Here is a 56,474-nt window from a genome sequence, read left to right as displayed (position 1 = left end):
CCCTCTAATCCATCCGTGCCGAACCTGAGCCCGACACTGACGGTTTCGGTCATTCCGACCGAATCAGTCGACGCGGCGCGATGCGCCCGTCTTCGCTCACTTCACCGATCCCGATGAAGCGACCGTTGTGATCCTGTACGCGGACCATGCCGAATTTCGGCGCGTCCGGCGAACGTACCGGCTGACCATGCAGCCAGTAAAACGCACTGTGCTCGGAGAACTGCAGCAACGGCCAGTCCAGCAAACCGCTGTCCGAAGGCATCAGGAAGCGATCGATCGCTTCATTGCCGCCATCGGCGTGAACCTGCTCGAGCTCTTCGAGGGTCACGGTCTGGGCCAGCTCGAACGGTCCGGCATGGGTGCGACGCAGTTCGGCGACATAAGCACCACATCCCAACACCTCGCCGATATCTTCGACCAGGGTGCGGATATACGTGCCCTTGGTGCAACCGACCGAGAGACGAACCCGGGTGCCTTCGCACTCCAGCAGTTCCAAGCGGGTAATAGTAACAGAACGTGCTTCACGCTCCACTACTTCACCTGCACGCGCCAGTTTGTACAACGGCTGGCCATCACGCTTGAGGGCCGAGTACATCGGAGGTATCTGGCTGATTGGACCACGAAATTGTGGCAACACCGCTTCAATGTCGGCGCGACCAACGGTCACATCGCGGGTCTGCAGGACTTCACCCTCGGCATCGCCGGTGGTGGTGGTCTGCCCCAGTTGCATGACCGTCTCGTAGCCCTTGTCGGAGTCGAGCAGGTATTGCGAGAACTTGGTTGCCTCGCCGAAGCACAGCGGCAATACGCCACTAGCCAGCGGATCAAGACTGCCGGTATGTCCGGCCTTTTCAGCATTGAGCAGCCAGCGGACCTTCTGCAACGCGGCGTTGGAGGTGAACCCCAGCGGCTTGTCGAGCAGGATGATGCCACTGACGTTACGACGGATACGTTTGACCTGAGCCACGGATCACTCCTTGCTATCCGGAACGTCGGTGCTCTGGTGCTGGCTGTCCTCGGCGACGGCACGCTCGATCAGCGCGGACAGATGGGCGCCGCGGGTGACGCTCTCGTCATAGTGGAAATGCAGTTGCGGCACGCTGCGCAGCTTCATTTCACGGCCGAGCTGCATGCGCAGGAAACCGGAGGCGGAGTTCAGGACTTTCAGACTCTGCTTGATGTCTTCGGCGCTGTCCTGGCCCATGACGGTGATGAACACCTTGGCATGGCCGACATCGCGGCTGACATCGACGGCGGTGATGGTCACCAGGCCGACGCGCGGGTCTTTGACTTCACGACGGATCAACTGAGCCAGCTCACGCTGCATTTGATCGCCGATGCGTTGGGTACGGCTATATTCTTTTGCCATGTCTTGCTACCTGTAACTAAAGCGGCAAACGCCCGGCCAGGCATCAGCCGGACCGGGCGTTGCGTTCAGCGACAAGCGTGGCTTCACAGCCACCCGCCCGTCGCTTCCAAGCTCGTGAATCAGAGCGTACGAGCCACCTGGACTTTCTCGAAGACTTCGATCTTGTCGCCGACCTTGACGTCGTTGTAGCTCTTGACGCCGATACCGCATTCCATGCCGGCACGTACTTCGGACGCATCGTCCTTGAAGCGGCGCAGGGATTCCAGCTCGCCTTCGAAGATAACCACGTCTTCGCGCAGTACACGGATCGGGCGGTTACGGTGAACCGTACCTTCCACAACCATGCAACCGGCGATGGCGCCGAACTTCGGCGAACGGAACACGTCGCGCACTTCGGCGATACCCAGGATGTTCTCGCGAACATCGCTGCCGAGCATACCGGTCAGGGCTTTCTTGACGTCTTCGATGATGTCGTAGATCACGTTGTAGTAACGCATATCCAGACCTTCCTGCTCGACGATCTTGCGCGCACCGGCATCGGCGCGAACGTTGAAGCCGAACAGTACTGCGTTCGAAGCCAGTGCCAGGTTGGCGTCGCTCTCGGTGATACCACCGACACCGCCACCGATCACGCGCACTTGCACTTCGTCGTTGCCCAGGCCGCCGAGCGAACCTTGCAGAGCTTCGAGAGAACCACGAACGTCGGCCTTGAGGACGATGTTGAGGGTCTTCTTCTCTTCCTGGCCCATGTTCTCGAAGATGTTTTCCAGCTTGCCAGCATGAGCGCGAGCCAGTTTGACTTCGCGGAACTTGCCTTGGCGGAACAGTGCAACTTCGCGGGCTTTCTTCTCGTCAGCCACTACCGACAGCTCGTCGCCAGCGTCCGGGGTACCGTCCAGGCCGAGGATCTCGACCGGGATAGACGGACCGGCTTCTTTGACGGGCTTGCCGTTCTCGTCGAGCATCGCTCGTACACGGCCGTAGTTGGAGCCGCACAGAACCATGTCGCCTTGACGCAGGGTGCCGTCCTGAACCAGAACGGTCGCTACCGGGCCACGGCCCTTGTCCAGGCGAGACTCGACCACGACACCACGACCTGGCGCGGATGGAGTGGCTTTGAGCTCGAGGATCTCGGCTTGCAGCAGAACGGCTTCGAGCAGTTCGTCAACACCGGTACCCATCTTCGCCGAAACCTTGACGAATGGAGTGTCACCACCCCAGTCCTCGGAGGTAACGCCTTCGACGGACAGCTCGTTGCGGATGCGATCGAGGTCAGCGCCCGGCTTGTCGATCTTGTTCACTGCAACAACCAGTGGAACACCAGCAGCCTTGGCGTGCTGAACCGCTTCGCGGGTCTGAGGCATCACACCGTCGTCAGCCGCGACCACCAGGATCACGATGTCGGTCGCCTTGGCACCACGGGCACGCATGGCGGTAAACGCGGCGTGACCAGGGGTGTCGAGGAAGGTGACCATGCCGCGGTCGGTTTCCACGTGGTAGGCGCCGATGTGCTGGGTGATACCACCGGCTTCGCCAGCAGCAACCTTGGCACGACGGATGTAGTCGAGCAGCGAGGTCTTACCGTGGTCAACGTGGCCCATTACGGTCACGACCGGCGCACGGGCAAAGGTCTCACCTTCGAACTTCAGCGATTCGGCCAGGGAATCTTCCAGGGCAGTGTCGCTGACCAGGGTGACCTTGTGGCCCAGCTCTTCGGCGACCAGTTGAGCGGTCTCCTGATCGAGCACCTGGTTGATGGTGACCGGAGTGCCCATCTTGAACATGAACTTGACGACTTCAGCGCCCTTGACCGACATCTGCTGTGCAAGGTCGGAAACCGTAATGGTCTCGCCGATGCTTACGTCGCGGATGACCGGACCGGTAGGGCTCTGGAAACCGTGAGCGTTGCGTTTCTTCGGCTTGGACTTGCCACGACCGCCGCGACGGAAACCATCGCTTTCTTCCTCGGTAGTACGTGGAGCGGCGCGAGGAGTAGGAGCTTTCTCTTTCTCCTTGACCTTGACCGATACGCGCGGCGCTTCGTTGCGACGCTCGCCACCGCGACGATCATCGTCACGGGCACGGTCGTTGCGACGGCTTTCATCTTTCTTGCGGTCAGCAGCTGGAGCCGGGGCTGCAGCGGGCTCGACGGCAGCCGAGGCCTCAGCCTGCGCAACCGGAGCGGCTACAGGCGCGGCAGCCGGTGCTGCTGGCGCTTGGCGACGAGTCTCTTCCTCGGTGCGCTGACGCGCTTCGGCTTCGGACTTCTCGCGGACAGCATTTTCGGCCGCGCGGCGCTCTTCCAGCTCACGCTTCTGCTCAGCCTGGACTTCTTCCGGGCTGCGCTGTACGAAAACTTTCTTCTTGCGTACTTCTACGCTGATGCTCTTGCTACCGGCAACACGCAGGGTGCTGGTGGTCTTGCGCTGCAAGGTAATCTTGCGCGGCTCTTCCACCTTTGCCTTATGGCTGCTTTTCAAATGGGTCAGCAGAGCCTGCTTCTCACTGTCGCTCACCAGCTGACCGGCATCGGTGTGCGGCAGACCTGCCTCACGCATCTGCTGCAGCAGGCGCTCTACCGGTGCAGCGACCTCTTGGGCCAATTCTTTCACCGTGACTTGCGTCATGCACTTCTCTCCTCAGGCCAGCCTGCTTACTCGAACCAGTGGGCTCGGGCGGCCATGATCAACTTGCCGGCACGCTCTTCGTCGATGCCGTCGATGTCGAGCAGATCGTCAATCGACTGCTCGGCCAGGTCTTCGCGGGTAACCACGCCGCGCACCGCCAGTTCCGCCGCCAGATCCTTGTCCATACCCTCAAGAGAGAGCAGGTCTTCGGCCGGATGGGCGTCTGCCAGTTTTTCCTCGGTAGCGATGGCTTTGGTCAACAGACGGTCCTTGGCACGAGCGCGGAGTTCGTTGACGATCTCCTCGTCGAAGCCATCGATGTTGAGCATTTCTTCCAGCGGTACATAGGCAATTTCTTCGAGGCTGGTAAAGCCTTCGTCGACCAGCACCTGGGCCAGTTCTTCGTCGACTTCCAGCTCTTCGATGAAGTTGCGCAGGATGTCGCCGGTTTCCGCTTGCTGCTTGGCCTGGATGTCCGATTCGGTCATCACGTTCAGGGTCCAGCCGGTCAGTTGACTGGCCAGGCGAACGTTCTGACCGCCGCGACCGATCGCCTGCGCCAGGTTGTCAGCGGCAACAGCGATATCCATCGCGTGGGCATCTTCGTCAACGATGATCGCCGCGACTTCAGCCGGCGACATAGCGTTGATGACGAACTGTGCTGGGTTGTCGTCCCAGAGCACAATATCCACGCGCTCACCACCCAGCTCTCCGGAAACCGCTTGAACCCGGGAGCCGCGCATGCCGATGCAGGCGCCTTGTGGGTCAATGCGTTTGTCCTTGGAGCGAACGGCGATCTTTGCTCGAGAACCCGGATCACGCGAAGCAGCCATCACTTCGATCAGGCCCTCGGCGATTTCCGGTACTTCGATGCGGAACAGCTCGATCAGCATCTGTGGCGCGGTACGCGACAGGATCAGTTGCGGACCGCGGTTCTCAGTGCGGATTTCCTTGAGCAGCGCACGAACTCGAACGCCTACCCGGAAAGTCTCGCGAGAAATGATGTCTTCACGTGCCAGCAGTGCTTCGGCATTGTTACCCAGATCAACGATGACGTTGTCGCGGGTAACTTTCTTGACCGTGCCGGAGATGATTTCACCTACACGCTCACGATAGGCATCGACCACCTGAGCACGTTCTGCCTCGCGAACCTTCTGCACAATGACTTGCTTGGCGGTCTGGGCAGCGATACGGCCGAACTCGATGGATTCGATCTTCTCTTCGATGATCTCGCCAGCGACAGCGCCCGGTTTTTTCGCCTGGGCCTGGTCGACGGCCAGTTCGATCGCAGGATCGTCCAGGTCTTCGTCTTCGACCACAGTCCAGCGGCGGAAGGTTTCGTAGTTACCGGTGTGGCGGTTGATTTCCACACGCAGGTCAACTTCGTCTTCAAAACGTTTTTTAGTTGCGGTGGCCAGAGCCACTTCCAGCGCTTCAAAAATCACGCCGGCCGGTACGCCCTTTTCATTGGATACCGACTCAACAACCAGCAGTACTTCTTTGCTCATCGTACGCCTCGCCTTTCGCAAGCCATTAGGTCCGCTTTTTTGGAGCGGATCCGGCATGTCTCAGTCAAAACTGGGAATAATGTTGGCCTTGTCGATCGAGTCGATCGGCAACAGGAATTCGTGACTGTCCACCTGGACCACGACATCCTGTTCCTCCACACCGCGGAGCAGGCCTTGAAAGTTACGACGACCTTCGAAGGGCGTACGCAGCTTGATCTTCACTTGTTCGCCGGCATGCGAGGCAAACTGTTCAAGTGTGAACAGCGGGCGATCCATGCCAGGAGAGGACACTTCAAGGGTGTATTCGGAGCTGATTGGATCTTCAACATCCAGAACGCCACTGATCTGGCGACTGACGGCTTCGCAATCTTCGACCAGAATGCCGCCCTCTTTGTCGATATAGATACGCAGTACCGAATGTTTGCCTTGAGAAATGAACTCGATTCCCCAGCATTGATAGCCGAGCGCCTCGACCACCGGGGCCAACAAGGCCTGCAACTGTTCTAGCTTGCTCGACACCTGAACCCCCTCGTGCATGCTGTGCAAATAAAAAATGGGCAAGCGCCCATCCATGAAATGCGCCGTTGAACATCGGCGCTGAGAACTGTTCAGCTAACAAAAAGCCCCTTGAAAAGGGGCTCCGCTGAAACTGGTTGCGGGGGCTGGATTTGAACCAACGACCTTCGGGTTATGAGCCCGACGAGCTACCAGACTGCTCCACCCCGCGACAAAGCTGGGGCGAAAGTATACGACCGAACCCCCGGAAGGGTCAATCCAACCTCCACCTACAAGAAAGCCCGCTCAAAGCGGGCTCTCATGCTTCAAATGGTACCGAGAAGGGGACTCGAACCCCTACACCCTATGGGCACAACCACCTCAAGGTTGCGTGTCTACCAATTCCACCACCTCGGCAATACTACTTTGAAACCCGTTACTTCTGCTCTTGATCAGGAGGAACATCGCCAGTGTTGCCGGCTTCGTTCTTCTGTTGCTCCTGGAGCACCGGTACATCATCTGCTGCCGGTTTGGCTTGCTTAACTTCTAATACCGCTGGATCTGGCAACCCTACTTGAGTCAGCTCATGAGCTTTCTCTTTAGCAAAGTATCCTAACCCAAGAGCAGTTAAGAAGAAAGAGGCAGCTAGTATAGCAGTAAACTTACTCAGGAAGGTAGCAGAACCTTGGCTTCCGAACACAGTATTTGAAGCACCTGCGCCGAAAGATGCACCTGCTTCCGCACCTTTACCCTGTTGCAGCAGAACCAGCACTACCAAACCCAGTGCGCCCAACAGATGAAGAACGACAATAACTGTTTCCAGCATTTTTCAGTTTCCTGCGGCGCGACAAATTGCACCGAATTCGTCTGCGTTCAGGGAAGCCCCACCAATGAGCCCCCCATCAATATCCGGCATGCCGAACAGCTCAGCCGCATTGGCCGCCTTCACGCTGCCGCCGTATAGAAGCCGCGCATTCTGCGCAACTTCTGAATCCTTTACCGCCAACTGCTCGCGAATGGCTTTATGCACATCCTGCGCTTGCTGCGGAGTAGCTGTGAGGCCAGTACCGATGGCCCAAACTGGCTCATAGGCAATAATCGCACTTGCAAAGACCGCAACACCCAACGTATCGATGATGCTGTCCAGCTGCTGCCCAACAACTTCAAGCGTCTTGCCTGCTTCGCGCTCTTCGAGGGTTTCCCCTACACAGAACACAACCTTCAATCCACAGGACTGTGCCGCTGCGAACTTCCGAATCAGGGTCGAGTCTTGCTCTTCCAGAATCTGACGCCGCTCGGAGTGACCGATCAACACCCACTCACAACCGACATCAACCAACTGACTCGGAGCCACCTCTCCCGTCAAAGCCCCTTGCTGGGGTTCGACCGCGGAGTCCTGAGCACCTACAGCGATCAACTTGCCTTCAAGCCCGTCGATCACCTGTGCAATGAACAGGCTGGGTGGAAACACCGCGACATCAACACCGCTTGGCAGGGCCTGATTACTCAAGCTTTTGATCAGCTCAGCGACGCTGGCGCGGGTACCGTGCATCTTCCAGTTACCAGCTACCATAGGGCGACGCATGCTGTACCTCGTCGGTCAAAGTGGGCGCAGATGTTACCCAACCCGATCACTACTGGCAAGCGTAAATCAAACGCAAACTTCACTTACCAGTTTTGCCAGTGCTTCGGCATGGCCGCGAACCTGACTTTCGTCGTCACCTTCGACCATTACACGCACGAGAGGCTCTGTTCCGGACTTGCGCAGCAACACCCGACCACGCCCGGCCATATCCTTGGTAATACGCTCACACGCTTCCTTCACCGAAGGGTGCTCAAGCGGATCGACCTTGCTTGCCCCGAAGCGGACATTGATCAGCACTTGCGGGCACTTGCGGACAGCCTGGCGAGCTTGCGCAAGGGTCTCTCCACGGCGCTTGAGCGCCATCAGCACCTGCAGAGCAGCGATGATCGCGTCTCCAGTGGTGGTGTGGCTACAGCAAACCACATGGCCGGAGTTTTCCCCGCCAATGATCCACTCGCGCGCCAGCAGCTCTGCCATGACGTAACGGTCACCCACCTTCGCTCGCACGAAGGGAATCGACAGGTCTTTCAGCGCAAGCTCCAGCCCCAGGTTGCTCATGAGCGTACCCACCACGCCACCTTGAAGCTTGCCGCGGTCATGGAGGTCACGCGCGATGATGAACAAGAGTTCGTCACCATCAACAATGGCGCCCGTGTGATCAACCATCAGCACGCGGTCACCGTCACCATCGAAGGCGATACCCAGATCGGCATGACCAACCAGCACTGCCGCCTGCAGCGACTCGATATGAGTCGAGCCACAGTTTTCATTGATGTTCAGACCATCCGGCTGCGCAGACAGCACGGTAACTTCGGCACCCAGCTCACGAAACACGCTTGGAGCTACCTTGTAGGTCGCGCCATGAGCACAGTCGATAGCCAGCTTCAGGCCAGAGAAATCGGTGCTGCTGGGGACACTGCTCTTGCAGAATTCGATATAGCGACCGGCCGCATCGTTGATTCGGGAGACCTTGCCCAACTTGCTCGACTCGACCACTGTCATCGGTTGGTCAAGCAGCTCTTCGATCATCAGTTCGACTTCGTCAGGCAACTTGGTACCTTGCCCGGAGAAAAACTTGATGCCGTTGTCGTCATGCGGATTGTGGGAGGCACTGATGACGATGCCCGCCTCAGCATGGAAGGTCCGCGTCAGGTAGGCGATAGCCGGAGTCGGCATCGGCCCCAACAGCAGCACATCAGCCCCGGCAGCCGAAAGCCCGGCCTCCAGGGCAGACTCGAACATATACCCGGAAATACGGGTGTCCTTGCCTACCAATACACGGCAGTGACCCTGCTTGCGGAAGGCCATACCCGCCGCCCAACCCAGCTTGAGCATGAAATCAGGGGTAATAGGGAACTCACCAACACGACCGCGAATGCCGTCGGTACCAAAATATTTTCTACTCATAAATGCTCCGTCACTCTTATTCGGCGGCTTGTACCGCAGCGATCATCCGTACGATGTCGACGGTTTCAGCAACATCGTGAACACGAAGGATCTTCGCTCCTTTGGTGATCGCCAATGCGGCCAGCGCCAAGCTGCCATATAGCCGTCCATCTACCGCCCGATCAAGGGTCAGGCCGATCATACTCTTGCGCGAGACACCCACCAGCAAAGGGCGCCCCAAGCGCTGCAGGCTGTCCATATGCTTGAACAGGCTGAGATTATGCTCCAGCGTTTTGGCAAAGCCGAAACCTGGGTCAAGAATTATGCGTTCTGCCTCGATTCCAACAGAACTGCAGGCAGCCATCCGCTCTTCAAGATACGTCGCAACCTCGGCAGTCACGTCACCGTAGCTTGGGGCGTCCTGCATGTTTCCGGGCTCACCGCGCATATGCATGAGGCACACAGGCAAGCCGGTAGCCGCAGCAGCATCCAGGGCTCCGTCACGACTGAGCGAGCGGACGTCATTGATCAGCCCTGCCCCGAGGCGCGCCGACTCACGAATAACCGACGGCGTCGAAGTGTCCACCGAGATGATCACATCCAGCTCACGATTCAGAGCCTCGACGATAGGCGCAACGCGCTCAAGCTCCTCAAGAGCAGTGACAACGCGCGCCCCTGGCCGGGTGGACTCCCCGCCCACATCGATCAACGTAGCGCCGGCAGCCACCATCTCCTCGGCATGGCGCAGCGCCGCGTCACGCTGAGTGAAGCGGCCGCCATCTGAAAAGGAATCCGGAGTGATATTGAGAATACCCATTACATGGGTATGCGAAAGGTCAAGAACCCGGTTGCCGCAAGGCAACCGGGTTGGGTACTGCTGTGAAGTCATGTCAGCCCTTAGTGTTGCGCTGCCGGCCCACCAATCGGGGACTCTGGACGATCACCCTGGGAAGCCGTCGTTCCAGATGTACCCGAGTCACCATCCCAGTCACGCGGTTCGCGCGGTGGGCGGCCAGCCATGATGTCTTCGATCTGGTCGGCATCAATGGTTTCGTACTTCATGAGTGCGTCGGCCATTGCGTCGAGCTTGTCACGGTTGTCGGTGAGGATCTGCTTGGCCGTGGCATAGCACTGGTCAATGATGCTGCGAACCTCGGAATCGATCAGCTTCGCAGTCTCGCCGGAAACACTGGCGTGCCCAGAACTGGAGCCGCGCCCCAGGAACACTTCGCCCTCTTCCTCGGCGTACATGAGCGGACCAAGCTTCTCCGACAGCCCCCACTTGGTAACCATGTTACGAGCGATCTGACTGGCCCGCATGATGTCATTGGAAGCGCCTGTGGTCACACCATCAAAGCCAAGGGTCATTTCCTCAGCGATACGGCCACCGTACAGCGAGCAGATCTGACTGATCAGCGCACGTTTGGAGAGGCTGTAGCGATCTTCTTCCGGCAGGAACATGGTCACACCCAACGCACGACCGCGAGGGATGATGGATACCTTGTAAACCGGATCATGCTCCGGAACGACGCGACCAACGATCGCGTGGCCCGCTTCGTGGTAAGCGGTGTTCTGCTTCTCTTTTTCCGACATGACCATGGTTTTGCGCTCAGCGCCCATCATGATCTTGTCTTTGGCCAGCTCGAACTCTTTCATCTCGACAACGCGCTTGCCGCCACGCGCTGCGAAAAGAGAAGCCTCGTTGACCAGGTTGGCCAGGTCAGCACCCGAGAAACCAGGAGTACCGCGGGCAATGACTGCAGGATTGACGTTCTCGCCAATCGGCACCTTGCGCATGTGAACCTTGAGGATCTGCTCACGACCACGAATGTCTGGCAAACCAACAACCACCTGGCGGTCGAAACGGCCGGGACGCAGCAAGGCAGGGTCAAGCACGTCTGGACGGTTGGTAGCTGCGATCACGATGATGCCATCGTTCATCTCGAAGCCATCCATCTCTACCAGCAACTGGTTGAGGGTCTGTTCACGCTCGTCGTGACCGCCACCCATGCCAGCACCACGATGGCGACCTACGGCATCGATTTCGTCGATGAAAATGATGCACGGCGCATGCTTCTTGGCCTGCTCGAACATGTCACGTACGCGACTGGCACCCACACCCACGAACATTTCGACGAAGTCGGAACCGGAAATGGTGAAGAACGGAACCTTCGCCTCGCCAGCGATGGCCTTGGCCAGCAATGTCTTACCGGTACCAGGAGGACCAACCATCAAGACGCCGCGAGGAATACGACCGCCCAGGCGCTGGAACTTGCCCGGATCACGCAGGAACTCGACGAGCTCGCCGACTTCTTCCTTCGCCTCATCACAACCCGCCACGTCGGCCAGTGTGGTTTTGACCTGATCCTCGGACAGCAGTCGCGCCTTGCTCTTGCCAAAGCTCATCGGGCCGCCCTTACCACCGGCGCCACCTTGCATCTGCCGCATGAAGAACATGAAGACCGCGATGATCACGAGGATCGGGAAGCTGGCTACCAGTAGCTGCGTCCAGATGCTTTGCTGCTCTGGCTGCTTGCCTTCGACCACAACATGGTTGTCGACCAGGTCGCCGATCAGACCGTTGTCCTGAATGGCCGGACGGACGGTCTTGAAGGTGTCACCGTCAGTACGTTTACCAGTAATGACGTAGCCGTCGACCGCAACGCGCTCGACCTTGCCATCCTTGACTTGCTGGATGAAGTCGGAATAGTTGAGGGTTTGCGGCTCATTCGGGCTGGAGAAGTTGTTCATCACTGTCACCAGGACAGCCGCGATGATCAACCACAGGATCAAATTCTTTGCCATATCGTTCAATTAGCTACCCTCTGAAGCAGGTTTAGGCGCAACCGTGCCTCGCATGATAATCACCGGCGTAACTTACTACATTACCTACAACAGCAGTTGGCGCCGTCTGTAACCCTTTGTGAATCTAGACTACACGATGTTCATCCATATCAGACACACGGACTGATTGGAAAAAACTATCACTGCCTCAAGAAGCCGCCGGTGATGCTTTTACTCCCCGCGATACCCTCTCGCCAGCAGGTACTGCTCTCGTGAGCGATCACGCGAAGAATCGGGCTTCAGCATCTGCACCTTGTCGAACTTCTTGCGAGTTTCCTTGAGGTAAACATCAAAGCCTTCCCCCTGGAAAATCTTGATCAGGAAATCACCACCAGGCTTGAGCACGCGAGTAGCCAGATCAATGGCTAGCTCACAGAGAAACATTGCCTTGGGGATATCGACGGCTGGCGTACCACTCATATTGGGGGCCATATCGGAAATCACAAGGTCCACATGCGAATTACCGACGGCCTCAAGAATTTTCGCCAGGACGTCATCCTGCGTGAAGTCGCCCTGAATGAAGGTGACATCAGGGATGCTGTCCATCTCCAGGATATCCGACGCGATCAGACGCCCCTGACCGCCGATCAGACGACTGGTCACCTGCGACCAGCCACCCGGCGCGGCGCCCAGGTCAACAACGCTCATGCCTGGGCGGATGATTTTGTACTTTTCCTGAATTTCCAGCAGTTTGTAGCTCGCACGCGAGCGATAACCATCCTTTTGCGCCATTTTGACGTAAGGATCGTTGAAATGTTCTTTCAGCCAGCCAAGGCTTGTCTTGGAACGCGCCACTGGGCACCTCGATGATTAGGGTCGTGATTAACTGGGCGGATCCACGGGCCCTCGGGTAAAATGGCCGCCATTTTTACAGAATCAGACAAAGGGTCAGATTATGCCGCTCAATAACGAGCAGAAGAAACAGTACAAATCCATTGGCCACGATCTGAAACCAGTTCTGATTGTGGCAGGCAATGGACTGACTGAGGGCGTTCTTGCCGAACTGGAACGCGCTCTGGCCGATCACGAACTGATCAAGGTCGAGATCCGCTCGGAAGACCGCGAAGAGCGTGCCGCAGCAATCGCTGCGCTGTGCAAGGCTGGCCGCGCCGAACTGGTGCAGACCATCGGGAAGAAGGCACTGATCTATCGCCGCAACCCACAGCCAAACAAGCAACTGTCGAACATTCACCGCTACAAGTGATGTTCGCTCCGATCAGTGGCGCGCTTTGCGCGCCCTGCCCGGCACCGGTTGCAGCACCAGCAACAGACCGGTAAGGCCCAGCACCAGGTAACAGAACAACTGCCAGCGCAGTTGCCCCGCGAACACCGTGCTCAATACGAAGTAGACAGCACACGCCAGCACCGCCATAAGCAGCAACTGCCCACGCGCATCCCGCCATAGACTGGTCATGCCCTCGGCCCGGACCAGCACCAACACCTGCACGCCGCTACCGACAGCCGCGAAAGCCACCAGCAATGACGCCACCACACGACTGACATCTTCGACCAGCAACGGCGCGAGGCCGACCTGATTCAGCGCGGGCAACAACCCCAGATGAAGGATCCACAGGCCACCGACCCAGAGTACCTGGGCCAGTTGCCAGATCACGGCCGTGGCAGCGAAGCCACGGGACCGGTCAGATGTGTTTGACTTCGACAATCTCGTACTCGAGCACGCCGCTAGGTGTCTTGACGACCACCACGTCCCCTTCTTCCTTGCCGATGATGGCACGGGCAATCGGCGCACCCGCCGACAGCTTGCCCTTCTTGATGTCGGCTTCGTCCTCGCCAACGATCTGGTAAGTCACCTGATCGCCAGTCTCGGCATTTTCCAGCAACACGGTAGTGCCGAAAATGACCTTGCCAGTGTGGGCAATGGTGGTCACGTCGATCACGACCGAGTTCTGCAAACGGCCTTCGATATCACGGATACGTGCCTCGACCATGCCTTGCTCCTCGCGGGCGGCATGGTATTCAGCGTTTTCCTTGAGGTCACCCAGCTCGCGCGCTTCGCCAATCGCCTGACTCAGGCGCGGGCGCTCGGTCTTGCTCAGGAACAGGTGCTCTTCTTCCAGGGCGCGAGCGCCCTGGACGGTCATCGGGTATTTGGTAATGCTCATGCTTTAAGTCCTGCATGCAGATCCTGCAAGCGGCGAACGGTCTTTTCCGGACCGAATTTCAGCGCTTCACAGATAGCTTCACCGGCCGCAATGGTAGTGGTGCAGTAGATCTTGTGCTGCAACGCATTGCGGCGAATCGAGTAGGAGTCGGCAATCGACTGACGACCTTCCGTGGTATTGATGATCAGCGACACTTCGTCGTTCTTGATCATGTCGACCACGTGCGGACGACCTTCGGTCACCTTGTTCACGCGACGCACTTTCAGGCCAGCCGCTTCGATGATCTTGGCGGTACCGGCAGTAGCAACCACTTCGAAGCCCAGAGCGATCAGGTCACGGGCAACGCCAGCCACTTGTGGCTTGTCGTCGTCACGTACGCTGATAAACGCAGTACCGCCGGTCGGCAGCACTTCGCTGGCGCCCATCTGCGCTTTGGCGAAGGCTTCACCGAAGCTGTCGCCGACGCCCATCACTTCACCAGTGGATTTCATCTCAGGGCCGAGGATCGGGTCAACACCCGGGAACTTGGCGAATGGGAACACCGCTTCCTTGACGCTGTAGAAGTTCGGAATGATTTCCTTGGTGAAGCCCAGCTCTTTCAGCGATTTGCCCGCCATGACGCGCGCGGCGATCATCGCCAGCGAAGTGCCGATGCACTTCGACACGAACGGCACGGTACGGGAAGCGCGCGGGTTGACCTCGATCACGTAGATCTTATCGCCCTGCAACGCCAGCTGGACGTTCATCAGACCAACAACGCCAAGCTCCAGGGCCATCTTCTTGACCTGTTCGCGGACTTCGTCCTGAACATGGGCTGGCAGCGAGTATGGCGGCAGCGAGCACGCGGAATCACCGGAGTGAACGCCGGCCTGCTCAATGTGCTGCATGATTGCGCCGATAACCACGTCGGTGCCGTCGCACACCGCATCCACGTCCATCTCGATGGCGCAGTTGAGGAAGTGGTCGAGCAGGACCGGGCTATCGTTCGAAACCTGTACCGCTTCGCGCAGGTAGCGCTTGAGCTCGTCCAGTTCGTAGACGATTTCCATGGCACGACCGCCCAGTACGTAGGACGGGCGAACTACCAGCGGATAACCGATAACGCCAGCGGCGCGAATGGCTTCGTCTTCGCTACGCACGGTGGCGTTTGGCGGCTGCAGCAGGTTCAGGCGCTGAACCATCTGCTGGAAGCGCTCACGGTCTTCCGCGCGGTCGATGGCGTCAGGGCTGGTACCAATGATTGGCACACCGGCCTCTTCCAGCGCGCGAGCCAGTTTCAGCGGAGTCTGACCGCCGTAGTGGACGATCACGCCTTTCGGCTTCTCGACGCGAACCACTTCCAGCACGTCTTCCAGCGTCAGCGGCTCGAAGTACAGGCGATCAGAGGTGTCGTAGTCGGTGGAGACGGTTTCCGGGTTGCAGTTGACCATGATGGTCTCGTAACCGTCTTCACGCAGGGCCAGTGCCGCGTGTACGCAGCAGTAGTCGAACTCGATGCCCTGGCCGATACGGTTTGGACCGCCACCCAGGATCATGATCTTGTCGCGAGTCGACGGGTTGGCCTCACACTCTTCCTCATAGGTCGAGTACAGGTAGGCGGTGTCGGTCGCGAACTCGGCGGCGCAGGTGTCGACGCGCTTGTAGACCGGGAACACTTCCAGCTTGTGGCGATGACGACGCAGATTCTTGTCGGTGATGCCCAGCAGCTTGGCCAGACGCTGGTCGGAGAAGCCCTTGCGCTTCAGGCGCAGCATCAGGTCCTTGTCGATGGTCGACAGACCGAGGGTCTTGACCTTCTCTTCGTCCTTGATCAGGTCTTCGATCTGGATCAGGAACCAGTGGTCGATGCTGGTCAGCGCGAAGATTTCGTCGCGGGTCATGCCGGCGCGGAAAGCATCAGCCACGTACCAGATACGCTCGGCGCCCGGCACGGTCAGTTCACGCTTGAGGATGCTCGCCGCTTCCGGACTGGCCAGGTCGACTTTCGGGTCGAGGCCGCAGACGCCAACTTCCAGACCGCGCAGGGCTTTCTGCAGGGATTCCTGGAAGGTACGGCCGATGGCCATGACCTCACCCACGGATTTCATCTGGGTGGTCAGGCGGGCGTCGGCTTTCGGGAATTTCTCGAATGCAAAGCGCGGCAGCTTGGTAACGACGTAGTCGATCGACGGTTCGAAGGACGCCGGGGTACGACCCCCAGTGATGTCGTTCTGCAGTTCGTCGAGGGTGTAGCCGACCGCCAGCTTGGCCGCGATCTTGGCGATCGGGAAACCGGTGGCTTTCGAAGCCAGGGCGGAAGAACGCGATACGCGCGGGTTCATCTCGATCACGACCATGCGGCCGGTGTCCGGGCAGATGCCGAACTGAACGTTGGAACCACCGGTTTCGACGCCGATTTCACGCAGCACCGCCAAGGAGGCGTTGCGCATGATCTGGTATTCCTTGTCGGTCAGGGTCTGAGCCGGTGCGACGGTGATCGAGTCGCCGGTGTGCACACCCATCGGATCGAAGTTCTCGATGGAGCAGACGATGATGCAGTTGTCCTTTTTGTCGCGGACCACTTCCATCTCGTACTCTTTCCAGCCGATCAGCGATTCGTCGATCAGCAGTTCCTTGGTCGGCGACAAGTCCAGACCACGGGCGCAGATTTCTTCGAATTCTTCACGGTTGTAGGCGATGCCGCCGCCGGTGCCGCCCATGGTGAAGGATGGACGAATGATGCAAGGGAAGCCCAGCTTGTCGAGGACCGCATTGGCCTCGTCCATGGTGTGAGCGATACCCGAGCGCGGGCAATCCAGGCCGATCGACTTCATGGCCTTGTCGAAGCGCGAGCGGTCTTCGGCTTTGTCGATGGTGTCGGCATTGGCGCCGATCATTTCCACGCCGAATTTTTCCAGGACGCCTTCGCGCTCCAGGTCCAGGGCGCAGTTCAGAGCGGTCTGGCCACCCATGGTTGGCAGCAGCGCATCCGGACGCTCTGCCTCGATGATCTTGGCAACCGTCTGCCACTTGATCGGCTCGATGTAGGTGGCGTCGGCCATGGCCGGGTCGGTCATGATGGTGGCCGGGTTGGAGTTCACCAGGATGACGCGATAGCCTTCCTCGCGCAGGGCTTTGCAAGCCTGGGCGCCGGAGTAGTCGAATTCGCAGGCCTGGCCGATCACGATCGGGCCAGCGCCGAGAATCAGGATGCTTTTAATGTCTGTACGTTTTGGCATGGTTGTCACTCAAATCCGCAGGTCAGTCGGCAAGCCGTCTTGAACAATCTTGGTCAGGCGCGCCCGAACCAGGCCGAAGCCGGTTCAGGGCCTTCTCGCAGGGATGCTTAGCGGCGCTTGGCCATGGCATCGATGAAGCGATCGAACAGTGGCGCGACGTCGGTCGGGCCAGGGCTCGCTTCAGGGTGGCCCTGGAAGCTGAACGCGCTCTTGTCGGTACGCTCGATACCTTGCAGGGTACCGTCGAACAGCGACTTGTGGATCGCACGAACGTTGGCCGGCAGCGTGGCCTCGTCGACCGCGAAACCGTGGTTCTGGCTGGTGATCATTACAACGCCGGTATCCAGGTCCTGGACCGGGTGGTTGGCACCGTGGTGACCGTGACCCATCTTGACGGTCTTGGCGCCGGAGGCCAGGGCCAGCAGTTGGTGACCAAGGCAAATACCGAACACCGGAATCTCGGTCTCGAGGATTTCCTTGATGGCCTGGATAGCGTAGTCGCAAGGCTCTGGGTCGCCAGGGCCGTTGGACAGGAACACGCCATCAGGTTTGAGCGCCAGCACTTCGCTGGCCGGGGTTTGCGCCGGCACCACGGTCAGGCGGCAGCCGCGAGCAACCAGCATGCGCAGGATGTTCAGTTTGACGCCGTAGTCGTAGGCAACGACGTGGTACGGCAGATCGGCAGCTTCGATGGTCGGGTGGCTGTCGCTTTTCAGCTCCCAGACACTGGAACGCCATTCGTAGGAAGTCTTGGTGCTGACCACTTTGGCCAGGTCCATGCCCTTCAGGCCCGGGAAGCCGCGAGCGGCGGCAATGGCGGCTTCTTCGCTGATGTTGTCACCCGCCAGGATGCAGCCATTCTGCGCGCCCTTTTCACGCAGGATGCGAGTCAGGCGGCGAGTATCGATACCGGCGATCGCCACGACATTGTTGGCCTTGAGGTAGTCGCTCAGGGACAGCGTGTTACGCCAGTTGCTGGCAATCAGCGGCAGATCGCGGATAACCAGGCCGGCCGACCATACGCGGTCAGACTCGGCATCTTCCGGAGTAGTACCGGTGTTGCCGATGTGTGGGTAAGTCAGGGTAACGATCTGTTGCGAGTACGAAGGGTCAGTCAGGATTTCCTGATAGCCGGTCATTGCGGTGTTGAACACCACCTCGCCAACGGTCTGACCGTCGGCTCCAATGGCTTCACCGCGAAAAATGCTGCCATCGGCAAGGGCGAGTATGGCTGGCTTAGTCAAGAAGACCTCCGTAAATAGCCTGAAGGGGCGATCGCAGGTTGCAAAAAAGCGGAATGACGTATAGACACGTCACCCCGCTTTCTTCGTCGAATTATCTGCGCGCTTTTAGTGGACACACTAAAGCTGTAGCTTACAGAAATGTGCTTTTTTGGTCTACCACTGATGTGCCTGAAAGGCTCAGGAATGCGACAAGTCGCATCACAAGGGCTGCGAAAACGAGCTGACCGTCACTGACCAGCCCGTTTCCGAGAGAGATGAGGCGATAAATCAATGCAGGTCGAGCACATCCTGCATGTCGTACAGACCTGGCTCACGGCCATCGAGCCAGAGCGCAGCACGCACCGCACCCTTGGCGAAGGTCATGCGACTGGATGCCTTGTGAGTGATCTCGACACGCTCGCCTTCCGCGGCAAACAGCACCGTGTGATCACCCACTACATCACCGGCACGCACAGTGGCGAAACCGATGGTCTGGCGATCACGTGCGCCGGTCTGGCCTTCACGACCGTAGACAGCCACTTCCTGCAGATTGCGACCCAGCGCCTGGGCAACCACTTCGCCCATGCGCAGCGCGGTACCGGACGGCGCATCGACCTTGTGGCGGTGGTGAGCTTCGAGGATCTCGATATCAACCTCATCACCCAGCACACGAGCAGCGGTGTCGAGCAGCTTCAGGCACAGGTTGACGCCAATGCTGAAGTTGGCGGCAAAGACGATCGGAATCTCTTTACCGGCTTCGGCCAGCAGTTGCTTTTCCTCGACACTGAAACCGGTGGTGCCGATAACCATGGCCTTACCCGCCTTGCGGCAGAAAGCCAGGTTCTTCAGCGTGACCGAAGGGTGAGTAAAGTCGATAAGCACATCGAACTCATCCACCACTCGCGCGAGGTCGCCGGAAAGCGGCACACCAATGCGCCCCAGCGCAGCCAGCTCACCAGCATCAGCACCCACCAGCGTGCTGTCGGGACGATCAACCGCCGCCGTGAGGCCGGCACCCTGAGTCTGCTGAATCGCCTCGATCAGGGTTTTGCCCATGCGCCCTGCCGCGCCCACTACCGCTATACGTCGCATGCCTTTTCCTTTTTACAGATCGCCGAAGAAGCGCTTTACACCCTCGAACCAGCCATTGGCCTTGGGAGAATGGGAACTATCGCCTTCCAGTGAAGCACGCAGTTCTTCGAGAAGCTCACGCTGACGACGACTGAGATTAACCGGGGTTTCTACCGCCACCCGACACACCAGGTCACCGGCACCGCCGCCGCGCACCGGAGCGACACCCTTGCCGCGCAGACGGAACTGCTTGCCGGTCTGGGTCCCTTCCGGGATCTTCAGCTTGACCCGACCATCAAGGGTCGGCACTTCCAACTCGCCACCCAGCGCAGCGTCGGTGTAGCTGATTGGCACTTCGCAGTACAGGTGCTTGCCGTCGCGCCGGAAGATCGGGTGCTCACGCACATTGATCACGACGTACAGGTCACCGGTCGGACCACCCTGAGTACCCGCCTCGCCCTCGCCGGAAAGACGAATGCGGTCGCCGGTATCGACACCAGCCGGCACCTTGACCGACAGCGTCTTGTACTCTTCGATGCGACCTTCGCCGTGGCAGGAGTCGCACGGGTCGGTGATGATCTTGCCTTGGCCCTGGCAGCGCGGACAGGTCTGCTGCACAGAGAAGAAGCCTTGCTGCATGCGCACCTGACCAATGCCACCGCAGGTCGGGCAGGTCGCCGGCGAAGAACCTTTCTTCGCGCCGGAACCGTCGCACGGATTGCAGTTGACCAGCGTCGGAACACGGATATTGACCGTGGTACCGCGCACCGCTTCTTCAAGGTTCAGTTCCAGCGTGTAACGCAGGTCACTGCCACGCTGGGCGCCGCCACGCGAGCCGCCGCGGCCACCACCAAAGAAATCACTGAAGACATCGCCAAAGATGTCGGAGAAGTTGGCGCCACCGAAGCCCGCACCGCCGCCACCCATGCTTGGGTCGACACCGGCATGGCCATACTGGTCGTAGGCCGCGCGCTTGCTGGCATCGGACAGGACTTCGTATGCCTCGTTGGCTTCCTTGAATTTCTCTTCCGACTCTTTGTCGTCGGGATTACGGTCCGGGTGATGCTTCATCGCCAGACGGCGATAGGCCTTTTTCAGATCGGCCTCGCTTGCGCCTCGCTCGACTCCCAGAACCTCGTAATAGTCACGCTTCGCCATGGTTCTATGCACTCTTGAGGACGTTCGGCAAACCTCTGCGCATTGAGCGCTGTGCCGACAGCACCGGCATGTGAACCAGTGCTGTAAAAATTCGGGTATTCCAGACACGCCAACGCGGGAGCAAGCCCCCGCGCGGCGATATCCTACCAGTCAACGTCAAACATCAGTCAACCGGCCGACAACAAGCAGCAATTACTTGTTGTCTTTGACTTCTTCGAACTCCGCGTCGACGACGTCGTCGTGCTTGGCTTCGTCAGCCTGCTGTGCCTGAGCACCCGCTTCCGGCTTCTCGGCCTGCTCGGCGTACATCTTCTGAGCAACCGGAGCGGAGACTTTCGACAGCTCTTCGACCTTGGCATCGATAGCAGCCTTGTCGTCGCCTTTGACAGCAGCTTCCAGAGCAACAACAGCGGCTTCGATCGCGGACTTCTCGTCAGCAGTCACCTTGTCACCGGCGTCAGCGACCATCTTGCGAGTCGAGTGAACCAGCGCGTCACCCTGGTTACGGGCTACAGCCAGCTCTTCGAACTTGCGGTCTTCCTCGGCGTTGACTTCAGCGTCGCGGACCATCTGCTGGATTTCTTCCTCGGACAGACCGGAGTTGGCCTTGATCACGATGGACTGTTGCTTGCCGGTGGCCTTGTCTTTCGCGCCGACGTGCAGGATGCCGTTGGCGTCGATGTCGAAGGTCACTTCGATTTGTGGCACGCCACGTGGAGCAGGTGGAATCTCAGCCAGGTCGAACTTGCCCAGGGACTTGTTCTGTGCAGCCTGTTTACGCTCACCCTGCAGCACGTGAATGGTCACGGCGCCCTGGTTGTCATCGGCAGTCGAGAACACCTGCGACTTTTTGGTCGGGATGGTGGTGTTTTTCTCGATCAGCGCGGTCATCACGCCACCCATGGTTTCGATACCCAGGGTCAGCGGGCTGACGTCCAGCAGCAGCACGTCTTTCACGTCACCTGCCAGAACCGCACCCTGGATGGCAGCACCCATGGCAACAGCTTCGTCCGGGTTGACGTCTTTACGCGCTTCCTTGCCGAAGAAATCAGCAACGGTTTTCTGCACCAGCGGCATGCGGGTCTGGCCACCGACCAGGATCACGTCGTCGATCTTGCTGACGTCGATACCGGCATCTTTCAGAGCGATGCGGCAAGGCTCGATGGTGCGCTGAACCAGGTCTTCGACCAGCGACTCCAGCTTGGCGCGGGAGATCTTCACGTTCAGGTGCTTCGGACCGGTCGCATCCGCAGTGATGTACGGCAGGTTGACGTCGGTCTGCTGGCTCGAGGACAGCTCGATCTTGGCTTTTTCAGCAGCTTCTTTCAGACGCTGCATCGCCAGCGGGTCACCTTTCAGGTTCATGCCGCTTTCTTTCTTGAACTCGTCGACGAGGTAGTCGATCAGGCGAATGTCGAAGTCTTCACCACCGAGGAACGTGTCACCGTTGGTTGCCAGTACTTCGAACTGGTGCTCGCCGTCGACTTCAGCGATCTCGATCACCGACACGTCGAAGGTACCGCCACCCAGGTCATAAACGATGACGGTGTGGTCGCCGCGAGCCTTGTCCATACCGTAAGCCAGAGCGGCTGCGGTTGGTTCGTTGATGATCCGTTTTACGTCCAGACCAGCAATACGACCAGCGTCTTTGGTAGCCTGGCGCTGGCTGTCGTTGAAGTACGCAGGAACAGTGATGACCGCTTCGGTCACTGCTTCGCCGAGGTAGTCTTCGGCGGTTTTCTTCATCTTTTTCAGGACTTCGGCGCTGATTTGCGGCGGAGCCATTTTCTGACCGTTCACTTCGACCCAGGCGTCGCTGTTGTCAGCCTTGACGATCTTGTACGGAACCATCTGGATGTCTTTCTGCACGACTTCTTCATCGAAGCGACGGCCGATCAGACGTTTTACCGCGTACAGGGTGTTGTGCGGGTTGGTCACCGCCTGGCGCTTGGCCGACTGGCCAACCAGGATTTCGCCATCGTTGGCGTAAGCGATGATCGACGGCGTGGTGCGAGCGCCTTCGGCGTTCTCGATCACCTTGACGTTGCCGTTTTCCAGAATGGAGACGCAGGAGTTGGTAGTCCCCAGGTCGATACCGATAATTTTGCCCATGTTAACTCTCCCGAAACTTTGGATTTGGTTGCCGCAGTGGTGTTGGCCAACTGCGGTAGCACTTAAACGCTTGACACCTAGATGGGGGTCGCCAGGTTAATTTCAAGCCTTCTCGTCGATAGAAGGCGAAACTGGCGCTGGAGCCTTGCTGACCACGACCATGGCCGGGCGCAGCAGGCGACCATTGAGCTGATAGCCCTTCTGGAAGACCTTGAGCACGGTGTTCGGCTCGACCTCGGCACTTTCCTGCAGGGCCATTGCCTGGTGATGCTCGGCATTGAACGGTTCGCCGTGCGGATCAATGGCTTCGAGGTTGAAGCGCTTGAGGGTGTCCTGGAACATCTTCAGGGTCAGCTCGATGCCTTCGCGCATCGGACGAATGCTTTCGTCATCCGGGTTGGACAGCTCAAGACCGCGCTCCAGGCTGTCGATCACCGGCAGCAGGTCGCCAGCGAACTTCTCCAGAGCGAATTTGTGCGCCTTTTCCACGTCCTGTTCGGCGCGGCGGCGAATATTCTGCAGATCGGCCGCGGTACGCAGGGCCTGATCCTGGGCCGCCGCCAGTTGCTCTTCGAGCACCTGCACGCGCGCAGCCAGCTCGTTGGCGCCCGCGTCGGCGGATTTGTCGGCGTTCAGATTCTGTTCGTCCAGCATCTGTTCATCAGCCATGAAATCTCTCCTCTCATTTCGTCAGCGAGCTCGACTCGCGTATCTGCCGGCCTATATGGGGTCGCAAAAAGCAGCTTCAAGGGTGATTGAACATCAATGTGGCGACGACATAACTGTCCGCGATCAAAACGCGGCCTCGACGACGGAATCGGACTAAGCGCGGGCATTGTCAGGGAATTTGAAAACACTGTATAAATAACCAGACATTTTTCTGGGAGCCGCCCGAATGCTGGTGCACCTGTCCATCCACAATTACGCCATCGTCGAACACCTCGACCTCGAACTCGCCCGAGGCATGAGCGTCATCACCGGCGAAACCGGTGCTGGCAAATCGATCATGCTCGACGCGCTCGGCCTGACGCTGGGTGATCGTGCCGACAGCGGCGTGGTGCGCCCCGGCGCGGACAAGGCCGACATCCTCGCGACCTTCGATCTGATCGACATTCCTGAAGCACGCACCTGGCTGGCCGAGCGCGACCTCGACAACGACGGCCCATGCATTCTGCGCCGAGTCATCACCGCCGAGGGCCGGAGCCGCGGCTACATCAACGGCACGCCCTGCCCGCTGGGCGACCTCAAGGCGGTCGGCGAATTGCTGATCGACATCCACAGCCAGCACGAACACCAGTCGCTGCTGAAAACCGACACCCACCGTCGCCTGCTCGATGAATACGCCGGCGCCACCGATCTTGCCCGCCAGGTGCAGATGGCAGCCCAGCGGTGGCGCCAGACGCGCGCGGAGCTGGACCGACTGTGCAATTCCGGCGACGAGCAGCGCGCGCAACACCAGTTGCTCAGCTATCAACTGGAAGAGCTGGACAATCTCGGCCTCGGCGAAAACGAACTGGAGCAACTGGAACAGGAACACAAGAACCTGACCAATGCCGAGGCGCTGTTCGGCATCTGCCGTCAGGTGATCGACCACTGCAGCGAAAACGATTCGGGCAACGTGCTCAGCGCACTGACCGTCAGCCTCAACCGCCTGACCGCGGTTAACAATGCACCGCACGCCCTGGGCGAGGCTGCCAACCTGATTGCCAGCGCACAGATCCAGGTCGAGGAAGCGGTGGGCGAGCTCAACCGTTTCCTCGACAACTTCGATGCTGACCCGGCGCGCCTGCAGCAGCTGGAAGAACGCCTGGATACGCTCTACACCCTGGCGCGCAAGCATCGCGTGCACCCCAGTGAATTGATCAGCCTGCAACAGCGCCTGGGCGAAGAACTGGAAAGCCTCAATGCCAACGACGAATCCATCGAGCGGCTGGAAGAAGAACTGAAGGCGTATGCCCGCCATTATCAAGAGAAGGCCAGCGAGCTCAGCGGGCTGCGCAGGAGTGCGGCCAATCAGCTTGCCGCTGCGGTAGAAGTTGAGATTCAGCGCCTGGGGATGCCCGGAGGACGCTTCTGTATCGAACTACGCGCTGGCAACGGCGATGACCTGCACCCACACGGACTGGAACAGGTGGAGCTGCTGGTCAGCGCGAACCCCGGCCAACCGCTCAAGGGCCTGGCAAAAGTGGCGTCCGGAGGCGAACTGTCACGCATCAGCCTGGCCATTCAGGTGATCACCGCGCAGACCTCACGCATCCCGACACTGGTATTCGATGAAGTGGATGTGGGGATCGGCGGTCCTACCGCCGAAATCGTCGGGCAATTGCTGCGCCGACTGGGCGAGCGCGGCCAGGTACTGACCGTCACTCACTTGCCGCAGGTTGCCGCGCAAGGCCATCACCACCTGTTCGTGCACAAGGTTCGCAACAGCGATGCAACCCACACCGCGGTCGCCAGCCTGGGCAAGCGCGAGCGCGTCGAGGAAGTCGCACGCATGCTCGGCGGCATCGATCTGACCAAGGAATCTCTCGCCCACGCCAAGAAGATGGTCGTGACCAGCAAAGCCTGACCTCGGAAAGCACGAAGGCGACCCTGAGGTCGCCTTCGAAGCTTTTGCCGCAAGCGCTAGCGCTTACTTCTTCTTGCGTACGTACAGCACCAGATTGTGATCAACCAGCTCGTAACCGTGCTGGGCAACAATTTCTTTCTGGCGCTTCTCGATTTCGGGATCGAAGAACTCGATCACCTCACCGGATTCCACGTTGACCATATGGTCGTGGTGGCCACCGTCGGCCAGTTCGAATACCGCATGACCGCCGTCGAAGTTGTGACGCACGACCAGACCGGCCGCCTCGAACTGGGTCAGAACACGGTACACCGTGGCCAGGCCAACATCTTCTCCCGCTTCCATCAATGCCTTGTAGACATCTTCAGCGCTCATATGGCGCTGCTCGGTGGAGTCGAGCATCTGTAGGATCTTGACTCGAGGCAGGGTTACCTTGAGACCGGCTTTGCGCAGTTCGCTATTTTCAACCATGGTCAGCTTTCTCGCCGATGCTGCTTCGCAGCTTCTCTGAATACGGGTATGATCGGGGTTTACGTTGTCCAGCCAAGATAGTGGAAGTCGCCCACCGATGCAAAACACCAAGCTCTTGCTAACCAGCCTCACCCTCGTGGGACTGCTCGCACTCGCCGGTTGCTCGTTTCCCGGGGTTTACAAAATCGACATCCAGCAGGGCAATGTCGTGACGCAGGACATGATAGACCAATTGCGGCCCGGAATGACCCGTCGGCAAGTACGGTTTATCATGGGCAACCCGCTGATCCAGGATACGTTCCATACCAATCGCTGGGACTACCTGTATAGCCTGCAGCCAGGCGGCGGCGAGCGCCAACAGGAACGCATCAGTATTTTCTTCAACGAGAGCGACCAACTGGCCAGCCTGTCCGGCGACTTCATGCCAGGCGTGAGCCGCGACCAGGAAATCCTCGGCAGCGAGAGCAACACCACCGTCACCCAGCCTGAACAACAGGTCAAACCGGTGAAAGTGGACAAGCCAGCACGCCCTGGCTCGCTGGAAGACAAGATCCAGCGTGACGTCGATACCATCGAAGTCATGCCTGTCCCGGTTCAGGAACCACTGCAAACGCAGTAATCCGAAGCCACAAAAAAGCCCGAACATGTTCGGGCTTTTTTACGTCTGTCTTCAGCGGTTGGCTTGATTGAAGACCCTTCCTATCCTCTCAACCATTGAGCTGCTTGGCCCGCTGACAGAACGCATCGACCAGCGTATTGGCCGCCTGGTTGAACAGCGGCCCCAAGGTCGCGCGCACCAGCGCCCCGGAATACTCGAAGGACAGATCAAGGCTGATCTTGCAGGCCTTCTCACCCAGCGGCTTGAACACCCAGAGCCCGTGCAACTGACTGAACGGCCCTTCCTCCAGATTCATTTCAATGGACTGCCCCGGCACCAGCACATTTTGGGTTACGAAATGCTGGCTGATGCCGCCCTTGGCCACCTCGACCTTGGCCCGCATATGCGTCTCGCTGACTTCCAGCACCGTGCTTGCCGAGCACCACGGCAGAAACTCCGGATAGCGCGCAACATCGTTGACCAGATCGTAGAGTGACCGAGCGGGATAAGGCAGCAGGGCCGACCGTTGAATATGGGTAGTCATCCAGGCGTCATTTCCAAAACTGAGCGAAAAAAGCAAACCGGCGCCACTAGAACAAAGAATGCGGCACCCGGCAACCGGCCAAATGCCACATCACTGATGACAGCGGAGTGGCCGAAAAATGCGCGCATTGTCCGGGATTCATTGCGAGGGCTCAAGCTCACCACTCCCCCGTAGCCGACGACGCAACGACTGCCTATAATGCCGCCCCTATGGCCAAACAAACGAAACATCCGACAGGGACCATCGCGCAGAACAAGAAAGCGCGACACGATTACTTCATCGAACACAAATTCGAGGCCGGACTGGTCCTGTCCGGTTGGGAAGTAAAGAGCCTGCGTGCCGGCAAGGCGCACCTGGTGGACAGCTACGTGCTGCTCAAGGACGGTGAAGCCTGGCTGATGGGCAGCCACATCACTCCGTTGACGGCAGCCAGCACCCACGTCATTGCCGACCCGACACGCACCCGCAAGCTGCTGCTCAATCGCCGCGAGCTGGAGCGTCTGTTCGTGGGCGTGCAGCAGAAGGGGTATACCTGCGTCGCGCTGTCCATGTACTGGAGCAAGCACTTGATCAAGTGCGAGATCGCTCTGGGCAAGGGCAAGAAGGAATACGACAAGCGCGATACCCAGCGCGAGCGTGATTCCGATCGCGAATTGCAACGCGCAGTGCGCAACAAAGGGCGCGAAGACTGATTCATCTGCATTCAGTCTTTCAGGCCCTCATCGCTGGCCGGGCGGCGCTCCGCTTGCCAGCGATGGCCGTGCACATCATTCAACGGCCCTTGCGTCGCTCCGCCCGCGCCACCCGCTGAACCTCCTGCCTCACCTCTTCCAACACTTCCTGCACATACAGAATGTGTCGGCTCGACACTTCGCGAGCGTCCTGCGCGCGTCCTTCGACAATCGCCAGATACAGATCGCGGTGCTGACTGATCAGCATGTCGCGGGTTTCCGTGCGCTGCTTGTACATCCCGCCGATGTTGGTCACCACGTTGCGCTTGAGCAGATCGAACAGCCCGCGAATGGTGTGCAGCAACACTGCGTTATGGCTGGCCTCGGCAATCGCCAGATGGAAGCGCGCATCCGCGGCGCCCTCTTCCGCCCGACTGACTTCGTCGCACCGGGTGTAGCAGTCCTGCAAGGTATCGAACGCCGCCTTGAGCCGCTCACGATCCACATCCGTGGCGCGCATGGCCGCGTAATACGCGCATGACGCCTCAAGGGTATGGCGGAACTCCAACAGGTCGCGCTGGGCTTCAGGATTGTTTTCGAGCAGTTGCAGCAACGGATCACTGAAAGTCGTCCCCAGCGATTCGACCACATAGTTACCACCGCCCTGGCGGCTGACCAGCATGCCTTTGGCCACCAGTTTCTGGATTGCCTCGCGCAACGACGGGCGCGACACACCGAACTGTTCAGCCAGCACCCGCTCGGCCGGCAAGCGCTCGCCGGCGGTCAGGGTGCCCTCAAGAATCATTCCTTCCAGCCGCTCGACGATATCGTCGGACAAACGGCGCTGGCGGACCTGGTCGAAAACCATCACGTGCTCTCCACAATCCCGAGTCAGTTCGGGGCCGTCTATTTTGGCCTATCCGGCCACCCGCCACACCACTCAGTTGGCAAGTTTCCTTACCACTCAGTCAGATCCTTCCGACGGCATCAGACGAAAGTTTTGCCGGGACAAATTGACACACCTATAACGAGGCTTTTAACCTAGCGCCTCGACATTGTAAATTGGTATTACCAATTAACCAATGCCAGTGCCTGACCAACAACAATTAGGGGCCACCCAACATGCAAACATGGCAACAAATCTATAGCCCGCTTGGTAGTCTCGGCCTGTCCGCACTGGCGGCGGTCATTCCAATCGTCTTCTTCTTCCTGGCGCTGGCCGTGTTCCGTCTCAAGGGACACATTGCGGGCAGCATCACGCTGGGCCTGTCGATTCTGGTAGCGATCTTCGCCTTCCAGATGCCTGCCGACATGGCGTTCGCTGCCGCCGGTTACGGCTTCGCCTATGGTCTGTGGCCCATTGCCTGGATCATCGTCGCCGCGGTCTTCCTGTACAAACTGACGGTCAAGAGTGGCCAGTTCGAAGTGATCCGCAGCTCGGTGCTGTCGATTACCGACGACCAGCGCCTGCAAGTGCTGCTGATCGGCTTCTGCTTCGGCGCCTTCCTTGAAGGTGCGGCCGGCTTCGGTGCGCCAGTGGCCATCACCGCCGCCCTGCTCGTGGGCCTGGGCTTCAACCCGCTGTACGCCGCCGGTCTGTGCCTGATCGCCAACACCGCACCCGTCGCCTTCGGCGCCCTGGGTATCCCGATCATCGTCGCGGGCCAGGTCACCGGTATCGATGCGTTCCACATTGGCGCCATGACCGGTCGTCAACTGCCGCTGTTGTCGCTGTTCGTACCGTTCTGGCTGGTGTTCATGATGGACGGCCTTCGCGGCGTGAAGGAAACCTGGCCTGCCGCCCTGGTTGCCGGCCTGAGCTTCGCCGTTACCCAGTACTTCACCTCGAACTTCATTGGCCCAGAGCTGCCGGACATCACCTCGGCCCTCGCCAGCCTGATCTCCCTGACCCTGTTCCTGAAGGTCTGGCAGCCCAAGCGCTCGTTCACGACCGCCACCGGCAGCGTCGGTGCCGCCGTGGTCAATACCGGTAGCCAACCTACGCCGTACAGCCTGGGTGAAATCTTCAAGGCCTGGTCGCCGTTCCTGATTCTGACCGTGCTGGTCACCATCTGGACCCTGAAGCCATTCAAGGCCGCGTTCGCCTCTGGCGGCGCGATGTACAACTGGGTGTTCAACTTCGCCATCCCGCACCTGGATCAACTGGTCATCAAGACCGCTCCGATCGTCCCCGCGCCAACCGCCATGCCGGCGGTGTTCAAGCTCGACCCGATTTCCGCCACCGGTACCGCGATCTTCATCTCGGCGCTGCTGTCGATGATCGTCCTGAAGATCAATTTCAAAACTGGTCTGACCACTTTGAAAGAGACCTTCTACGAACTGCGCTGGCCGATCCTGTCCATCGGCATGGTTCTGGCGTTCGCCTTCGTCACCAACTACTCGGGCATGTCGTCGACCATGGCTCTGGTACTGGCCGGCACCGGCGCTGCGTTCCCGTTCTTCTCGCCGTTCCTCGGCTGGCTTGGCGTGTTCCTGACCGGTTCGGACACCTCGTCCAACGCCCTGTTCAGCTCGCTGCAAGCCACCACCGCCCACCAGATCGGGGTCAACGACACCCTGCTGGTCGCGGCGAACACCAGCGGCGGCGTGACCGGCAAGATGATTTCCCCGCAATCCATCGCCGTGGCCTGCGCCGCCACCGGCCTGGTTGGCAAGGAATCGGACCTGTTCCGCTTCACCCTCAAGCACAGCCTGTTCTTCGCCACCATCGTCGGCCTGATCACCCTGATCCAGGCCTACTGGCTGACCGGCATGCTGGTTCACCACTAAAGTGACAGGGGCCGGGCGCGTCACGGCGTGCCCGGCAGCCGCCTTCTCACACAAACGCTGCGAGACCCCATGATCATTTCCGCCTCCACCGACTATCGCGCCGCAGCCCAGAGCAAGCTGCCGCCATTCCTGTTCCATTACGCCGACGGTGGCGCCTACGCCGAATACACCCTGCGCCACAACGTCGAAGACCTGGCCAGCATCGCCCTGCGTCAGCGCGTTCTGAAGAACATGTCCGAACTCAGCCTGCAAACCCGGCTGTTCGATGAAACCCTGAACATGCCGGTCGTGCTGGCCCCGGTCGGCCTGACCGGCATGTACGCTCGCCGCGGCGAAGTCCAGGCTGCCCGCGCGGCCGCCGCCAAGGGCATTCCCTTCACCATGTCGACGGTCTCGGTCTGCCCGATCGAAGAAGTTGCCCCGGCCATCGACCGGCCGATGTGGTTCCAGCTTTACGTGCTCAAGGACCGCGGCTTCATGCGCAACGCCCTGGAGCGTGCCAAGGCTGCCGGCGTGAAGACCCTGGTGTTCACCGTCGACATGCCGGTTCCCGGCGCCCGCTACCGCGATGCCCACTCCGGCATGAGCGGCCCGAACGCACCGCTGCGCCGCGTCTGGCAAGCCATGACTCACCCACAATGGGCGCTCGATGTCGGCCTGCTGGGTCGTCCGCATGACCTGGGCAACATCTCCAAATACCGTGGCAACCCCACCGGTCTGGCCGACTACATCGGTTGGCTGGGTAACAACTTCGACCCGTCGATCTCTTGGAAAGACCTGGAGTGGATCCGCGAATTCTGGGACGGCCCTATGATCATCAAAGGCATCCTCGATCCGGACGACGCCCGCGACGCGGTGAAATTCGGCGCCGACGGCATCGTCGTGTCGAACCATGGTGGTCGCCAGCTCGACGGCGTGCTGTCCAGCGCCCGCGCCCTGCCGGCCATCGCCGACGCGGTGAAGGGTGACATCACCATCCTCGCCGACTCCGGTATCCGCAGCGGCCTGGACGTGGTGCGCATGATCGCCCTCGGTGCCGACACCGTGATGATCGGCCGCGCCTTCCTCTATGCCCTGGCCACCCACGGCGAGGCTGGCGTACGCAACCTGCTGGACCTGTTCGAGAAAGAAATGCGCGTGGCCATGGTGCTCACGGGCGCCAAGTCCATCAGCGAAATCACTCGCGACTCGCTGGTCCGCGAACTGGGTGCCTGATAGCGCGCCCACACCCCACACCGCCTGATTGACCGGGGCACGCGGCGCGCCAGACGCCGCGGCTCCGCGAGGAGACTGCATGAGCCTGCCCGCCTCGTTCCTGCGCGACGCCGAGCGACTGATTCCCGCCGACCGCCGCTTCGACGACCCCACCTCCACCCTGGCCTTCGGCACCGATGCCAGCTTCTACCGGCTGATCCCCAAGCTGGTGGTGCGCGTCGAATCCGAGGACGAAGTGGTCGGCCTGATCCACCTGGCCCAGCGCGACCGCGTCCCGGTCACCTTCCGCGCCGCCGGCACCAGCCTGTCCGGCCAGGCCATCAGCGATTCGGTGCTGATCGTTCTCGGCGACAACTGGAACGGCCGCGAGATTCGCGGCCAGGGCGAGCAGATCCGCCTGCAACCGGGGGTCATCGGCGCCCAGGCCAACGCCTGGCTGGCACCGTTCGGCCGCAAGATCGGCCCGGACCCGGCCTCGATCAACGCCTGCAAGATCGGCGGCATCGTCGCCAACAACGCCAGCGGCATGTGCTGCGGCACCGCACAGAACACCTATCACACCCTGGCTGGCCTGCGCCTGGTGCTGGCCGACGGCACGCGCCTGGACAGCGAAGATCCGGCCAGCGTCGCCGCCTTCGAAAACAGCCACGCCGACCTGTTGAACGAACTCGCCCGCCTCGGCCGCGAGACCCGTGCCAACACCGAACTGGCTGACCGCATCCGGCATAAATACCGACTGAAGAACACCACAGGTCTGTCCCTCAATGCGTTGGTGGACTACGACCAGCCGCTCGACATCCTGCAGCATCTGCTGGTCGGCTCCGAAGGCACGCTGGGCTTCATCAGCGCCGTGACCTACGACACCGTCGTCGATCACCCGCACAAGGCGTCTGCGCTGATCGTCTTCCCGACCGTGGAAAGCTGCTGCAAGGCCGTCACCGTGCTCAAGCAACAGCCAGTCTCGGCAGTGGAATTGCTCGACCGTCGCAGCCTGCGCTCGGTGCAAAACAAACCGGGCATGCCGGAATGGGTGAAAGGGCTGTCGGACAACGCCTGCGCCCTGCTGATCGAATCCCGCGCCGCCAGCCAGAGCCTGCTACATGAGCAACTGGGGCTGATCATGGCCTCTATCGCCGAGTTCCCGCTGGAACAGAAAGTCGACTTCAGCGAAGACCCGGCGGTGTACAACCTGCTGTGGAAAATTCGCAAAGACACCTTCCCCGCTGTCGGTGCAGTGCGTCAGACCGGGACCACGGTAATCATCGAAGACGTCACCTTCCCCGTCGAACAGTTGGCCGAGGGCGTCAACCGGCTGATCCAGTTGTTCGACAAGCACCGTTACGACGAGGCGATCATTTTCGGCCACGCGCTGGAAGGCAACCTGCACTTCGTCTTCACCCAGGGTTTCAACAGCGCCGTGGAAGTCGCGCGCTACCAGGGCTTCATGGATGACGTGGCGCAACTGGTGGCCGTGGAGTTCGGCGGCTCGCTCAAGGCCGAGCACGGCACCGGGCGCAACATGGCACCGTTCGTGGAGCTGGAGTGGGGCAACGACGCTTACCAATTGATGTGGAAGCTCAAGCGCCTGCTCGACCCCAACGGCATCCTCAACCCGGATGTGGTGCTCAGCGAAGACCCGGATATCCATCTGAAAAATCTGAAACCGTTGCCGGCCGCCGACGAGATCGTCGACAAGTGCATCGAGTGCGGTTTCTGTGAACCGGTCTGTCCGTCCAAAGGGCTGACCCTGAGTCCGCGTCAGCGCATCGTCATGTGGCGGGACATTCAGGCGCGCAAGCGCGCCGGCGAAGATACCGCGGCGCTGGAGCGCGACTATCAGTACCAGGGCATCGATACCTGCGCCGCCACCGGGCTCTGCGCCCAGCGTTGCCCGGTCGGGATCAACACCGGCGAGCTGGTGAAGAAACTGCGCGGTGAAGTGGCCCATCACGGCAAGACCGCCGACTGGCTGGCGGAGAATTTCCACACCGCCCTCAGTGGCGCGCGGCTGACCCTGCGGGTCGCCAATGGCGCTCGCCGCCTGCTCGGCGCGCCGCGCCTGAGCCGCATCAGCCGCTCGTTGAGCAAGGTCAGCAACGGCCGCCTGCCACAGTGGACGCCGGCGATGCCGCAACCGCTGAAGAATCCGCTGGTGAGTGTCGCCAGCCATGACGCCCGGCCTCGCGTGGTGTACCTGGCGGCATGCGTGTCGCGGGTGATGGGCCCGGCGGCGGCGGATCGCGAACAGACCTCGCTGCTGGACAAGACCCGCGGCCTGCTGGAAAAAGCCGGCTACCAGGTGATCTTCCCAGACAACCAGGACAGCCTCTGCTGCGGCCAGCCGTTCGCCTCCAAAGGCTACGCCGAACAGGCCGAGCACAAGCGTCAGGAACTGATCAGCGCCCTGCTGCATGCCAGCCGTGGCGGCCTCGATCCGATCTACTGCGACACCAGCCCGTGCACCCTGCGCCTGGTGCAGGACCTAGCCGACACTCGCCTGGACATGTACGACCCGGTGCGCTTCATCCGCACCCATCTGCTGGACAAGCTTGAGTTCACGCCGCAGGACGCCCCGATCGCCGTGCATGTGACCTGCAGCACCCAGCACCTGGGCGAGAGCCAGGCACTGATCGACCTCGCGCGGATGTGCAGCAAGGACGTGGTGATTCCGGAAGGTATTCATTGCTGTGGGTTTGCTGGCGACAAGGGCTTCACCACACCGGAACTGAACGCCCACTCGCTGCGCAGCCTGAAGGATGCCGTGCAGTATTGCAGCGAAGGCATTTCCACCAGCCGGACCTGTGAGATCGGCCTGTCCAACCATGGCGGGATCGACTATCACGGGCTGGTCTATCTGGTAGACCGGGTGACCCGCGCTCGCGCGATCTGAGCCAATCGCGGCGGGCCGTTACCGGTCAACGGCCCGCCGCGAGATTCATCTGAACCCCTGGCAAGCGGCGAAGTCCATCCTGATAGGCCCCATCTTCCCGAGGCCTTCCCAGCCAAGGAGATTCACATGAAGCGTACTGTGATTACCGGACTGTTCATGAGCGCCGCACTGCTTGCCTCCCCTGTGTTTGCCGCGGACGACCTGTGTGCCGCGAACCTGCAGAAAATCGACGACCAAGTGACCACGCTCAGCGCGACCTCGGAAGACCTCGTCAAGTCAGTCAAGGAACAAACCGACGACGCCCGCGCCGCCCAGGCGGCAGGCAACGACAAGGACTGCATCGCCCTCACCACGAAGGCCCTGAAGGATCTGGAAGACAGCACCAAAGGCGGCGGTAACCAGTGAGCCAGCGCGTCCGGGCGATGGTGTACGTCGCCCGGATGATGGCGTATACTCCGCCTCACGCGCTTGATAAAGGCGCTCAGCTAGAGAGCAACAATTGGGGCCGATTAGGATTCGACGCCGGTAGTGAAACTCTAGGTGCATGCCGAGTTGGTAACAGAACTCGTAAATCCACTGTTGCAACTTTCTATAGTTGCCAATGACGAAAACTACGAGGGCTACGCTCTCGCTGCGTAAGCAGCCGAGCCCGCTCTTCTGGTAGCTTCGGCTCCAGCAATCACTAGGGGATGCCTGTAAACCCGAAGTGATTGTCATACAGAACAGGATCGCCGTGCAGTACGTTGTGGACGAATCGGCTAAAACTTACACAACTCGTCCAAAGCACCCTGCCCGTCGGGCGGCTGCGGATTAACTCAGTAGACACGGCTAAGCATGTAGTACCGACAGCGGAACATTGGCGGACGGGGGTTCAAATCCCCCCGGCTCCACCAAACGCAAAACAAATCAGGCACTTCGCGAATCTCGCAAGTGCCTTTTTTGTGCCTGAAAATTCTGATTTTTCTGGGTGCTGCCCACTCAACGCCCCGAATACCGCTCCCCCAGATCCCAACGCGACTGCCAATGAGCACTGTATTTCCGCGCTACCTCCGGCATCCCCCGAATCACCACCACGTTCTCCGAATTGGAAACCTCGGCAGACGCCGCATAGTTGAACGACCCCGTCTCGACGGTATGGCCATCAACGATGATTGTCTTGTCGTGGTGGAGGTGAAACTGGTCGTTGGTGCGCAATTCGATTCCATTTGAAGTCACGAAGTTCATGGCGACCTTGCTGGTTTTACCGAGGTTTCGTTTCTTGTCGACCACGATGCGCACCACCACGCCGCGGTTCTTTGCATCCACCAGCGCCTGCGTTATGTCGGTGGCTTGAAACGCGTAGGCCAGCATCTGGATGCTGTGCTTCGCGCTGCCGATGGTTTCCAGTACCAGTTTTCGCGCCGAGCCTTCCGGAGAAAACCCGACCTCGACGCTCGACTCGGCATGCGAAAGAACCGGCATGCCGAGCAGTATCGCCAGTGCGATGTTGCGAAGGGTGGTCATGGTTAAAGCCCCCGAGTTGTCTGCTGGTGTGCAAGGTATTGGCACCGTTCAAAAGGTATCAGCTTCGCACCAGCATGAAGCGCACTCCCGCCCCAAAACCAGACACCCGCCCCGCCTCCTCGTAGAAGAATCTTCTGACACCCCTCCGCGAAGCCCTCTGACACGGGCCTCGACAAATAATCTGACCACTTGGCCATGTTTTTGCTTTGAAGCTGTTCAAAACAATCACCACCGAGCAGTCCCATGTCCGAATCCCCCCTGCGCCTGGAGTTGCGTGCCATCACCAAACGCTACCCTGGCACGCTGGCCAACGACCGCATTGATCTGCGTATCGACGCCGGTGAAATCCATGCCTTGCTCGGCGAGAACGGTGCCGGCAAGAGCACGCTGATGAAGATCATCTACGGTGTCACAGCGCCAGACTCCGGCGAGGTGTTCTGGGAGGGCCGGCCGGTTCAGGTCCGTGATCCGGCGCAAGCCCGCGGTCTCGGCATCGGCATGGTATTCCAGCATTTTTCGCTGTTCGAGACGCTGACCGTGGCGGAGAACATCGCCTTGGCGCTGGGCCGCGAAGCCGGTACGCCGAAGCAACTGGCGCCGCGCATCCGTGAGGTGTCGCAGCGTTACGGCATGGGTCTGGAGCCGGAACGGCTGGTGCACAGCCTGTCGATCGGCGAGCGCCAGCGGGTGGAGATCGTTCGCTGCCTGATGCAGGACATCAAGCTGCTGATCCTCGACGAGCCCACCTCGGTGCTCACCCCGCAAGAGGTCGATGAGCTGTTCATCACCCTGCGCGCCCTCGCCGCCGAGGGCTGCAGCATTCTGTTCATCAGCCACAAGCTCGGCGAAGTCCGCGCTCTGTGCCACAGCGCCACGGTGTTGCGCGGCGGCCGGGTGTCGGGCGACTGCGTGCCGGCCCGCTGCAGCGACCTGGAACTGGCGCGGCTGATGGTCGGTGACGCGGAGGGGCTGGAGGCCAGTTACCCGAAGACCGCCGGCGGCCTGCCGCGCCTGCGGGTGGACGACCTGAGCTGGCGCAACAAGGATCCGTTCGGCACGTCCTTCGAGCACCTGCGCCTGGAAGTGCGCAGCGGCGAGATCGTTGGTATCGCCGGGGTCGCCGGCAATGGCCAGGACGAACTGCTCGCGCTGCTCAGCGGCGAGACGCGCCTGCCCGCCAACGAACGCGAGCGCGTCACCCTCGACAACCAGCCGATGGCTAACCTGTACCCGGACGCCCGCCGAGCCCTGGGCCTGGCGTTCGTTCCCGCCGAACGCCTCGGTCACGGCGCCGTGCCTGACATGAGCCTGGCCGACAACGCCCTGCTCACCGCCTTTCAACAAGGGCTGGTCAGCCGCGGCCTGATCCGCTCGGGCAAGGTGCTGGCGCTGGCCGAAGAGATCATCCAGCGCTTCGCAGTGAAAACCCCGGACGCTCACACTGCGGCGCGCAGTCTGTCCGGTGGCAACCTGCAGAAATTCATCCTCGGTCGCGAGATCCTGCAGAATCCCAAGTTACTGGTCGCCGCGCACCCGACCTGGGGCGTCGACGTGGGAGCCGCCGCCGCGATCCACCGCGCGCTGATTGCCCTGCGCGATGCCGGGGCGGCGATCCTGGTGATCTCGGAAGACCTCGATGAACTGTTCCAGATCAGCGACCGGATCGGCGCCCTGTGCAGCGGACGCCTGTCGCCGCTCAAGGCCACCGCCGACACCCATCCCGTGGAGGTCGGCGGCTGGATGGCCGGCCAGTTCGATGCCCCGCAAGACGCCGCCTGACGAGAGCCCACCATGCTGTTATCCCTCGAACCCCGTACCCAGCAGTCGCGCGCCATGCTTCTGCTTTCGCCGTTGCTCGCCGGGCTGCTGACCCTGATCAGCGGGGCGATCTTGTTCGCCGCGCTGGGCCACGATCCGCTGCAGACTTTCCATACCCTGCTGATCGAACCGATCAGCGACTTCTACGGCATCTCCGAGTTGCTGCTCAAGGCGCTGCCGATCCTGCTCTGTGCCTTCGGCTTGTCCGTGGCGTATCAGGCGCGCATCTGGAACATCGGCGCCGAAGGCCAGTTGCTGATGGGCGCACTGGCCGGCAGCGCCCTGGCCATCCACCTCATCGATTGGGAAAGCCGCTGGGCGCTGCTCTGGGTGCTCGCCGCCGGCAGCCTCGCCGGCGCCTTGTGGGGCGGGCTCGCGGCGTGGCTGCGCACGCGGTTCAACGCCAACGAAATCCTCACCACCATCATGCTCAACTACATCGCCCTGAACCTGCTGCTGTTCTTCGTCCACGGCCCGCTCAAGGACCCCGACGGCTTCAGCTTCCCGCAGTCGGCGATGTTCGGCGACGCCAGCCGCCTGCCGGCACTGTTCGAAGACGGCCGCGTACACATCGGCCTGTACTTCGTGCTGTTGGCGCTGGTCGCGGTGTGGGTGCTGCTGCACAAGAGCTTCCTCGGCTTTCAGATCAAGGTGCTCGGCCTGGACCAGCGCGCTGCCGGTTTCGTCGGTTTCCGCGAGAAGCGTCTGGTGTGGCTGGCCCTGCTGATCAGCGGTGGCCTGGCGGGCTTGGCCGGGGTCAGTGAAGTCACCGGGCCGATTGGCCAACTGGTGCCGCAGGTGTCGCCCGGCTACGGCTACGCGGCGATCACCGTGGCGTTTCTCGGTCGCCTCAATCCGTTCGGCATCCTCGCTGCGGGCCTGCTCATGGCGCTGCTCTACCTCGGCGGCGAGAACGCGCAGATGACCCTCAATCTGCCGCAATCACTGACCGGGCTGTTCCAGGGAATGATGCTGTTCTACCTGCTCGCCTGCGACGTGCTGATCCTCTACACGCCACGGCTGAAGCTGAACCGCCGTCGCCGCGCCGCGCTCGCTGAAACGGCCAGCGCCTGACGCCCCCACTCACTCTTTCGCTTGGCTGCCGCCGCCTGCGCGCAGCCTGAGGCTTCGACTATGGATCTCGATCTGTTTGGCAACATTCTCTACGCCATGGTGCGCTGCGGCACCCCGCTGCTGCTGGTCGCCCTCGGCGAACTGGTGTGCGAGAAGAGCGGCGTACTCAACCTCGGCCAGGAAGGCATGATGCTGTTCGGCGCGGTGATCGGCTTTATCGCTGCCTTCGCCACCGGCAATCTGTGGCTTGGCGTGCTAATGGCCTGCTTGGCCGGCATGCTGCTGTCGTCGCTATTCGCCCTGGTGGCGCTCGGCTGTCAGGCCAATCAGGTTGCCACTGGCCTGGCGCTGACCATCTTCGGTGTCGGCCTGTCGTCCTTCGTCGGTGCGGCGTGGGTCGGCAAGCCGCTGACCGGCTTCGAGCCGGTAGCCATCCCGCTGCTGTCCGACCTGCCAATCATCGGCCACATGCTGTTCAACCAGGATGTGCTGGTTTACCTGTCCTTCGTCCTGTTCGGACTGATCGCCTGGGTGCTGCTGAAAAGCCGTATCGGCTTGATCCTCCAGGCCGTCGGCGAGAACCCCGACGCCGCCAGCGCCATGGGCTTGCCGGTGCTGCGGGTGCGGACCCTGGCGGTGTTGTTCGGTGGGGCCATGGCCGGTCTGGCCGGTGGTTACCTGTCGCTGGCCTACACGCCGATGTGGGCAGAAAACATGACCGCCGGACGCGGCTGGATTGCCCTGGCGCTGGTGGTCTTCGCCAGCTGGCGCGTGTTCCGCGTGCTGCTCGGCGCGTACCTGTTTGGACTGGCCAGCATCCTTCACCTGGTGGCCCAAGGCATCGGCGTGAGCTTCCCGGCCAACCTGCTGGCGATGCTGCCGTATGTGGCGACCATCCTGGTGTTGGTGGTGCTGTCGCGGGATGCGATCAAGACCCGGCTGTATGCGCCAGTTTCCCTTGGGCAGCCGTGGAAGGCGGAGCACTGATGCACCAGCAAAAGGCGACCTGAAAAGCATCACGCACCATCCCAGAACCGATCCGATACATCCCAACCGCCACACCCCGCAAAAACCCGGTTTTTGCCCGCTTGGTCAGCTTTTTGCAGTAAGGGAAAAGCCCGACACGGCCACTATAAAAGACCTACAGGAGCCAACCCCAGATGCATCAGAAGAAAAGCAAAAACCTGCTGCGCACCCTCGCCGCCGCCATCGGCCTGAGCACCGCGTTGTCCGCCTCCGCCGCTGATCCATTGAAGGTCGGCTTCGTCTACATCGGCCCGATCGGCGACCACGGCTGGACCTATCAGCACGAGCAGGGCCGCCAGGCGCTGATCAAGCAGTTCGGCGACAAGATCGACACCAGCTTCGTCGAGAACGTGCCGGAAGGCGCTGACGCCGAGCGGGTGATCCGCAACATGGCCAAGGGCGGCTACGACCTGGTGTTCGCCACCTCGTTCGGCTACATGAACCCCACCGCCAAGGTCGCCAAGCAGTTCCCGAAAGTGACCTTCGAACACGCCACCGGCTACAAGCAGGACAAGAACCTCGGCACCTACCTGGCGACGTCCTACGAGGGCCGCTACGTCGGCGGTTTCCTCGCCGCGAAGATGACCAAAAGCAAGAAGATCGGCTACGTCGCCTCCTTCCCGATCCCGGAAGTGCTGCGCGATATCAACGCCATCCAGCTGGCCCTGGACAAGTACAACCCCGGCACCGAAATCAAGGTGGTGTGGGTCAACTCCTGGTTCGATCCGGGCAAGGAAGCTGACGCTGCCAACGCGCTAATCGACCAGGGCGTCGACGTGGTCTTCCAGCACACCGACAGCCCGGCACCGATCCAGACCGCCGAACGCCGTGGTGTCTATGCCGTGGGTTACGCCTCGGACATGGCGCACTTCGGGCCGAAAGCCGTGCTGACCTCCATCGTCAACAACTGGGGCCCGCACTACATCAAGAGCACCCAGGCGGTCATCGACGGCACCTGGAAATCCCAGGATTACTGGGGCGGCCTGGCTGAAGGCACGGTCGAGCTGCCGATCAGCGACCTGGTCCCGGCCGACGTGAAAAGCGAAGCCGAGCAGATCATCGCCAGCATCAAGGACGGCTCGTTCCACCCGTTCACCGGCCCGATCCTGGACCAGAGCGGCGCGGTCAAGATCGCGGAGGGCGCCGTGGCCAGCAACGCCGAGCTGGCGGGCATGAACTACTACGTCAAAGGCATCGCCGCGCAACTGCCGAAGTAAGCGCCGCTGCAAACGCCGGACGGGAACGCCAGTCGCTCCCGTCCGTTTTACAACCGCGCCGCGCCTATCGTGCGTCGCCTCAAGGCTGTGCCGCCGTCCCTCCCACCGGAGAACCGCGCAAAAGATCGGCCCCGCCGATCTCTTCGCTGCATGGGTACGAGAAGACTCGCAGCACCACGGACCCGCCCACCGACACCGGGGTCCGCACTTCTTGGAGCCAACCATGAACACCCTGCCGATCATCGATATCGCCCCGCTGTACCAGGACGACCCCGCCGCCCGCCAGGCCGTGGCCCGGCAGATCGACGCCGCCTGCCGCCAATGGGGTTTCTACTACATCAAGGGGCACCCGATCCCGGCCACGCGCATCGCCGAACTGAACGCCACCGCAGTAGATTTCTTCGCCCGGCCGACGGAAGAAAAACTGCGTATCGACATCACCCGCAGCGCCCACCATCGCGGCTACGGCGCCATCGCCACCGAGCAACTCGACCCGAGCCGGCCGAGCGATCTCAAGGAAACCTTCGACATGGGTTTCCACATGAGCGCCGAGCATCCCGACGTGCTCGCGGAAAAACCGCTGCGCGGCCCCAACCGTCACCCGGACATTTCCGGTTGGGAGACGCTGTTGCAGCAGCACTACCAGGACATGCACGAACTGTCGCTGACCCTGTTGCGCGCCATGGCCGAGGCGCTGGGCATCGAGGAGGACTTCTTCGACCAACGCTTCGCCGACCCGATCAGCGTGTTCCGCATGATCCACTACCCGCCGCGCCAGACCGCCAGCAGCGCCGACCAGCAAGGCGCCGGCGCGCACACCGATTATGGCTGCGTGACCTTGCTCTATCAGGACAATGCCGGTGGTTTGCAGGTGCAGAACCTGGCGGGCGAATGGATCGACGCCCCGCCGATCGAGGGCACCTACGTGGTCAACATTGGCGACATGATGGCGCGCTGGAGCAACGACCGTTACACCTCCACTCCGCACCGGGTGATCAGCCCGCTGGGCGTCGATCGCTACTCGATGCCGTTCTTCGCCGAGCCGCACCCGGACACCGAAATCAGTTGCCTTCCCAACTGCTCGGGCAACGATAACCTGCCCAAGTACCCGGCGGTATCCTGCAGCGCCTACATGCTCTCGCGCTTCGCCGACACCTACGCCTACCGCCGCGAGGAAGCCAAGGCCTGAGCCCCGCGATGGCGCAGCAACGCGCCATCCTGAAGCAACCCCGTCCCGAGCAATAGCGCGCAACCAGGCCGTTGCGCGCTGTTGTGACAGCACCATCGCCCCACTCAGCGCCAATAACGAAAAAACACCGGAAAAAACCGCAATTCTGTCCGGAAAGACAGGAATTGGCGCCGTTCTTGCTCTCTCATTAAAAGCCTGACCAACACGACAGGTTCAACGCTTGAACAACACAAAAATCAGGAGCTTTCGATGACTCGCACCACCACTTCCCTGCTGCTGGCGAGCGGTCTGCTGGCAACCGGTCAGGCCATGGCCGGCGACCTTCTGCTGTGGCAGGACAACAGCCTCACCTACCTCAATGGCGTCGACTTCAAGATCGACCCGCCCAAGCAGCAGACCGTGACCTTCGAACACGCCAGCGGCTGGAGCTTTGGTGACCTGTTCGTCTTCGTCGACGGCATCAAATACAACACCGAAGCCACCAACGGTGCCGGCGACGGCCACAGCTTCTATGGCGAGATCAGCCCGCGCCTGTCCCTCGGCAAGATCAGCGGCGCCAACCTGTCGTTCGGCCCGATCAAGGACGTGCTGATCGCCGCGACCTACGAGTTCGGCGAAGACGATGTCGACGCCTACCTGATCGGCCCGGCCGTGGACCTGAACATTCCCGGTTTCGATTACTTCCAGCTCAACACCTACCTGCGTACCCCTGATGGCAAGCGCGACGGCAAGAACGTCTGGCAGATCACCCCGGTGTGGAGCTACACCGTTCCGGTCGGCAACTCCAACGTAGTGATCGACGGCTTCATCGACTGGGTCGTCGACAACGACAAGAGCTATCACGCCAACTTCCACTTCAACCCGCAGATCAAATACGACCTGGCCAAGGCCATGGGCTGGGGCGAGAAGTTCTACGTGGGCGTGGAGTACGACTACTGGAGCGACAAGTACGGGATCAGCGACAACAGCTACCTGGGTGAGGAAATCCTCGGCGGCACCAACCAGAGCGCTATCAGCTTGTTGGTCAAGGCGCACTTCTGAGCCTCGGAAAACCGCCCGCCTGGCCGGGCGGTTTCCTTGCCAATTCGCCCGTCAGGCGAACTGTGCGATCAGCCAGGCCTTCAACCGCAAGCACGCCGGGTCGTCAGCCTTTTCTTCCTTGATGATCAGATACTGCAACGCCTCGCTGAGGGTCAGCTCCTCGGCTACTGGCCGTATCAGACGCCCTTCGCGCACCAGATCCCGCACCAGGTGATCCCAGCCCAGCGCCACGCCTTGCCCATCGAGCGCCATCTGCACCACCAGACCGTAGTCATTGCTAGTGAAGTAATGCGAATGCTCTGAGGCGGCGAGCGGCCAGTCCCGCGCCTGCAAGGCAAACCAGGCATCCCAGTCGACATGCTCGGCCAACTGGGCGCGACCATAGGGGTTGAGGTCCAGCAGCACGCTGTTACGAATACCCTCCAGCGTTTTCAACTCGGGATGGGCATTCAGGTAACCGGGCGAACACACCGGATACACCACCTCGTGAAACAGCGGCGTACGCAGGTAGCCAGGGCGCAGATCGAAAATCTTGGTGACGAAAATGTCCGGATCGACTCCCGGCTCCAGCGCCAGGAAATGCTGAGTAGTGATGATGTTCACGTCCAGATCGGGGTTCGCGCTGAAGAAGCTGTGCATCCGGCGTGACAGCCAGAGCGTCGACATCGCCGGCGAGCAGCACAGCGTCAAAGTGCGCTTGTCGCTCTTCTGCCGTCGAATACGCTCGGTGGCCTGGAAGATATTGAGCAACGACAGTTGCGCCGCATCGAACAACGCCGCACCCGATGGCGTGAGCATCACTTCGCGGCCCGAACGGACGAACAACTCCGTCCCGAGATGGGTTTCCAGATCGCGAATCTGCCGGCTGATCGCGGCCTGGGTGACACATAGCGCTTCGGCGGCACGGGTGAAATTGCGGTACTTGGCCGCGGCCACAAAGGAACGCATGGCTTTGAACGACGGCATGGCAATCAGGGACTGGTCAGGCTGCGAGCGCTTGGTCATAACAAAAAGTGCCTGGTTTCTCGAACAATAAGTCGGTTCAGCGCGGCGGGCCGGGGCCCTACACTGTATCGCCATATGACAATAACAACGAGGACCTGACATGCCGCTGCGCACAGGTCGGGAAGCCTTCCTGCAAGGTACCCGCGCACTGATCCCGCTGATCCCCGGCGTCATTCCCTTTGGCCTGGTCACCGGCGTCATGGCGATCAAGATGGGCATGTCGCCCGGCATGGCCATCGGCATGACCCTGCTGTTCTACTCCGGCTCCGCCCAGATGGTCGCGCTGCAACTTATCCACAATGGCGTGCTGCCGTTGGCCATTGTCGTGACGGCGCTGATCATCAACCTGCGCTTCATCATGTACAGCGCCTCGCTCGCTCCGCATCAACACACGCTGCCACGCCGCTGGAAGTGGCCGCTGTCCTACATGCTCTCCGACCAGTCCTACGCACTCTGCACCCTCAAGCTGAGCAGCGGCGAACTCGGCAGGTTCGCTCACCACTACTACGCCGGTACCGCCGTGGCCATGTGGCTGGCGTGGAATCTGTCGGTCATCGCGGGGGTCTACCTGGGCGCGAGCATTCCGGAAAGCTGGTCGCTGGGCTTTGCCATTCCGCTGTCGTTCCTCGCGCTACTAGTGCCCGGCATACGCAGCCTGCCAAGCCTTGGCGCGGCGATCACCGGCGGCGTGCTCGCGGTGCTGGCGGTGGACCTGCCCTACAACCTCGGGCTGGTCACCGCCTCCCTCGGCGGTATCAGCGCCGGCCTGCTGATCGAACGGCTGCGCCGCAAATCACCCGACATGACGCTCCAGGCAAAAGGGGAACATCCATGAGCGACCTGGCGTTGTGGGGACTGTTCGTGGCGGTGGGCGTTGGCACGTTCGCCATGCGCCTGTCGTTTATCGAGCTGTATGGACAACTGCGCATACCGCCGCTGGTGAGCCGGGCGCTGGCCTATGTGCCGGCGAGCGTCCTGGCTGCCCTGGTGCTGCCCGCAGTGATGTACCCCGAAGGACACGGCGATTTCGTACTCGCCAATGCGCAAATTCCTGCGGCCATCATCGCCGCGGCCGTGGCCTGGAAAACGCGCAATACCCTGCTGACGCTGGCGGTGGGTATGGGGGCCTTATGGAGTTTCAAGTGGATGCTCGGATAAGCCGCAGCCCGTGACAGACGAAAAAGGCACCGGTGCAAACCCGTGCCTTTCCGATCAAACGGCCATTGCGCTCACACACTCCCGCAGAAACGCATCCAGCTTCGACACGTCTCCCGTATGCGTGCGCGGAGCGCTCATGCTCTCGGCTCGGAGCAGCTCGGTTTCCACCAGATGCTGCAACACCGGGCGGACCGGGCCATACGCGGCCTCTCCGACCTGCCGCTTGAGGCGCAGCAGTTCATTGATCTCCGCGCGCTGGACCGGGTCATCGAGGGTTGCCGCCAGCAGTTCCTCAAATACCATCGGCGGTACGCCCAGTCCCTGGTCTATCCAGCGCACCGCCAACAGCGGTCGCAAGACGTAGAAGTACTTCTTGTAACGCACTTCATCGCCGCGCAGAAACGCGCGGTAGTTGTTCCGCGCCATTGCCAGATAGTGCGCCCGCACCGCCGCTGGCGAATGGAACTCCAGCGCCAGCTCGCGCAAGCGCCTGCTCGCGGCTTCGTCCTGGCGATAGACCAGCGGCGAATCCAGCCACTCCAGCAAGGTCGGGTTGGACTTGCGCAACAAGCGCAGAGCTTTGCGCAGTTCCCAGCCACTGAGGTCGAGTTCGTCGGTCAGCGGACGCTCCAGCACATCGCGCGGCTCTTCCACGCGCAGATACCAGTCCGGCTGATGCACATAGACGAAGCGCACATCGTAATCGCTGTCCGGCGACGCGAAGCCCCAGGCGCGGCTGCCAGACTCGCAGGCATACAACACACGCACCTGCTGCTCGCGCTCGACCCGCCGCAGTTCTTCCAGCACCCGCTCGCGCATCGCGGCGGGCAATGGATGTCGCTCTTCTCTGTTCATCTCGGTGTTCTCCCTACCCCTTCACACACACCACCTGCCGCAGCGTGTGCACCACTTCCACCAGCTCACGCTGGGCATGCATCACCGCGTCGATGTCCTTGTAGGCCATCGGGATCTCGTCGATCACGTCCTTGTCCTTGCGGCATTCGACGTGGGCGGTGGCGCGTTTCTGGTCCTCGACGGTGAACTGCTTCTTCGCCTGGGTCCGGCTCATGGTGCGGCCGGCGCCATGACTGCAGGAGCAGAACGCCTCTTCGTTGCCCAGCCCGCGGACGATGAAACTCTTCGCCCCCATCGAGCCCGGAATGATCCCGAGCTGACCCTTCTGCGCCGACACCGCGCCCTTGCGGGTCACCAGTATTTCTTCGCCGAAGTGCTGCTCTTTCTGCACATAGTTGTGGTGACAGTTCACCGCTTCGAGGTTGGCCTCGAACGGCTTGCGGATCACCTGTCGCGCCGTAGCAATCACCGCCTGCATCATCAACTCGCGGTTCTGCCGGGCGAAGTCCTGGGCCCAGCCCACCGCCTCGACATAGTCGTCGTAATGCCGGCTGCCTTCCTCGAAATAGGCCAGGCTGCGGTCCGGCAAGTTGGCGATGTGCTGACGCATATCCGCCTGGGCCAGCTCGATGAACAGGTTGCCGATGGCATTGCCCACTCCGCGCGAACCGCTGTGCAGCATGAACCAGACCCGATTCACTTCATCCAGGCAGACCTCGATGAAGTGGTTGCCTCCGCCGAGCGTGCCCAGGTGGGCACGGTTGTTGGTCTTCTCCAGCTTCGGGTACTTGTCGGTGATCGCCTTGAAGCGCCCGGCCATCGCCGACCAGGCCTGGTCGGCCGCGTTCGGCACGTGCTCCCAGGCGCCCTGGTCGCGGCGCCCGAAGGTCTTGCCGTGGGGCACGGCCTTCTCGATGGCGCTGCGCAGGCCGAACAGGTTATCCGGCAGGTCCGCCGCCACCAGCGAGGTGCGCGCGGCGATCATGCCGCAGCCGATATCCACGCCCACCGCCGCGGGGATGATCGCGCCCTTGGTGGGGATCACGCTGCCAATGGTCGAGCCCTTGCCCAGGTGCACGTCCGGCATCACCGCCATGTGTTTGAAGATAAACGGCATGCGCGCCGTGTTCAGCAGTTGCTGGCGCGCATCGGGCTCCAGCGGCACGCCTTCGATCCAGGCTTTCACCGGCTTGCCGTTGGCGACTTCCAGCAGTTGATAGGTTGCGTCTTTCATCATCGTGTTCCGTCATTGCCGGCAGGCCTGGCTCAGGCCTGCTTCAGCGTTACCAATCCATTCAATACCTGATCCAGGCCGCCGAACACCGAAATCCGGTCGATCCGCTCGGCCACCCGTTCCAGGGTTTCCAGCTCCTTGAGACGCAGGGCGACAGGGTTGTCTTCCATCACCTTCGCCGTGTTCAACAGCGAGCGGGTCGCCGAGGTTTCTTCGCGGCGGCGGATCACGTTGGCCTGGGCCGACTTTTCCGCCTCCACCACCTGGGCCAGCAGGGTCTTCATCTCGCCAGGCAAGATGATGTCGCGCACGCCCAACCCGGTGACCTCGATTCCGCTGTCCGCCAACCGCGCCGCGAGGTGGGCGTTCACCGCCTCGTCGATCAGTTGCTTGTTCTCCAGCAACTCGTCGAGGCTACGGGTTCCCACCGCCGCCCGCAGGCCGAATTGCAGCTCGCGGTACAGGTGTTCCTGTGGCTTGCTCAGTTGCGAGAAAGCCGTCAGTACATCGCCGTAACGCCAGTTGGCGATCAGGTTAAGGCGCAGGCTCACCTTGTCGCGGGTGAGGATTTCCTGGCCGCTGACTTCCAGCGCCTGAATCCGGGTGTCGATCAGTTCCACGCTGACCTGACGGTTGTAACGCCAAAAACCGTACTGCCCCGCGGGCAGCAGTTCCAGCACCACGCCGTCGACTTTCAGCACGCCGACCTGGTACGCCGGCACCTGCACCATCAACACCGCGTCCAATCCTGCCAGGGTCCGACCCCGCAGGTTCGACTGGCTCAGCCGTGCCACCAGCGCGGCATCCAGCCGGTAATCCTGGCTGAAATCCTGCCGTTCCAGACGCTGTCCGGCCTGGCCTTTCCAATACAACTGGCGGCTGCCGGGCGGGAGGATTTCCACCAGCCAGTCCTCTTCGTAACGCAGACCGACCTCGTCGCTGCCGACATCCATGCGGGTGAAGTACTGCTCCACCAGCGCCGGCTCGGACTGGCGCAGGTAACCGGCCAGACGGTGCTCGAACAGCGGCGCATTGAGGCTGAACGTCTCCACGCTCAGGCGGTTGTGAAAGTCGAAATGGCGGTGGGTGCCCGGCTCGAGGATGGCGAGAAAGTCGCCCTCCGAGTACAGCAGGCCACGTTCGTTCTTCTTCACGGTAAAGCGCTTGAGCATTTTCATAATCTGTTTTCCTTCTCTGATTTCGTCATCCAGGGTGCCGGTGTTCGCCGGCCCGCCGGGTATCGCCGATGAAGCCCGCAAGAGACGGGGCATACGGACATCCTGTCCCTGTGGCCGGATCCTCCAGCCGAAGCCTGTCTTGTCGCGGGCCCGATCAGCGGACCGGGCGGGTCGGCGCTGGCATTGGGTCTGACGTTGCCGGCCACATGGGCTGGCGACGCTTTTCCCTGCGCCACACCGGCGGGTGTTGCAGTGATGAGTAGCTGCCTTAACAGGGCAGTGTTCGAGCGGGAATCGAACCCGCGACAAGCCATCCGGGATGGCCGCTCTAACCGACTGAGCTATCGAACTGCGAGCAGGAGTCGAACCTGCGGCCGATCACCCGAAGGTGACTGCTCTACCAACTGAGCTATCGCATTGACCCCACTTCGATACAGCGGCATGCACGACACCGACACCAGGGTGGGCTCGGGCACCGGCGAGGTTGTGAACCTCGACCCGTGGGCTGCATCAGCGATGGTCGAGAAGGATATTGCGAGCGGTGTGCCAGCTTTATTTTTCGCGCGCCAAAAAATTATTAACTTATTGATTTAAATAGAATTTAAACAAGTACGCCACACAGAAAGGCCGAATCCAGCGTAGTAAGCAGCTATGTTTTCTTATATTTTGCTATCGCTATTTATCTTTATGGATAACTCATGAAAGCGAAGAAAACAGTCGCCATCGGATTCCTCGGCTCCACCCTCGACCGTGTCGGCAAGGGCGCCGCGCGCTGGGGGAAATGGCGGCCGACCGTGGGGCTGTGCCAGCAGGCGGAACTGCAGGTCGACCGCCTGGAGCTGATCCACGGCATGGACGCCCGTGACACCGGCCTGGCCGAACGCATTGCCGCCGATGTGCGGGAAGTGTCGCCGCAGACCGAAGTCCGCCTGCAACCGATGCGGCTGCGCGACCCGTGGGATTTCGAAGAGGTGTATGGCGCACTGCATGATTTCGTCAGCGCCTACCCCGTGGACACCGAGCACGAAGACTACGTCGTGCACATCACCACCGGCACCCATGTGGCGCAGATCTGCTGGTTCCTGCTGACCGAAGCGCGTTACCTGCCGGGCCGCCTGGTGCAGACCTCACCCGCGCGGCGCCGGGAAGAAGAGCAGAAGCCCGAAGGCCGGATGGCGATCATCGACCTCGACCTGTCGCGCTACGACCGCATCGCCTCGCGCTTTCGGCGCGAGCACGAAGAAAGCCTGCTGTTTCTCAAGTCCGGCATCGCCACGCGCAACGCCGCGTTCAACCGCTCCATCGAGCAGATCGAGCGGGTCGCCGGACGCTCCCGCGCGCCCATGCTGCTGATCGGCCCGACCGGCGCGGGCAAATCATTCCTGGCCCGGCGCATCTACGAACTCAAGCGGGCGCGGCATCAGTTCCAGGGCCGCTTTGTCGAGGTCAACTGCGCCACGCTGCGCGGCGATGGCGCGATGTCGGCGCTGTTCGGCCATATCAAAGGCGCCTTCACTGGCGCGCAGAACGCCCGCGAAGGGCTGCTGCGCGCGGCGGATGGCGGCATGTTGTTCCTCGACGAGATCGGCGAACTGGGCGCGGACGAACAAGCCATGCTGCTCAAGGCCATCGAGGAAAAACGCTTCTTCCCGCTGGGTTCTGACCGCGAAGTCAGCAGCGACTTCCAGTTGATCGCCGGCACCCACCGCGACCTGCGCGAACGGGTCGCCGAAGGCCTGTTCCGCGAAGACCTGTACGCCCGCATCAACCTGTGGACATTCGAACTGCCGGGGCTCGCGGGCCGGCGCGAAGACATCGAACCGAACATCGACTTCGAACTGCAACGGCATGCCCAGGAACAGGGCCGACTGGTGCGGTTCAACCTTGAAGCGCGGCGCCACTACCTGGCGTCCGCTCATTCGCCGGAAGCGCGCTGGGCCGGCAACTTCCGCGAACTGTCCGCGTCCATCACGCGCATGGCGACCCTAGCTGACAGTGGCCGGATCGACCAAGCGCTGGTCGAAGAAGAAATCGACCGCCTGCGCCACGCCTGGGGCTCCGCTCCCGCCCGCGAGCCGTTGCGGGACTTGCTGGGGGATGACTTGGACAACCTCGACCTGTTCGATCGCGTGCAACTGCAGGCGGTGATCGAGGTGTGCCAGCAGGCCCGCAGCCTTTCCGAGGCCGGACGGCGGTTGTTCGCCGTCTCACGACAGGCAAAACAGACGCCCAATGATGCGGACCGGTTGCGCAAGTATCTGGGGCGGTTTGGGTTGGTGTGGGATCAAGGTGTGAGGCTGGAGCAGCCATAAAGGGATTGCCGCTAAAGGCTCGATTGGCGCGATGCTCAATGCGCCGCAGCAGCAATCCCCGATGCAGGTCACTCTCGACATGCCCGCCGCGAAGGCCGAGGAACTCGACCACATAGGCATCGCGGAAAACGTCCATTACGCCGGGATGGGTTAGTGTCGCCAGTGGTGTCACTTTTGCCGCTGACAACACGCTGCGTTCGAAAAGGCCGGCCTTGAACGCAACACCACCTGTACGCCTAATGCCAGTCAGTTAAACCAATTGGGGCCGCTTTGCGGCCCTTCGCGAGCAAGCTCGCTCCCACATAACCTGCACCTTGACCAGGATCCTGTGGGAGCGAGCTTGCTCGCGAAGGGCTGCAAAGCAGCCCCAACATAGGCGCCAAAACGCTAACTGACTGGCATTAACCTGTACGCCTCCCTTTCACACCGGCAACGGCCGATCCCGAATCACCTGCTTCATCACCAGCGTCGAACTCAGCCGCTGCACATTGGGCAGCCGCGCCAGGTGCTCGTCGTAGAGCTGCTGGAACGCTGGCAGGTCGCGGGTGACGATGCGCAGCAGGTAATCCGGGTCGCCGAACAGGCGCTGCGCTTCGAGGATTTGCGGGATCTCCGGCAGGGCGGCTTCGAAATCCTGAACCGCCTGCTGGTGGCCCTCGCGCAAGGTGACGAAGACGATCGCGGCGAAACTCAAACCCAGCTCGGTGGGCGACAGGTACGCGCGGTAGCCCTGGATAACCCCGGACTCTTCCAGCGCCCGCACCCGGCGGTGGCATGGCGACAAGCTCAAGCCGACGCGATCGGCCAGTTCGGTAAGCGATTGCCGACCATCACGTTGCAGCTCGGCAAGAATATTTCGGTCAATGCGGTCCATCTGGAAGGTTCTTCCACTCAACTGGCGAACCGTCAGGATATACGAAAGATAATCCTGACCAAGCTTCCTTATTCTTCTGGTAACCCGGCGAGGCTCACGGCTCGCCTTTCCTATCATAAGAAAAAGCTGGAGCCTCAAATGACTGTCAGTGTGCTGGCCGCGTTCTGGGCGGTGTCGTTGTTGTTCGTGATTACCCCCGGTGTGGACTGGGCCTACGCCATCTCCGCCGGCATTCGCGGGCGCTGGGTGGTGCCGGCGGTGGCGGGTCTGCTCTCCGGGCATTTGCTGGCGACAGTGATCGTCGCGGCGGGGGCCGGTGCCTTGTTGGCGAGCAATCCGCTGGCGCTGTCAGTGATGACCATCGCCGGCGCGCTGTATCTGCTGTGGATGGGCATCAACATGCTGTGGAAACCGTCGACGCCGCAGGCCGGCGAGCAAAAGGCGGACTCCTGGTCGAGCTGGGCGATCAAGGGCTTTTGCGTCAGCGGGCTGAATCCCAAGGTGTTCCTGCTGTTCCTGGCGTTGCTGCCACAGTTCACCGATCCCCTGTCCAACTGGCCGCTGCCCGTGCAGATCATCGCCCTCGGCCTGCTGCACGCCGTGAGTTGCGCAATCATTTACCTGATGGTGGGTTTCGGCGCGCGCAGTGTTCTGCAAACCCGCCCTTCAGCGGCGCGAAACGTCAGCCGGCTATCCGGCGCGGCGATGATCGCCATCGCCGTGGTGCTGTTGTCGGAACGGTTGATGGCCTGACGCGGTTCGCCTGCCTGGAGGGCGCTCAGCCTTCCTTGGACAGCGGCACGTCGGGTCGGGATTTGGGGCCGTTGACGCCCCAGACCAACAGTCCGATGACCGGCACGAACACCACGAAGAGGACCCACATCATCTTGCTTTCGGCCCGCACGGTGCTGCCGATGATGCGCTTGATGGCCCAGATTTCCAGCAGCGCCAGCAGCACCGCCAGGGTGATCCACAAGTAGCCGTGTTCCATAAGACGTCTCCCGTTTGGCTGTTCACGTTAGGCGTGCCAGACGCGTCGGGGTTCATTCGGATTGTTGCCGGCGCGGCTGCACAGCAACGCGACAAGATGTTCAAATGCCATCTTCCCTGTCGCACGGAACCTGCCGATGCCGCACCCCGCCGTGATCTTCGATGCCTTTGGCACCCTGCTGCATATCCGCCGCCCCCGACATCCGTATCGCCGCCTGTTGAAGCTGGGCCAGGCGCAAGGCCGCAAGCCCCTGGCGGATGACACGCGCTGGCTGATGCAGACTCCGTTATCCCTGGAAGAAGCCGCCAACACCCTCGGGATCGACGTCAGCCGTGAACAGCTGAGCGCGCTGCAGCAGTTGCTGAGCGATGAACTGGCCAGCATCGAGGCCTACGCCGATGGAGTGCAGGCTGTCGCGCTGCTGCAGGATCAGGGCATTCGCGTGGCGGTCTGCTCGAACCTCGCCAGCCCTTACTGCGAAGCGGTCCAGCGCCTGTATCCGACGCTGGATGCCTACGCGTTCAGTTGCGAATTGGGCGTGATGAAACCGGACGAGGCGATCTACCAGGCCACCTGCGAACGGCTGGCATCCCTCGGTGAAACCAGCTGGATGGTGGGCGACTCCCAGCGTTGCGACCGGGACGGCCCGCGGGCCTTCGGGCTACGCGGGTTCTTCCTGGACCGCCACCACGACAAGGGTGACTACCGCGAGCTGACCGCTTTCGCCCGGGACGTATTGCACGCCCTCGAGCAGGACGCCCGGTAACAGGCACGTCGGCCTGCGCCCGGGCCGGCTGCCTTCAGAAATTCAGGCAGATCTTGCCGAAGTGCTGGTTGCTCTCCTGATAGCGGAACGCCTCGACGATCTGCTCCAGCTCGAACGCCTTGTCGATCACCGGACGCAGGCCGTTGGCGTCGATGGCGCGGATCATCGCCTGCTGCTGCGCACGACTGCCCACCAGCACGCCCTGCAGGCGGATCTGCCGCACCAGCGCCTGGACCAGCGGCAACTGCCCCGCCACCCCGGTGAGGATGCCGATCAGCGAGATATGCCCGCCGATGCGTACGGCGGTCATCGATTGTTCCAGGGTCGCCGGGCCGCCCACTTCGATCACATGATCGACGCCGCGATTGTCAGTCAGCGCCCGCACCTTCTCGCCCCAGTTCGGCGTGCTGCGGTAGTTGATGACCTCGTCGGCGCCAAGGGCCCTGAGGCGCTCCAGCTTTTCGTCGCTGGACGAGGTGGCGATCACCGTCGCGCCGGCCAGCTTGGCGAACTGCAGGGCGAAGATCGACACCCCGCCCGTGCCTTGCACCAGCACCGTGTCGCCCGGTTTGAGGGAATCATCGGCCATCAGCGCGCGCCAGGCGGTCAGGCCGGCGGTGGTCAGGGTCGAGGCCTCGGCGTGGCTGAAGCCTTTGGGCGCGCGGGTGAACGAGGTCGCCCGCGCGGTCACCACTTCCCGCGCATAGCCGTCGATGCCGTCGCCCGGCACCGTGGCGAAACCTTCCACCAGCGGCTCGCCATCCAGCCAGTCGGGGAAGAAGGTGCTGACCACCGAATCGCCCACGGCAAACTCGCTGACACCCGCGCCCACCGCGATCACCTCGCCGGCGCCGTCGGCCATGGGAATGCGCGGCGCGGTCGGGCCCCACGCGCCGCTGACCACTGCGAAGTCGTGGTAGTTGAGGGAGTTGGCGTGCAGGCGCACGGTGATCTCGCCCGCTGCCGGGGCTGCGGCGTCGCTGTTGCCGACGCCGACCTTGTCGTAACCACCGCCGGGTTGAACGTAAATGGCCTTGCTCATGAGTTCTCCTGAATCGAGTCGATGCGAAGGAACAGTCAAGCAGTCTTGGCCCGAGTACGACCGGGGTCAAGCGCGCCCGCTTGCAGAATCGACCAACAGACCACAATATTGCGACTAATTATCAATTACCTCTCTCCTTCGCCATGTCCACTTCCGAACACGCCGCCCTGCATGCCCTCTACAGCGAACACAATGGCTGGTTGAAAAACTGGCTCCGCGCCCGCCTGGGCAATGCCAGCGATGCCGCCGACCTGGCGCAGGACACCTTCATCCGCGTGCTCAACGCACGCAATGCCCAGAGCATCCGCGAGCCGCGCAGTTACCTCGGCTCCATCGCCCACGCCCTGATGATCGACAAGTTTCGCCGACGCGCCGTCGAACAGGCGTACCTCGCCGAGCTGGCGGCGCGGCCGGAACGGGTGGTCGAATCGCCGGAAACCCGCGTGCTGATCCTGGAAACCCTGGTGGCGGTGGACACCCTGCTGGACGGCCTCGGCGAGCGCACCCGGCGGATTTTCCTCGCAGTGCAGCTCGAAGGCCTGAGCTACAGCGCCGCCGCCGAGCGCGTCGGGGTGTCGCTGAACACCGTGAAGAAACATCTGGCCCGCGCCATGACCCACTGCCTGCTGCTCACGGACGACTGACATGGCCCCGCCACTGGAACTGCACACCCTCGAAGCCGCCGCCAACTGGTACGTGCGGCTCAACGCCGGGACGCCCAACGACGCCTTGCTCAGTTCCTGGCAGGACTGGCTGGGACAGAACCCGGCCAACGCTCGCGCCTGGGCGCGGGTGGAAAAGGTCCAGGCGCAGATGGGTCGATTGCCGGTAGAAGTCGCCTTGCCGACCCTCGCCGGCGTGCGCGCCCGCCGCCGTGCGGTGCTCAAGACCCTGGCGTTGCTGTTGGCCGCCGGTGCCAGTGGCTGGGTCGCGCACGACAGCGCTCCCGCCCAGGCCCTGTTTGCCGGCGTGCGCACCGGCAAGGGCGAGCGGCGGCGGATCGAACTGGCCGACGGCAGCCAGTTGCAGGTCAACACCGACAGCGCGCTGGACATCGACTACGACGACCAACAGCGCCTGCTGCGCCTGCACCGCGGCGAAATCAGCGTGCAGACCGCCAGCGATCCACGCGGCCGACCGTTCATCGTGCAGACCGCCGAAGGCCGTGTTCTCGCCCTCGGCACCCGCTTCTGCGTGCGCAGCGATGATGGCGTCAGCCGGGTCAGCGTGCAGCAGCATGCGGTGGAAATCCGCACCCATGGTCAACCGCAACAAGCCCTGCGTCTGGACGCCGGACAGAGCGTGCGTTTCGACCATCAGTACATGGCCCTGGTGAGCGCCGCCGCGCCGGGGGCCGACGCCTGGACCCAGGGCATGCTCACGGTGATCGAGTGGCGCCTGGCCGACTTCGTCGCCGAACTGCGCCGCTACCGGTCCGGCGTGGTGCGCTGCGCCGAGGCGGTGGCGGACCTGCGCCTGTCCGGCGCCTTCCCCGTCGATGACACCGACACCCTGCTGGAAAACCTCGGTGCGGCGCTGCCGGTCAAGGTGCGTTACCTGACCCGCTACTGGATCAGCATCGAAGCCGCCTGAAAAATAAATTTGCTGCGGGGGTGGCCATTTTTCGTCGGTAGCACGGCTACGGAATAACGGGCGCTTCGCGAGCAAGCTCGCTCCTACAGGATTTTGCGCAATCCGTTGTAGGAGCGAGCTTGCTCGCGATGGCC

At 61.3% G+C, this 56,474-nt stretch carries 52 protein-coding genes, 3 tRNA genes and 1 other RNA gene; 23 read left to right on the top strand and 33 right to left on the bottom strand.

From position 1 onward, the window contains the following. Positions 1-49: 49 nt before the first annotated feature. The 13 genes from truB to rlmE form a co-directional block, all read right to left on the bottom strand. Positions 50-967 carry a tRNA pseudouridine(55) synthase TruB gene (gene truB, locus HWV67_RS16100; protein ID WP_175651988.1) on the bottom strand — a complete coding sequence of 306 codons (918 nt, stop codon included), beginning with the start codon at positions 965-967 and terminating at the stop codon, positions 50-52. Between the two features lie 3 nt (positions 968-970). Continuing rightward, positions 971-1,369 carry a 30S ribosome-binding factor RbfA gene (gene rbfA, locus HWV67_RS16095; RefSeq protein WP_095159741.1) on the bottom strand — a complete coding sequence of 133 codons (399 nt, stop codon included), beginning with the start codon at positions 1,367-1,369 and terminating at the stop codon, positions 971-973. Positions 1,370-1,488: 119 nt separating this feature from the next. Further along, complete coding sequence (gene infB, locus HWV67_RS16090; RefSeq protein WP_110968914.1) at positions 1,489-3,996, bottom strand: translation initiation factor IF-2; 2,508 nt, start codon at positions 3,994-3,996, stop codon at positions 1,489-1,491. A gap of 26 nt (positions 3,997-4,022) precedes the next feature. Next, entirely contained in the window at positions 4,023-5,504 is a 1,482-nt protein-coding gene (gene nusA / locus HWV67_RS16085) for a transcription termination factor NusA (RefSeq protein ID WP_095159739.1), read from the bottom strand. Positions 5,505-5,564: 60 nt separating this feature from the next. Beyond that, positions 5,565-6,023 (bottom strand): ribosome maturation factor RimP, encoded by a 459-nt coding sequence (gene rimP, locus HWV67_RS16080; RefSeq protein WP_157969672.1) that lies wholly within the window; start codon positions 6,021-6,023, stop codon positions 5,565-5,567. Between the two features lie 131 nt (positions 6,024-6,154). Next, positions 6,155-6,231 (bottom strand) — tRNA-Met (locus HWV67_RS16075). A 99-nt stretch (positions 6,232-6,330) separates the two neighbouring features. Beyond that, positions 6,331-6,416 (bottom strand) — tRNA-Leu (locus tag HWV67_RS16070). Positions 6,417-6,435: 19 nt separating this feature from the next. Next, the gene (gene secG, locus HWV67_RS16065; RefSeq protein WP_175651987.1) at positions 6,436-6,825 is read right to left on the bottom strand and encodes a preprotein translocase subunit SecG; all 390 of its coding nucleotides are present in this window, start codon (positions 6,823-6,825) and stop codon (positions 6,436-6,438) included. Between the two features lie 3 nt (positions 6,826-6,828). Beyond that, positions 6,829-7,584, bottom strand: coding sequence for a triose-phosphate isomerase (gene tpiA, locus HWV67_RS16060; RefSeq protein ID WP_175651986.1), 756 nt, complete (start codon positions 7,582-7,584; stop codon positions 6,829-6,831). 66 nt (positions 7,585-7,650) lie between these two features. Beyond that, entirely contained in the window at positions 7,651-8,991 is a 1,341-nt protein-coding gene (gene glmM / locus HWV67_RS16055; protein ID WP_175651985.1) for a phosphoglucosamine mutase, read from the bottom strand. Between the two features lie 16 nt (positions 8,992-9,007). Further along, positions 9,008-9,859, bottom strand: a complete 852-nt coding sequence (gene folP, locus HWV67_RS16050; RefSeq protein WP_175651984.1) for a dihydropteroate synthase — start codon at positions 9,857-9,859, stop codon at positions 9,008-9,010. A gap of 8 nt (positions 9,860-9,867) precedes the next feature. Further along, on the bottom strand, positions 9,868-11,775 hold the full coding sequence (gene ftsH / locus HWV67_RS16045) for an ATP-dependent zinc metalloprotease FtsH (RefSeq protein WP_175652458.1): 1,908 nt from the start codon (positions 11,773-11,775) through the stop codon (positions 9,868-9,870). Between the two features lie 210 nt (positions 11,776-11,985). Next, positions 11,986-12,609 carry a 23S rRNA (uridine(2552)-2'-O)-methyltransferase RlmE gene (gene rlmE / locus HWV67_RS16040; RefSeq protein ID WP_175651983.1) on the bottom strand — a complete coding sequence of 208 codons (624 nt, stop codon included), beginning with the start codon at positions 12,607-12,609 and terminating at the stop codon, positions 11,986-11,988. A 100-nt stretch (positions 12,610-12,709) separates the two neighbouring features. Here rlmE and yhbY point away from each other — a divergent pair, with 100 nt between their 5' ends. Then, complete coding sequence (yhbY, locus tag HWV67_RS16035; protein ID WP_095159732.1) at positions 12,710-13,018, top strand: ribosome assembly RNA-binding protein YhbY; 309 nt, start codon at positions 12,710-12,712, stop codon at positions 13,016-13,018. Between the two features lie 12 nt (positions 13,019-13,030). Here the strand turns inward: yhbY and HWV67_RS16030 are convergent, their stop codons facing one another. From HWV67_RS16030 to grpE, 8 genes are all read right to left on the bottom strand, one after another. Beyond that, positions 13,031-13,426 (bottom strand): MFS transporter, encoded by a 396-nt coding sequence (locus tag HWV67_RS16030; RefSeq protein WP_095159731.1) that lies wholly within the window; start codon positions 13,424-13,426, stop codon positions 13,031-13,033. Positions 13,427-13,454: 28 nt separating this feature from the next. Then, positions 13,455-13,937: a transcription elongation factor GreA gene (greA, locus tag HWV67_RS16025; protein ID WP_175651982.1), complete on the bottom strand. Its 483-nt coding sequence runs from the start codon at positions 13,935-13,937 to the stop codon at positions 13,455-13,457. Then, positions 13,934-17,155, bottom strand: a complete 3,222-nt coding sequence (carB, locus tag HWV67_RS16020) for a carbamoyl-phosphate synthase large subunit (protein WP_175651981.1) — start codon at positions 17,153-17,155, stop codon at positions 13,934-13,936. The genes greA and carB overlap by 4 nt, the downstream gene beginning before the upstream one ends. A gap of 107 nt (positions 17,156-17,262) precedes the next feature. Further along, positions 17,263-18,399, bottom strand: coding sequence for a glutamine-hydrolyzing carbamoyl-phosphate synthase small subunit (gene carA / locus HWV67_RS16015; protein WP_110968924.1), 1,137 nt, complete (start codon positions 18,397-18,399; stop codon positions 17,263-17,265). Between the two features lie 267 nt (positions 18,400-18,666). After that, complete coding sequence (dapB, locus tag HWV67_RS16010) at positions 18,667-19,470, bottom strand: 4-hydroxy-tetrahydrodipicolinate reductase (protein ID WP_175651980.1); 804 nt, start codon at positions 19,468-19,470, stop codon at positions 18,667-18,669. Between the two features lie 12 nt (positions 19,471-19,482). Next, positions 19,483-20,607: a molecular chaperone DnaJ gene (gene dnaJ / locus HWV67_RS16005; protein WP_110968926.1), complete on the bottom strand. Its 1,125-nt coding sequence runs from the start codon at positions 20,605-20,607 to the stop codon at positions 19,483-19,485. 192 nt (positions 20,608-20,799) lie between these two features. Next, entirely contained in the window at positions 20,800-22,719 is a 1,920-nt protein-coding gene (gene dnaK, locus HWV67_RS16000) for a molecular chaperone DnaK (RefSeq protein ID WP_095159726.1), read from the bottom strand. A 102-nt stretch (positions 22,720-22,821) separates the two neighbouring features. Beyond that, on the bottom strand, positions 22,822-23,388 hold the full coding sequence (grpE, locus tag HWV67_RS15995) for a nucleotide exchange factor GrpE (protein WP_110968928.1): 567 nt from the start codon (positions 23,386-23,388) through the stop codon (positions 22,822-22,824). A gap of 226 nt (positions 23,389-23,614) precedes the next feature. Between grpE and recN the strand changes: the two genes are divergently transcribed. Then, on the top strand, positions 23,615-25,288 hold the full coding sequence (gene recN, locus HWV67_RS15990; RefSeq protein ID WP_175651979.1) for a DNA repair protein RecN: 1,674 nt from the start codon (positions 23,615-23,617) through the stop codon (positions 25,286-25,288). Between the two features lie 63 nt (positions 25,289-25,351). Here recN and fur read toward each other — a convergent pair whose 3' ends face one another. After that, positions 25,352-25,756: a ferric iron uptake transcriptional regulator gene (gene fur / locus HWV67_RS15985; protein ID WP_095159723.1), complete on the bottom strand. Its 405-nt coding sequence runs from the start codon at positions 25,754-25,756 to the stop codon at positions 25,352-25,354. Between the two features lie 97 nt (positions 25,757-25,853). On the opposite strand from fur, the gene HWV67_RS15980 reads away from it, so the two are divergent. Next, positions 25,854-26,375 (top strand): outer membrane protein assembly factor BamE, encoded by a 522-nt coding sequence (locus HWV67_RS15980; RefSeq protein WP_095159722.1) that lies wholly within the window; start codon positions 25,854-25,856, stop codon positions 26,373-26,375. Between the two features lie 88 nt (positions 26,376-26,463). Here HWV67_RS15980 and HWV67_RS15975 read toward each other — a convergent pair whose 3' ends face one another. Further along, on the bottom strand, positions 26,464-26,898 hold the full coding sequence (locus HWV67_RS15975) for a type II toxin-antitoxin system RatA family toxin (protein WP_110968932.1): 435 nt from the start codon (positions 26,896-26,898) through the stop codon (positions 26,464-26,466). Between the two features lie 209 nt (positions 26,899-27,107). Between HWV67_RS15975 and smpB the strand changes: the two genes are divergently transcribed. Then, positions 27,108-27,590 (top strand): SsrA-binding protein SmpB, encoded by a 483-nt coding sequence (gene smpB / locus HWV67_RS15970; RefSeq protein ID WP_095159720.1) that lies wholly within the window; start codon positions 27,108-27,110, stop codon positions 27,588-27,590. Positions 27,591-27,669: 79 nt separating this feature from the next. On the opposite strand, the gene HWV67_RS15965 is transcribed toward smpB, so the two are convergent. After that, a complete protein-coding gene (locus HWV67_RS15965; RefSeq protein ID WP_095159719.1) occupies positions 27,670-28,437 on the bottom strand; it encodes a GntR family transcriptional regulator in 768 nt (255 codons plus the stop codon). Between the two features lie 254 nt (positions 28,438-28,691). On the opposite strand from HWV67_RS15965, the gene HWV67_RS15960 reads away from it, so the two are divergent. The 5 genes from HWV67_RS15960 (at position 28,692) to ssrA (ending at position 35,357) form a co-directional block, all read left to right on the top strand. After that, the gene (locus HWV67_RS15960) at positions 28,692-30,359 is read left to right on the top strand and encodes a lactate permease LctP family transporter (RefSeq protein WP_175651978.1); all 1,668 of its coding nucleotides are present in this window, start codon (positions 28,692-28,694) and stop codon (positions 30,357-30,359) included. Positions 30,360-30,428: 69 nt separating this feature from the next. Further along, positions 30,429-31,574, top strand: coding sequence for an FMN-dependent L-lactate dehydrogenase LldD (gene lldD / locus HWV67_RS15955; protein ID WP_095159717.1), 1,146 nt, complete (start codon positions 30,429-30,431; stop codon positions 31,572-31,574). A 79-nt stretch (positions 31,575-31,653) separates the two neighbouring features. Further along, positions 31,654-34,464: an FAD-binding and (Fe-S)-binding domain-containing protein gene (locus tag HWV67_RS15950; protein WP_175651977.1), complete on the top strand. Its 2,811-nt coding sequence runs from the start codon at positions 31,654-31,656 to the stop codon at positions 34,462-34,464. 126 nt (positions 34,465-34,590) lie between these two features. Further along, the gene (locus HWV67_RS15945) at positions 34,591-34,869 is read left to right on the top strand and encodes a hypothetical protein (protein WP_175651976.1); all 279 of its coding nucleotides are present in this window, start codon (positions 34,591-34,593) and stop codon (positions 34,867-34,869) included. Between the two features lie 96 nt (positions 34,870-34,965). Next, positions 34,966-35,357: a transfer-messenger RNA gene (gene ssrA, locus HWV67_RS15940) on the top strand. A gap of 85 nt (positions 35,358-35,442) precedes the next feature. On the opposite strand, the gene HWV67_RS15935 is transcribed toward ssrA, so the two are convergent. Then, positions 35,443-35,967: a phospholipase D family nuclease gene (locus tag HWV67_RS15935; RefSeq protein ID WP_175651975.1), complete on the bottom strand. Its 525-nt coding sequence runs from the start codon at positions 35,965-35,967 to the stop codon at positions 35,443-35,445. A gap of 243 nt (positions 35,968-36,210) precedes the next feature. On the opposite strand from HWV67_RS15935, the gene HWV67_RS15930 reads away from it, so the two are divergent. From HWV67_RS15930 to HWV67_RS15905, 6 genes are all read left to right on the top strand, one after another. After that, on the top strand, positions 36,211-37,746 hold the full coding sequence (locus HWV67_RS15930; RefSeq protein WP_110968978.1) for an ABC transporter ATP-binding protein: 1,536 nt from the start codon (positions 36,211-36,213) through the stop codon (positions 37,744-37,746). Positions 37,747-37,758: 12 nt separating this feature from the next. Further along, positions 37,759-38,859: an ABC transporter permease gene (locus HWV67_RS15925; protein ID WP_175651974.1), complete on the top strand. Its 1,101-nt coding sequence runs from the start codon at positions 37,759-37,761 to the stop codon at positions 38,857-38,859. Between the two features lie 60 nt (positions 38,860-38,919). After that, on the top strand, positions 38,920-39,846 hold the full coding sequence (locus HWV67_RS15920; RefSeq protein ID WP_175651973.1) for an ABC transporter permease: 927 nt from the start codon (positions 38,920-38,922) through the stop codon (positions 39,844-39,846). Positions 39,847-40,019: 173 nt separating this feature from the next. Beyond that, positions 40,020-41,102, top strand: a complete 1,083-nt coding sequence (locus tag HWV67_RS15915; protein ID WP_175651972.1) for a BMP family ABC transporter substrate-binding protein — start codon at positions 40,020-40,022, stop codon at positions 41,100-41,102. Positions 41,103-41,325: 223 nt separating this feature from the next. Then, positions 41,326-42,291, top strand: a complete 966-nt coding sequence (locus tag HWV67_RS15910; protein WP_175651971.1) for a 2-oxoglutarate and iron-dependent oxygenase domain-containing protein — start codon at positions 41,326-41,328, stop codon at positions 42,289-42,291. A gap of 249 nt (positions 42,292-42,540) precedes the next feature. Then, positions 42,541-43,332, top strand: coding sequence for an outer membrane protein OmpK (locus HWV67_RS15905; protein WP_175651970.1), 792 nt, complete (start codon positions 42,541-42,543; stop codon positions 43,330-43,332). A gap of 51 nt (positions 43,333-43,383) precedes the next feature. Here HWV67_RS15905 and HWV67_RS15900 read toward each other — a convergent pair whose 3' ends face one another. Further along, positions 43,384-44,337 carry a LysR family transcriptional regulator gene (locus tag HWV67_RS15900; RefSeq protein WP_175651969.1) on the bottom strand — a complete coding sequence of 318 codons (954 nt, stop codon included), beginning with the start codon at positions 44,335-44,337 and terminating at the stop codon, positions 43,384-43,386. A gap of 100 nt (positions 44,338-44,437) precedes the next feature. On the opposite strand from HWV67_RS15900, the gene HWV67_RS15895 reads away from it, so the two are divergent. After that, the gene (locus HWV67_RS15895; RefSeq protein ID WP_110968984.1) at positions 44,438-45,172 is read left to right on the top strand and encodes an AzlC family ABC transporter permease; all 735 of its coding nucleotides are present in this window, start codon (positions 44,438-44,440) and stop codon (positions 45,170-45,172) included. Beyond that, on the top strand, positions 45,169-45,495 hold the full coding sequence (locus tag HWV67_RS15890) for an AzlD domain-containing protein (protein ID WP_175651968.1): 327 nt from the start codon (positions 45,169-45,171) through the stop codon (positions 45,493-45,495). The genes HWV67_RS15895 and HWV67_RS15890 overlap by 4 nt, the downstream gene beginning before the upstream one ends. A gap of 54 nt (positions 45,496-45,549) precedes the next feature. On the opposite strand, the gene HWV67_RS15885 is transcribed toward HWV67_RS15890, so the two are convergent. From HWV67_RS15885 to HWV67_RS15870, 4 genes are all read right to left on the bottom strand, one after another. Continuing rightward, positions 45,550-46,350, bottom strand: a complete 801-nt coding sequence (locus HWV67_RS15885) for a nucleotidyltransferase domain-containing protein (RefSeq protein ID WP_175651967.1) — start codon at positions 46,348-46,350, stop codon at positions 45,550-45,552. Positions 46,351-46,363: 13 nt separating this feature from the next. Next, positions 46,364-47,584: an RtcB family protein gene (locus HWV67_RS15880; RefSeq protein WP_175651966.1), complete on the bottom strand. Its 1,221-nt coding sequence runs from the start codon at positions 47,582-47,584 to the stop codon at positions 46,364-46,366. Positions 47,585-47,616: 32 nt separating this feature from the next. After that, complete coding sequence (locus HWV67_RS15875) at positions 47,617-48,762, bottom strand: slipin family protein (RefSeq protein WP_175651965.1); 1,146 nt, start codon at positions 48,760-48,762, stop codon at positions 47,617-47,619. 350 nt (positions 48,763-49,112) lie between these two features. After that, positions 49,113-49,181: transfer RNA gene (locus HWV67_RS15870), tRNA-OTHER, on the bottom strand. 22 nt (positions 49,182-49,203) lie between these two features. Between HWV67_RS15870 and HWV67_RS15865 the strand changes: the two genes are divergently transcribed. After that, entirely contained in the window at positions 49,204-49,356 is a 153-nt protein-coding gene (locus HWV67_RS15865) for a hypothetical protein (RefSeq protein WP_175651964.1), read from the top strand. Between the two features lie 104 nt (positions 49,357-49,460). Then, a complete protein-coding gene (rtcR, locus tag HWV67_RS15860; protein WP_175651963.1) occupies positions 49,461-51,074 on the top strand; it encodes an RNA repair transcriptional activator RtcR in 1,614 nt (537 codons plus the stop codon). A gap of 421 nt (positions 51,075-51,495) precedes the next feature. On the opposite strand, the gene HWV67_RS15855 is transcribed toward rtcR, so the two are convergent. Further along, a complete protein-coding gene (locus tag HWV67_RS15855) occupies positions 51,496-51,948 on the bottom strand; it encodes an Lrp/AsnC family transcriptional regulator (RefSeq protein ID WP_095159969.1) in 453 nt (150 codons plus the stop codon). A 138-nt stretch (positions 51,949-52,086) separates the two neighbouring features. Here HWV67_RS15855 and HWV67_RS15850 point away from each other — a divergent pair, with 138 nt between their 5' ends. Then, entirely contained in the window at positions 52,087-52,701 is a 615-nt protein-coding gene (locus HWV67_RS15850; protein WP_095159970.1) for a LysE family translocator, read from the top strand. Positions 52,702-52,726: 25 nt separating this feature from the next. Here the strand turns inward: HWV67_RS15850 and HWV67_RS15845 are convergent, their stop codons facing one another. After that, the gene (locus HWV67_RS15845; protein ID WP_175651962.1) at positions 52,727-52,939 is read right to left on the bottom strand and encodes a PLD nuclease N-terminal domain-containing protein; all 213 of its coding nucleotides are present in this window, start codon (positions 52,937-52,939) and stop codon (positions 52,727-52,729) included. Positions 52,940-53,075: 136 nt separating this feature from the next. On the opposite strand from HWV67_RS15845, the gene HWV67_RS15840 reads away from it, so the two are divergent. Further along, positions 53,076-53,705, top strand: a complete 630-nt coding sequence (locus HWV67_RS15840; protein ID WP_175651961.1) for an HAD family hydrolase — start codon at positions 53,076-53,078, stop codon at positions 53,703-53,705. Positions 53,706-53,739: 34 nt separating this feature from the next. On the opposite strand, the gene HWV67_RS15835 is transcribed toward HWV67_RS15840, so the two are convergent. Continuing rightward, positions 53,740-54,747, bottom strand: coding sequence for a zinc-dependent alcohol dehydrogenase family protein (locus tag HWV67_RS15835; protein ID WP_175651960.1), 1,008 nt, complete (start codon positions 54,745-54,747; stop codon positions 53,740-53,742). A gap of 143 nt (positions 54,748-54,890) precedes the next feature. On the opposite strand from HWV67_RS15835, the gene HWV67_RS15830 reads away from it, so the two are divergent. Continuing rightward, positions 54,891-55,391: a sigma-70 family RNA polymerase sigma factor gene (locus HWV67_RS15830; protein ID WP_175651959.1), complete on the top strand. Its 501-nt coding sequence runs from the start codon at positions 54,891-54,893 to the stop codon at positions 55,389-55,391. 1 nt (position 55,392) lies between these two features. Then, complete coding sequence (locus tag HWV67_RS15825) at positions 55,393-56,340, top strand: FecR domain-containing protein (RefSeq protein WP_175651958.1); 948 nt, start codon at positions 55,393-55,395, stop codon at positions 56,338-56,340. Positions 56,341-56,474: the final 134 nt, after the last annotated feature.

Source organism: Pseudomonas sp. Marseille-P9899 (genome assembly GCF_903166565.1).
GTDB lineage: Bacteria > Pseudomonadota > Gammaproteobacteria > Pseudomonadales > Pseudomonadaceae > Aquipseudomonas > Aquipseudomonas huaxiensis.
Note: the sequence above shows the minus strand (reverse complement) of the source record. Positions and strands in the feature narration are given on the sequence as shown.

Excerpts from the sequence above, each read along its gene's own strand:
- HWV67_RS15895 (WP_110968984.1), top strand. The coding sequence starts at position 44,438 with ATGCCGCTGCGCACAGGTCGGGAAGCCTTCCTGCAAGGTACCCGCGCA.
- fur (WP_095159723.1), bottom strand. The coding sequence starts at position 25,756 with ATGGTTGAAAATAGCGAACTGCGCAAAGCCGGTCTCAAGGTAACCCTG.
- infB (WP_110968914.1), bottom strand. The coding sequence starts at position 3,996 with ATGACGCAAGTCACGGTGAAAGAATTGGCCCAAGAGGTCGCTGCACCG.
- HWV67_RS15855 (WP_095159969.1), bottom strand. The coding sequence starts at position 51,948 with ATGGACCGCATTGACCGAAATATTCTTGCCGAGCTGCAACGTGATGGT.
- folP (WP_175651984.1), bottom strand. The coding sequence starts at position 9,859 with ATGACTTCACAGCAGTACCCAACCCGGTTGCCTTGCGGCAACCGGGTT.
- HWV67_RS15930 (WP_110968978.1), top strand. The coding sequence starts at position 36,211 with ATGTCCGAATCCCCCCTGCGCCTGGAGTTGCGTGCCATCACCAAACGC.
- recN (WP_175651979.1), top strand. The coding sequence starts at position 23,615 with ATGCTGGTGCACCTGTCCATCCACAATTACGCCATCGTCGAACACCTC.
- HWV67_RS15950 (WP_175651977.1), top strand. The coding sequence starts at position 31,654 with ATGAGCCTGCCCGCCTCGTTCCTGCGCGACGCCGAGCGACTGATTCCC.
- HWV67_RS15835 (WP_175651960.1), bottom strand. The coding sequence starts at position 54,747 with ATGAGCAAGGCCATTTACGTTCAACCCGGCGGTGGTTACGACAAGGTC.
- HWV67_RS15910 (WP_175651971.1), top strand. The coding sequence starts at position 41,326 with ATGAACACCCTGCCGATCATCGATATCGCCCCGCTGTACCAGGACGAC.
- smpB (WP_095159720.1), top strand. The coding sequence starts at position 27,108 with ATGGCCAAACAAACGAAACATCCGACAGGGACCATCGCGCAGAACAAG.
- HWV67_RS15925 (WP_175651974.1), top strand. The coding sequence starts at position 37,759 with ATGCTGTTATCCCTCGAACCCCGTACCCAGCAGTCGCGCGCCATGCTT.
- HWV67_RS15825 (WP_175651958.1), top strand. The coding sequence starts at position 55,393 with ATGGCCCCGCCACTGGAACTGCACACCCTCGAAGCCGCCGCCAACTGG.
- HWV67_RS15945 (WP_175651976.1), top strand. The coding sequence starts at position 34,591 with ATGAAGCGTACTGTGATTACCGGACTGTTCATGAGCGCCGCACTGCTT.
- HWV67_RS15850 (WP_095159970.1), top strand. The coding sequence starts at position 52,087 with ATGACTGTCAGTGTGCTGGCCGCGTTCTGGGCGGTGTCGTTGTTGTTC.
- HWV67_RS15890 (WP_175651968.1), top strand. The coding sequence starts at position 45,169 with ATGAGCGACCTGGCGTTGTGGGGACTGTTCGTGGCGGTGGGCGTTGGC.
- ftsH (WP_175652458.1), bottom strand. The coding sequence starts at position 11,775 with ATGGCAAAGAATTTGATCCTGTGGTTGATCATCGCGGCTGTCCTGGTG.
- HWV67_RS15905 (WP_175651970.1), top strand. The coding sequence starts at position 42,541 with ATGACTCGCACCACCACTTCCCTGCTGCTGGCGAGCGGTCTGCTGGCA.
- HWV67_RS15845 (WP_175651962.1), bottom strand. The coding sequence starts at position 52,939 with ATGGAACACGGCTACTTGTGGATCACCCTGGCGGTGCTGCTGGCGCTG.
- HWV67_RS15840 (WP_175651961.1), top strand. The coding sequence starts at position 53,076 with ATGCCGCACCCCGCCGTGATCTTCGATGCCTTTGGCACCCTGCTGCAT.
- nusA (WP_095159739.1), bottom strand. The coding sequence starts at position 5,504 with ATGAGCAAAGAAGTACTGCTGGTTGTTGAGTCGGTATCCAATGAAAAG.
- yhbY (WP_095159732.1), top strand. The coding sequence starts at position 12,710 with ATGCCGCTCAATAACGAGCAGAAGAAACAGTACAAATCCATTGGCCAC.
- dapB (WP_175651980.1), bottom strand. The coding sequence starts at position 19,470 with ATGCGACGTATAGCGGTAGTGGGCGCGGCAGGGCGCATGGGCAAAACC.
- secG (WP_175651987.1), bottom strand. The coding sequence starts at position 6,825 with ATGCTGGAAACAGTTATTGTCGTTCTTCATCTGTTGGGCGCACTGGGT.
- HWV67_RS15880 (WP_175651966.1), bottom strand. The coding sequence starts at position 47,584 with ATGAAAGACGCAACCTATCAACTGCTGGAAGTCGCCAACGGCAAGCCG.
- HWV67_RS15875 (WP_175651965.1), bottom strand. The coding sequence starts at position 48,762 with ATGAAAATGCTCAAGCGCTTTACCGTGAAGAAGAACGAACGTGGCCTG.
- greA (WP_175651982.1), bottom strand. The coding sequence starts at position 13,937 with ATGAGCATTACCAAATACCCGATGACCGTCCAGGGCGCTCGCGCCCTG.
- dnaJ (WP_110968926.1), bottom strand. The coding sequence starts at position 20,607 with ATGGCGAAGCGTGACTATTACGAGGTTCTGGGAGTCGAGCGAGGCGCA.
- HWV67_RS15920 (WP_175651973.1), top strand. The coding sequence starts at position 38,920 with ATGGATCTCGATCTGTTTGGCAACATTCTCTACGCCATGGTGCGCTGC.
- HWV67_RS15865 (WP_175651964.1), top strand. The coding sequence starts at position 49,204 with ATGCACGACACCGACACCAGGGTGGGCTCGGGCACCGGCGAGGTTGTG.
- HWV67_RS15975 (WP_110968932.1), bottom strand. The coding sequence starts at position 26,898 with ATGACTACCCATATTCAACGGTCGGCCCTGCTGCCTTATCCCGCTCGG.
- carB (WP_175651981.1), bottom strand. The coding sequence starts at position 17,155 with ATGCCAAAACGTACAGACATTAAAAGCATCCTGATTCTCGGCGCTGGC.
- HWV67_RS15915 (WP_175651972.1), top strand. The coding sequence starts at position 40,020 with ATGCATCAGAAGAAAAGCAAAAACCTGCTGCGCACCCTCGCCGCCGCC.
- dnaK (WP_095159726.1), bottom strand. The coding sequence starts at position 22,719 with ATGGGCAAAATTATCGGTATCGACCTGGGGACTACCAACTCCTGCGTC.
- HWV67_RS15960 (WP_175651978.1), top strand. The coding sequence starts at position 28,692 with ATGCAAACATGGCAACAAATCTATAGCCCGCTTGGTAGTCTCGGCCTG.
- grpE (WP_110968928.1), bottom strand. The coding sequence starts at position 23,388 with ATGGCTGATGAACAGATGCTGGACGAACAGAATCTGAACGCCGACAAA.
- tpiA (WP_175651986.1), bottom strand. The coding sequence starts at position 7,584 with ATGCGTCGCCCTATGGTAGCTGGTAACTGGAAGATGCACGGTACCCGC.
- HWV67_RS15935 (WP_175651975.1), bottom strand. The coding sequence starts at position 35,967 with ATGACCACCCTTCGCAACATCGCACTGGCGATACTGCTCGGCATGCCG.
- HWV67_RS15900 (WP_175651969.1), bottom strand. The coding sequence starts at position 44,337 with ATGACCAAGCGCTCGCAGCCTGACCAGTCCCTGATTGCCATGCCGTCG.
- rbfA (WP_095159741.1), bottom strand. The coding sequence starts at position 1,369 with ATGGCAAAAGAATATAGCCGTACCCAACGCATCGGCGATCAAATGCAG.
- glmM (WP_175651985.1), bottom strand. The coding sequence starts at position 8,991 with ATGAGTAGAAAATATTTTGGTACCGACGGCATTCGCGGTCGTGTTGGT.
- HWV67_RS15965 (WP_095159719.1), bottom strand. The coding sequence starts at position 28,437 with ATGGTTTTCGACCAGGTCCGCCAGCGCCGTTTGTCCGACGATATCGTC.
- HWV67_RS15885 (WP_175651967.1), bottom strand. The coding sequence starts at position 46,350 with ATGAACAGAGAAGAGCGACATCCATTGCCCGCCGCGATGCGCGAGCGG.
- rtcR (WP_175651963.1), top strand. The coding sequence starts at position 49,461 with ATGAAAGCGAAGAAAACAGTCGCCATCGGATTCCTCGGCTCCACCCTC.
- HWV67_RS15980 (WP_095159722.1), top strand. The coding sequence starts at position 25,854 with ATGCAAAACACCAAGCTCTTGCTAACCAGCCTCACCCTCGTGGGACTG.
- HWV67_RS15830 (WP_175651959.1), top strand. The coding sequence starts at position 54,891 with ATGTCCACTTCCGAACACGCCGCCCTGCATGCCCTCTACAGCGAACAC.
- lldD (WP_095159717.1), top strand. The coding sequence starts at position 30,429 with ATGATCATTTCCGCCTCCACCGACTATCGCGCCGCAGCCCAGAGCAAG.